This is a genomic window from Streptomyces javensis (assembly GCF_039525925.1).
Taxonomy (GTDB): domain Bacteria; phylum Actinomycetota; class Actinomycetes; order Streptomycetales; family Streptomycetaceae; genus Streptomyces; species Streptomyces asiaticus.
Genome location: NZ_BAAAIF010000002.1, coordinates 1 through 55897 on the forward strand (window position 1 = coordinate 1; position 55897 = coordinate 55897).

The 55897-nt window shown below is 72.4% G+C and carries 54 protein-coding genes and 1 pseudogene (1 of these 55 cut by a window edge); 32 read left to right on the forward strand and 23 right to left on the reverse strand.

Features of this window, described 5'->3' with window-relative positions:
- Together ABD329_RS02605 and ABD329_RS02610 are read left to right on the forward strand one after the other, a co-directional pair.
- Window positions 1-173: SDR family oxidoreductase (locus ABD329_RS02605; RefSeq protein ID WP_344315955.1), on the forward strand; the 173-nt coding region annotated here is incomplete at its 5' end.
- Window positions 174-325: 152 nt separating this feature from the next.
- Window positions 326-487 (forward strand): annotated as a pseudogene (locus ABD329_RS02610) (IS5/IS1182 family transposase); the annotation flags it as partial.
- A 26-nt stretch (window positions 488-513) separates the two neighbouring features.
- On the opposite strand, the gene ABD329_RS02615 reads toward ABD329_RS02610, so the two are convergent.
- Window positions 514-1464, reverse strand: a complete 951-nt coding sequence (locus tag ABD329_RS02615) for a sensor histidine kinase (RefSeq protein WP_198278869.1) — start codon at window positions 1462-1464, stop codon at window positions 514-516.
- Window positions 1465-1616: 152 nt separating this feature from the next.
- Here ABD329_RS02615 and ABD329_RS02620 point away from each other — a divergent pair, with 152 nt between their 5' ends.
- The 3 genes from ABD329_RS02620 (at window position 1617) to ABD329_RS02630 (ending at window position 3929) form a co-directional block, all read left to right on the forward strand.
- Window positions 1617-2498: an alpha/beta fold hydrolase gene (locus tag ABD329_RS02620; RefSeq protein WP_198278868.1), complete on the forward strand. Its 882-nt coding sequence runs from the start codon at window positions 1617-1619 to the stop codon at window positions 2496-2498.
- Window positions 2499-2719: 221 nt separating this feature from the next.
- A complete protein-coding gene (locus ABD329_RS02625) occupies window positions 2720-3043 on the forward strand; it encodes a hypothetical protein (protein ID WP_198278867.1) in 324 nt (107 codons plus the stop codon).
- A 52-nt stretch (window positions 3044-3095) separates the two neighbouring features.
- On the forward strand, window positions 3096-3929 hold the full coding sequence (locus tag ABD329_RS02630; RefSeq protein WP_198278866.1) for an SAM-dependent methyltransferase: 834 nt from the start codon (window positions 3096-3098) through the stop codon (window positions 3927-3929).
- An 83-nt stretch (window positions 3930-4012) separates the two neighbouring features.
- Here ABD329_RS02630 and ABD329_RS02635 read toward each other — a convergent pair whose 3' ends face one another.
- The 3 genes from ABD329_RS02635 to ABD329_RS02645 form a co-directional block, all read right to left on the reverse strand.
- Window positions 4013-6784, reverse strand: a complete 2772-nt coding sequence (locus tag ABD329_RS02635; RefSeq protein ID WP_344315858.1) for an AfsR/SARP family transcriptional regulator — start codon at window positions 6782-6784, stop codon at window positions 4013-4015.
- 168 nt (window positions 6785-6952) lie between these two features.
- Window positions 6953-7888, reverse strand: coding sequence for a TauD/TfdA dioxygenase family protein (locus tag ABD329_RS02640; RefSeq protein WP_198282286.1), 936 nt, complete (start codon window positions 7886-7888; stop codon window positions 6953-6955).
- Between the two features lie 354 nt (window positions 7889-8242).
- Window positions 8243-9151, reverse strand: a complete 909-nt coding sequence (locus ABD329_RS02645; RefSeq protein ID WP_198281662.1) for a LysR family transcriptional regulator — start codon at window positions 9149-9151, stop codon at window positions 8243-8245.
- A gap of 88 nt (window positions 9152-9239) precedes the next feature.
- Between ABD329_RS02645 and ABD329_RS02650 the strand changes: the two genes are divergently transcribed.
- From ABD329_RS02650 to ABD329_RS02675, 6 genes are all read left to right on the forward strand, one after another.
- Window positions 9240-9677 (forward strand): YybH family protein, encoded by a 438-nt coding sequence (locus ABD329_RS02650; RefSeq protein ID WP_198281663.1) that lies wholly within the window; start codon window positions 9240-9242, stop codon window positions 9675-9677.
- Window positions 9677-10867 (forward strand): flavin-dependent oxidoreductase, encoded by a 1191-nt coding sequence (locus tag ABD329_RS02655; protein ID WP_198281665.1) that lies wholly within the window; start codon window positions 9677-9679, stop codon window positions 10865-10867. The genes ABD329_RS02650 and ABD329_RS02655 overlap by 1 nt, the downstream gene beginning before the upstream one ends.
- Before the next feature lie 206 nt (window positions 10868-11073).
- Window positions 11074-12216, forward strand: coding sequence for an inorganic phosphate transporter (locus tag ABD329_RS02660; RefSeq protein ID WP_344315859.1), 1143 nt, complete (start codon window positions 11074-11076; stop codon window positions 12214-12216).
- A gap of 33 nt (window positions 12217-12249) precedes the next feature.
- Window positions 12250-12489 (forward strand): hypothetical protein, encoded by a 240-nt coding sequence (locus ABD329_RS02665; RefSeq protein WP_344315860.1) that lies wholly within the window; start codon window positions 12250-12252, stop codon window positions 12487-12489.
- A 78-nt stretch (window positions 12490-12567) separates the two neighbouring features.
- Complete coding sequence (locus ABD329_RS02670; protein ID WP_344315861.1) at window positions 12568-13410, forward strand: pentapeptide repeat-containing protein; 843 nt, start codon at window positions 12568-12570, stop codon at window positions 13408-13410.
- Window positions 13411-13449: 39 nt separating this feature from the next.
- The gene (locus ABD329_RS02675; protein WP_198279372.1) at window positions 13450-14625 is read left to right on the forward strand and encodes a damage-control phosphatase ARMT1 family protein; all 1176 of its coding nucleotides are present in this window, start codon (window positions 13450-13452) and stop codon (window positions 14623-14625) included.
- A 74-nt stretch (window positions 14626-14699) separates the two neighbouring features.
- On the opposite strand, the gene ABD329_RS02680 is transcribed toward ABD329_RS02675, so the two are convergent.
- The 4 genes from ABD329_RS02680 to ABD329_RS02695 all read right to left on the reverse strand — a co-directional run bounded on the left by ABD329_RS02680 (window position 14700) and on the right by ABD329_RS02695 (window position 16849).
- Complete coding sequence (locus tag ABD329_RS02680) at window positions 14700-14942, reverse strand: hypothetical protein (RefSeq protein WP_198279373.1); 243 nt, start codon at window positions 14940-14942, stop codon at window positions 14700-14702.
- A gap of 208 nt (window positions 14943-15150) precedes the next feature.
- Window positions 15151-15426 carry a hypothetical protein gene (locus ABD329_RS02685; protein WP_246618761.1) on the reverse strand — a complete coding sequence of 92 codons (276 nt, stop codon included), beginning with the start codon at window positions 15424-15426 and terminating at the stop codon, window positions 15151-15153.
- Window positions 15427-15639: 213 nt separating this feature from the next.
- Window positions 15640-15897 (reverse strand): hypothetical protein, encoded by a 258-nt coding sequence (locus tag ABD329_RS02690; RefSeq protein ID WP_198279374.1) that lies wholly within the window; start codon window positions 15895-15897, stop codon window positions 15640-15642.
- A 124-nt stretch (window positions 15898-16021) separates the two neighbouring features.
- A complete protein-coding gene (locus tag ABD329_RS02695; protein ID WP_198279375.1) occupies window positions 16022-16849 on the reverse strand; it encodes a hypothetical protein in 828 nt (275 codons plus the stop codon).
- A gap of 561 nt (window positions 16850-17410) precedes the next feature.
- Here ABD329_RS02695 and ABD329_RS02700 point away from each other — a divergent pair.
- Window positions 17411-18079 (forward strand): pentapeptide repeat-containing protein, encoded by a 669-nt coding sequence (locus ABD329_RS02700; RefSeq protein ID WP_198279376.1) that lies wholly within the window; start codon window positions 17411-17413, stop codon window positions 18077-18079.
- Between the two features lie 37 nt (window positions 18080-18116).
- Here ABD329_RS02700 and ABD329_RS02705 read toward each other — a convergent pair whose 3' ends face one another.
- The 3 genes from ABD329_RS02705 to ABD329_RS02715 form a co-directional block, all read right to left on the reverse strand.
- Complete coding sequence (locus ABD329_RS02705) at window positions 18117-18887, reverse strand: ArsR/SmtB family transcription factor (RefSeq protein ID WP_198279384.1); 771 nt, start codon at window positions 18885-18887, stop codon at window positions 18117-18119.
- 87 nt (window positions 18888-18974) lie between these two features.
- Window positions 18975-19481: a mycothiol transferase gene (locus ABD329_RS02710; RefSeq protein WP_198279377.1), complete on the reverse strand. Its 507-nt coding sequence runs from the start codon at window positions 19479-19481 to the stop codon at window positions 18975-18977.
- Between the two features lie 85 nt (window positions 19482-19566).
- Window positions 19567-20388, reverse strand: coding sequence for a maleylpyruvate isomerase family mycothiol-dependent enzyme (locus ABD329_RS02715; RefSeq protein ID WP_198279378.1), 822 nt, complete (start codon window positions 20386-20388; stop codon window positions 19567-19569).
- Window positions 20389-20597: 209 nt separating this feature from the next.
- Between ABD329_RS02715 and ABD329_RS02720 the strand changes: the two genes are divergently transcribed.
- The 6 genes from ABD329_RS02720 (at window position 20598) to ABD329_RS02745 (ending at window position 26510) form a co-directional block, all read left to right on the forward strand.
- Entirely contained in the window at window positions 20598-21329 is a 732-nt protein-coding gene (locus ABD329_RS02720) for a dienelactone hydrolase family protein (RefSeq protein WP_198279379.1), read from the forward strand.
- A gap of 29 nt (window positions 21330-21358) precedes the next feature.
- Window positions 21359-22342 (forward strand): ABC transporter substrate-binding protein, encoded by a 984-nt coding sequence (locus ABD329_RS02725; protein WP_198279380.1) that lies wholly within the window; start codon window positions 21359-21361, stop codon window positions 22340-22342.
- Window positions 22339-23148: an ABC transporter permease gene (locus ABD329_RS02730; protein ID WP_198279381.1), complete on the forward strand. Its 810-nt coding sequence runs from the start codon at window positions 22339-22341 to the stop codon at window positions 23146-23148. The genes ABD329_RS02725 and ABD329_RS02730 overlap by 4 nt, the downstream gene beginning before the upstream one ends.
- Window positions 23145-23969 (forward strand): ABC transporter permease, encoded by an 825-nt coding sequence (locus ABD329_RS02735; RefSeq protein ID WP_198279382.1) that lies wholly within the window; start codon window positions 23145-23147, stop codon window positions 23967-23969. The genes ABD329_RS02730 and ABD329_RS02735 overlap by 4 nt, the downstream gene beginning before the upstream one ends.
- A gap of 122 nt (window positions 23970-24091) precedes the next feature.
- Entirely contained in the window at window positions 24092-25726 is a 1635-nt protein-coding gene (mdlC, locus tag ABD329_RS02740; protein WP_344315862.1) for a benzoylformate decarboxylase, read from the forward strand.
- A gap of 7 nt (window positions 25727-25733) precedes the next feature.
- Window positions 25734-26510 carry an ABC transporter ATP-binding protein gene (locus tag ABD329_RS02745; protein ID WP_198279462.1) on the forward strand — a complete coding sequence of 259 codons (777 nt, stop codon included), beginning with the start codon at window positions 25734-25736 and terminating at the stop codon, window positions 26508-26510.
- On the opposite strand, the gene ABD329_RS02750 is transcribed toward ABD329_RS02745, so the two are convergent.
- The gene (locus ABD329_RS02750) at window positions 26507-29200 is read right to left on the reverse strand and encodes a carbohydrate-binding protein (protein ID WP_198279461.1); all 2694 of its coding nucleotides are present in this window, start codon (window positions 29198-29200) and stop codon (window positions 26507-26509) included. The two genes, ABD329_RS02745 and ABD329_RS02750, sit on opposite strands and share 4 nt — an antisense overlap.
- A 366-nt stretch (window positions 29201-29566) precedes the next feature.
- Here ABD329_RS02750 and ABD329_RS02755 point away from each other — a divergent pair, with 366 nt between their 5' ends.
- Complete coding sequence (locus ABD329_RS02755; protein WP_309142832.1) at window positions 29567-29938, forward strand: HAD-IA family hydrolase; 372 nt, start codon at window positions 29567-29569, stop codon at window positions 29936-29938.
- A 16-nt stretch (window positions 29939-29954) separates the two neighbouring features.
- Here ABD329_RS02755 and ABD329_RS02760 read toward each other — a convergent pair whose 3' ends face one another.
- Window positions 29955-30764 (reverse strand): DeoR/GlpR family DNA-binding transcription regulator, encoded by an 810-nt coding sequence (locus ABD329_RS02760; RefSeq protein WP_198279460.1) that lies wholly within the window; start codon window positions 30762-30764, stop codon window positions 29955-29957.
- A 169-nt stretch (window positions 30765-30933) separates the two neighbouring features.
- On the opposite strand from ABD329_RS02760, the gene ABD329_RS02765 reads away from it, so the two are divergent.
- The 9 genes from ABD329_RS02765 to ABD329_RS02805 all read left to right on the forward strand — a co-directional run bounded on the left by ABD329_RS02765 (window position 30934) and on the right by ABD329_RS02805 (window position 40241).
- Window positions 30934-32274 (forward strand): ABC transporter substrate-binding protein, encoded by a 1341-nt coding sequence (locus ABD329_RS02765; RefSeq protein ID WP_198279459.1) that lies wholly within the window; start codon window positions 30934-30936, stop codon window positions 32272-32274.
- Window positions 32274-33311 carry a carbohydrate ABC transporter permease gene (locus tag ABD329_RS02770; protein WP_246618773.1) on the forward strand — a complete coding sequence of 346 codons (1038 nt, stop codon included), beginning with the start codon at window positions 32274-32276 and terminating at the stop codon, window positions 33309-33311. The genes ABD329_RS02765 and ABD329_RS02770 overlap by 1 nt, the downstream gene beginning before the upstream one ends.
- A gap of 3 nt (window positions 33312-33314) precedes the next feature.
- Window positions 33315-34196: a carbohydrate ABC transporter permease gene (locus ABD329_RS02775; protein WP_198279458.1), complete on the forward strand. Its 882-nt coding sequence runs from the start codon at window positions 33315-33317 to the stop codon at window positions 34194-34196.
- Window positions 34193-35662, forward strand: coding sequence for an ADP-dependent glucokinase/phosphofructokinase (locus ABD329_RS02780; RefSeq protein WP_344315864.1), 1470 nt, complete (start codon window positions 34193-34195; stop codon window positions 35660-35662). Before ABD329_RS02775 ends, ABD329_RS02780 begins: the two co-directional genes overlap by 4 nt.
- A 61-nt stretch (window positions 35663-35723) precedes the next feature.
- Complete coding sequence (locus ABD329_RS02785; RefSeq protein ID WP_198282434.1) at window positions 35724-36737, forward strand: tagatose 1,6-diphosphate aldolase; 1014 nt, start codon at window positions 35724-35726, stop codon at window positions 36735-36737.
- 152 nt (window positions 36738-36889) lie between these two features.
- Window positions 36890-37918 (forward strand): class I mannose-6-phosphate isomerase, encoded by a 1029-nt coding sequence (locus ABD329_RS02790; protein ID WP_344315865.1) that lies wholly within the window; start codon window positions 36890-36892, stop codon window positions 37916-37918.
- A gap of 163 nt (window positions 37919-38081) precedes the next feature.
- Window positions 38082-38699 (forward strand): TetR/AcrR family transcriptional regulator, encoded by a 618-nt coding sequence (locus tag ABD329_RS02795; protein WP_214665749.1) that lies wholly within the window; start codon window positions 38082-38084, stop codon window positions 38697-38699.
- Entirely contained in the window at window positions 38696-38896 is a 201-nt protein-coding gene (locus ABD329_RS02800) for a ferredoxin (RefSeq protein WP_198281846.1), read from the forward strand. Before ABD329_RS02795 ends, ABD329_RS02800 begins: the two co-directional genes overlap by 4 nt.
- 109 nt (window positions 38897-39005) lie before the next feature.
- Window positions 39006-40241 (forward strand): cytochrome P450, encoded by a 1236-nt coding sequence (locus ABD329_RS02805; RefSeq protein WP_198281845.1) that lies wholly within the window; start codon window positions 39006-39008, stop codon window positions 40239-40241.
- Here the strand turns inward: ABD329_RS02805 and ABD329_RS02810 are convergent.
- From ABD329_RS02810 to ABD329_RS02820, 3 genes are read right to left on the reverse strand one after another with little or no spacing between them, the layout of a single operon-like run.
- Window positions 40231-40512: a non-oxidative hydroxyarylic acid decarboxylases subunit D gene (locus ABD329_RS02810; protein WP_344315866.1), complete on the reverse strand. Its 282-nt coding sequence runs from the start codon at window positions 40510-40512 to the stop codon at window positions 40231-40233. The two genes, ABD329_RS02805 and ABD329_RS02810, sit on opposite strands and share 11 nt — an antisense overlap.
- Window positions 40513-40568: 56 nt before the next feature.
- A complete protein-coding gene (locus ABD329_RS02815) occupies window positions 40569-41993 on the reverse strand; it encodes a non-oxidative hydroxyarylic acid decarboxylases subunit C (RefSeq protein WP_344315867.1) in 1425 nt (474 codons plus the stop codon).
- Between the two features lie 32 nt (window positions 41994-42025).
- Window positions 42026-42619: a non-oxidative hydroxyarylic acid decarboxylases subunit B gene (locus ABD329_RS02820; RefSeq protein WP_198280591.1), complete on the reverse strand. Its 594-nt coding sequence runs from the start codon at window positions 42617-42619 to the stop codon at window positions 42026-42028.
- Window positions 42620-42770: 151 nt separating this feature from the next.
- Between ABD329_RS02820 and ABD329_RS02825 the strand changes: the two genes are divergently transcribed.
- Window positions 42771-43661, forward strand: coding sequence for a helix-turn-helix transcriptional regulator (locus ABD329_RS02825; RefSeq protein ID WP_198280592.1), 891 nt, complete (start codon window positions 42771-42773; stop codon window positions 43659-43661).
- Between the two features lie 110 nt (window positions 43662-43771).
- Here ABD329_RS02825 and ABD329_RS02830 read toward each other — a convergent pair whose 3' ends face one another.
- Window positions 43772-45832 carry a phosphocholine-specific phospholipase C gene (locus ABD329_RS02830; protein ID WP_198280593.1) on the reverse strand — a complete coding sequence of 687 codons (2061 nt, stop codon included), beginning with the start codon at window positions 45830-45832 and terminating at the stop codon, window positions 43772-43774.
- A gap of 396 nt (window positions 45833-46228) precedes the next feature.
- Between ABD329_RS02830 and ABD329_RS02835 the strand changes: the two genes are divergently transcribed.
- Together ABD329_RS02835 and ABD329_RS02840 are read left to right on the forward strand one after the other, a co-directional pair.
- Entirely contained in the window at window positions 46229-47035 is an 807-nt protein-coding gene (locus tag ABD329_RS02835; RefSeq protein ID WP_198280594.1) for a SigB/SigF/SigG family RNA polymerase sigma factor, read from the forward strand.
- An 87-nt stretch (window positions 47036-47122) separates the two neighbouring features.
- Window positions 47123-48235 (forward strand): CapA family protein, encoded by a 1113-nt coding sequence (locus ABD329_RS02840; RefSeq protein ID WP_344315868.1) that lies wholly within the window; start codon window positions 47123-47125, stop codon window positions 48233-48235.
- A gap of 36 nt (window positions 48236-48271) precedes the next feature.
- On the opposite strand, the gene ABD329_RS02845 is transcribed toward ABD329_RS02840, so the two are convergent.
- Genes ABD329_RS02845 through ABD329_RS02865 form a run of 5 tightly spaced genes read right to left on the reverse strand, consistent with a single transcriptional unit; the run spans window position 48272 to window position 53462 of the window.
- Complete coding sequence (locus tag ABD329_RS02845) at window positions 48272-49279, reverse strand: lysylphosphatidylglycerol synthase transmembrane domain-containing protein (RefSeq protein ID WP_246618704.1); 1008 nt, start codon at window positions 49277-49279, stop codon at window positions 48272-48274.
- Between the two features lie 21 nt (window positions 49280-49300).
- Window positions 49301-50518, reverse strand: a complete 1218-nt coding sequence (locus ABD329_RS02850) for a glycosyltransferase 87 family protein (RefSeq protein WP_198278976.1) — start codon at window positions 50516-50518, stop codon at window positions 49301-49303.
- On the reverse strand, window positions 50515-52005 hold the full coding sequence (gene mptB / locus ABD329_RS02855) for a polyprenol phosphomannose-dependent alpha 1,6 mannosyltransferase MptB (RefSeq protein WP_246618705.1): 1491 nt from the start codon (window positions 52003-52005) through the stop codon (window positions 50515-50517). Before mptB ends, ABD329_RS02850 begins: the two co-directional genes overlap by 4 nt.
- A gap of 21 nt (window positions 52006-52026) precedes the next feature.
- Complete coding sequence (locus ABD329_RS02860; protein ID WP_198278978.1) at window positions 52027-53268, reverse strand: NAD(P)/FAD-dependent oxidoreductase; 1242 nt, start codon at window positions 53266-53268, stop codon at window positions 52027-52029.
- The gene (locus tag ABD329_RS02865) at window positions 53265-53462 is read right to left on the reverse strand and encodes a ferredoxin (protein ID WP_037957742.1); all 198 of its coding nucleotides are present in this window, start codon (window positions 53460-53462) and stop codon (window positions 53265-53267) included. Before ABD329_RS02865 ends, ABD329_RS02860 begins: the two co-directional genes overlap by 4 nt.
- A 349-nt stretch (window positions 53463-53811) precedes the next feature.
- Between ABD329_RS02865 and ABD329_RS02870 the strand changes: the two genes are divergently transcribed.
- The gene (locus tag ABD329_RS02870; RefSeq protein WP_198278979.1) at window positions 53812-55740 is read left to right on the forward strand and encodes an FUSC family protein; all 1929 of its coding nucleotides are present in this window, start codon (window positions 53812-53814) and stop codon (window positions 55738-55740) included.
- Window positions 55741-55777: 37 nt separating this feature from the next.
- On the opposite strand, the gene ABD329_RS02875 is transcribed toward ABD329_RS02870, so the two are convergent.
- Window positions 55778-55897: the end of a cutinase family protein gene (locus tag ABD329_RS02875; protein ID WP_198278980.1), read on the reverse strand. The gene runs 474 nt beyond the window's last position; only the last 120 of its 594 coding nucleotides appear in the window; the start codon falls outside the window, past its right edge — the gene reads right to left on this strand; it ends in the stop codon at window positions 55778-55780.

Below are 55897 nucleotides of genomic sequence, written 5' to 3' on the forward strand. Positions count from 1 at the left end.
GCCTGGTCGGCGCCGTAGGCCCGGACCTCCACCAGTTCGCCTCGGAGGTGCCGCTCGGCAGGATCGGCCGCCCGGATGAGATCGCCGCCGTGGCGACATTTCTGGCCTCGGACGCTTCCAGCTTCGTCAACGGCGCCGAATGGTTCGTCGACGGAGGCCAGGCGCAGGTCTGACCGCGCCGCTCATACGGTGGGCATACCGGGCACCCTGGTTCACCGGACGGCCTTGCCCATGGGGCCTGACTGCTTGTCTGTGTCCCGTGCTGACCAGGTGGGGGGTTGGCGGCAGCACCTTGTGCCCGTCAGCCCGCCCGTGGGCGGGGTGCCAAGGAGGAGGCCCCTGGGTCACCACCGGCGTCAAGCCCCGGCCGCACCACGGCCTCACCCCCACCCAGCAGACCGTGAACCGGGCGCTGGCCCGGACCCGCGCCCCGGCCGAGCGTGGCGTCGCCCGCCTCACGTCCTGGCGGGTCTTCCACGGGGGTCGTGGGTGTGTGGGCGGGTCGACGTGGCGTCAGATCCGGGTGCGCAGCCGGATGAGGGTGCCGTCCGCGTCGGCCTGCATCTGCACCACGTCGCACAGCATGCGGACGCCCCACAGCCCGAACCCCGGCTCGGAGTCGGCGGGCGGGGCGAAGCCCCACAGTGCGTCCGGGTACCAGTGGCCGGGCCCGGAGATCTCGCAGACCAGATCGCCGTCGTGGACCCAGGTGGCCAGCCGCGCCGGGGCACCGCCGTGCCGGATCGCGGTGGTGGACACCTCGCTCACGGCCGCGACCATGTTGCGTAGCGCGTCATGGCCCATGCCGTGCCGGCTCGCCCGCTCGGCCACGAAGGTGCGCACGGCGTCCAGGTCGGTCGAGACGATCGACACGGACTCGGCCGTGCGCGGGGCGGACGGCAGGGGGCGCCGGTCGCAAGTGGCGCTGAACGGGCCGGGGTCGGTGTAGGCGTCGCTCTTCTCCGGCCCGTGGCCGTCGATGATCTCGGGGTGGGTCTGGCGCGCGTAGGCCAGGATCTCGGGGTGCAGCAGACGCCGGTCGTAGCAGCAGATGGCGCGGGCGCCGGAGTGGGCGAAGGCCGCGTTGACGATCGACTCGTAGCGCGCCCACTCCACCACCTCGAGCGGGGTGCGGCCCTGCCACACCGGTTCGGCGATCACCCGGACCCGGCGTGGCTTCTCGGCCTTCACGAAGGAGTCATAGGCGGCGATGGTCTTGACCGGGTGCTGGTACCAGCTGAGCGCCTCCTCGAACTGCACCGCCTTGGCGTCCGGCCCGAGCGCGTCCCGCAGCGCGTCGATGTTGGAGGTGGCCGCGACGACGGCCACGGCGTCGTCCGCCGCCAGACCCTCGCGGAGGAACGGGACGCAGATATCGACCACTTCCTCCTCGTCGCGGTAGAGGAATCCGCGATGCATCATCGCATCGCGGTGGTCCGCGACGGGGCTGCTCGGGCTGGTCATCGGGCCTCCCTGGGGCTCGGCCGGCGAAAACACGCGGTGCGTCATCGAATTTCCGGACGGTATAGCGCAGTCTGCCACTTCCCGGGCCCGGTGCGCAGCCCGTTCCGGCCATACATGGACGGCGTCCTGACGGTGCATTAGCATCCTCGGGCGTGACAGAGCTGAAGTACATCAACGCAAATGGACTTGATTTCGGGTATTTCGAGGCGGGCCCGGCCGACGCCCCATTGGCGCTCTGCTTGCACGGCTTCCCGGACTCCGCGCACTCCTGGCGTCATCTGCTTCCCGCGCTCGCGGACGCGGGCTACCACGCCGTGGCGCCCTTCATGAGGGGCTACGCGCCCAGCGGCATACCCGCCGACGGCGCCTACCAGGCGGGTGCGATCGCCGCGGACGCCAACGCGCTCCACGAGGCGTTCGGCGGCGACGGCGACGCCGTGCTCATCGGCCACGACTGGGGTGCCATCGCCGCGTACGGCGCCACCGGCAGCGCCCCCGGGCGCTGGCGGCGCGCGGTCACGATGTCGGTGCCCCCGCTGGGCGGGGTGCTGGCCGACTTCTTCAACTATGACTACGGCCAGTTCAAGCGCTCCTTCTACATCTTCCTGTTCCAGACCCCGCTGGCCGAGGCCGGGGCGGCGGCGCACGACATGGCCCTGATCGACGGCCTGTGGCGCGACTGGTCGCCCGGGTACGAGGACGCCGCCGAGGACATCGCGCACGTCAAGGAGAGCCTGCGGGATCCGGCCCACCTCGCCGCCGCGGTCGGCTACTACCGGGCGCTGTTCGACCCGTCGCGCCAGGTGGAGGCGTACGCGGCCGAGCAGGCGGCCGTCACCGCGACCGGGGAGGTCCCGATCCTCTATCTGCACGGCACCGACGACGGCTGCATCGGCGCCGATGTGGTCCAGGGGGCCCCGGATCACCTGCCCGCGGGCTCGCGGATGGAACTGGTCGACGGCGCCGGGCACTTCCTCCACTTGGAGCGGCCCGAGCGGATCAACCGGGAGGTCCTGGCCTGGCTGGCCGGGTGACCGGTCGGCCCTGGGTGCGCGCCACACCGTCATATGGCGTGTGACCAGGGCCTTTTCCAATACGGAAGGCGAGGCGGCCGCGGCGGTGCCCCGACTGGGACGGACCCGGTCGAGCCGCCGCGGCCGTCGCTTTACCGCCGGTATACCGCCGCTGATCCGCCCTCTTCCATGCTGGACGCATCGCTACAGCCGCCCGGTAGGGACGCGTCTGGAGAGGGCCTGTGAACGTCGACCAGCTGCATCAGCCTCATGTCGAGGACGAACCCCTCTACGCCTGGAGCACCTTTCAGCTCTGCGGCGGGGTGGAGGGGTCCGGCCCGAGTGGCACCTGCCGGGCCGAGCGCACCGCCCGTGCCTGTCTCGAAGCGGCACTCCAGGCCACCGCGGCCCACTCCGGGGCGTACTCCTGGGGCCAGCTCAGCCGGGTGTCCGCGGATGTCGACCTGCCCTTCCACCTGTGGGCACGGGATCCGGTCGCCTGGGCCGAACCGGGGCCGAGGAAGACGGTCACGTGGCGTCCGGGCGCGGCTCCGCACCCGCGGTGATCCGGAACCCTCGGGGGTGAGGCGAGGCAGTGCTAGTGGTAAGGGAATCACGATGAAGAGCAGCGGACCCGGCGTCGGGCTCAGGACGAGGGAGTGGCGACCGGCCGACCACGGACGTCTCGCGGTCAGCGAGGCGAACCCGGCCAGGGTCTACAACTATCTCGTCGGCGGCAAGGACAATTACCTCGCCGATTACGAGCAGGCTCAGCGATTTCTCGGTGTCGCACCGGAAGTCCGTGACACCGCGCTCTCCAATCGGAGATTTCTGCACCGTGCCGTCCGTCATCTCGCCGCCAATGGAATCAGCCAATTCCTGGATATCGGCGCGGGATTGCCGGCGACCCCGAATGTGCATGAAATCGCCCAGGCCGTGAATCCGCGGGCCCGGGTGGTCTACGCCGACAACGACCCCATCGTGGCGAGCCACGGCCAGGCCCGGCTCTCCGTCTCCGGCACCACGATGGTCAAGGCCGACATCCGCTCGCCCGAGGACCTCCTGGGCCATGAGGAGCTGCGGCGGCTGCTCGACCCCGCCCAGCCGGTCGCGATCCTGCTGACGCTCGTCCTCGACTACATCGAGGACCTGGCGAACCCCGTGGGGATCGTCCGGCGGCTCATGGACTGGGCCGCGCCGGGCAGCTGTCTGGTCCTCTCCCACGCCACCGGTGACTTCACCCTCGACACCGACCGGAACTGGGAGGTCATCAGCTTCGAGGACCCGGTGTCCCTGGTCGCCCGCGACCATGCCGGGATCATGGAGTTCTTCACCGGGCTCGACCTGCTCGCCCCGGGCCTGGTGCAACTGCCCTCCTGGCGTCCGGGCATCGGCGCCGAGTCCGACCCGAGCCGGGTGTGGGCCTACGGCGGGGTGGCCCGCAAGCCGTAGCCCCGGCCGCACCGTCAGCCGTAGCCCCCGGCCGCCCCTTCGCTCGGCATCCGCCCCGGACCCGCCTCAGTGCGGGACGGGGCTCAGTGCGGGCCGGGGCCGATTTGCAGGGTCATACAGGCGGGGAAGAGCCCGCTCCAGGTGTGCCCGCGCCAGCTCTCGTACGTACCCGGGCGCTTCCACACCGGCAGGGCCTGGTCCATGTGGGCCCGGCCCTCGGGGAACCTGCCCTGCTCCATATAGGTGATCCCGATCTCGTAGAGGGCGAAGCCCTCATGGTGGATGTTGCCCGTGCGGCGGGCGTACTCCAAGCTCTCCTTGAAACAGGTCAGGGCGTCCTCGGGACGGCCCAGGCCCCGGTGTGCCCGGCCGAGGTTGCCCAGGCCGATCACCTCGGCCGGCAGATCCCCGGCCTCCCGGGCGAGGGTGAGCTGCCGCTCCTGGACCGTGATGGCCTCCTCGTACAGGCCCAGTTCGCACAGCGCGTCCGCGAGGTTGCACGCGGTGCGCAACTCGCCCTCCCGGTGGTCCAGTTCGCGCCAGATCTCCAGCGCCGACTCCAGGGTGGTGCGTACCTCGTCATAGCTGTGCTGAAGCCAGTACGCGGCGGAGAGGCCGTCCAGCCCCCACGCCTCGCTCTCCGGGTCGCCGAGGCGGCGGGCGGTCTCGATGGCCAGTTCGTTGACCGTCTGGAGATCCTGGGCGTGGGCCCGGGGGAAGAGGAACCACTGGAGCGCCCGCGCCAGCCGCAGCCCCAGGCGCGCGATCGCCTCGGGCTGGGCGGGCTCGGCCGCCTGGGCGACGGCCGCCAGCAGATTGGGCAGCTCGTCCCTCAGCCAGCCCTCGGCCTCGGCCTGGCCGCTCAGCGGCACCGCGGGACCCTCGACCGGGTGCTGGGGCCAGGGGCGGAGCGGGTCGAGCAGGGTGACCGCCCGCTGGGCGGTGGCCGCGTAGCGGGACAGCGCCCGCTCCAGCGCCGCCGAGCGCTCCGCCTCGGGCTCCTCCTGCTCCGCCTGCTCCGACGCGAACAGCCGCATCAGATCGTGCATGTGGTAGCGGACGGAGTCCCGGCTCTCCAGGAGCTGGGCGTCGACCAGCCGCTCCAGCGCGTTCTCGGTGCGGTCGGCGGGCAGGTCCAGCAGCGCGGCGGCCACCGGCAGGCTCACATCGTGCCCGTGCACCACGCTCAGCAGCCGGAAGGCGCGGACCGCGTCCAGGTCGTCGGAGCGGCGGCTGAGCCGGAAGCCCTCGTAGCTCACCTGGAAGCTGACGCGGACGGCAAGATCGCCGAAGCGCAGCTCGTCCAGGCGGCCGCGGGCGTCGGTCAGCTTGGTCACGAGGGTGCGCAGCGGCCACGCGGGGCGGGCGGCCAGCCGGGCACCGGCGATCCGCAGCGCCAGCGGCAGCCAGCCGCACAGCCGGGTGATCTCCTCCGCCTCGGCGGGCTCGGCCCGCACCCGCTCCGCGCCCACGACCCGCTCCAGCAGCGCCACCGCCTGGTCCTGGGGGAGCACATCCAGATGCAGATGGGTGGCGCCCTCCAGGGTGGTCAGCATCTCGCGGCTGGTGACCAGAGCGGCACAGCCCGGACCGGCGGGGATCAGCGGCCGCACCTGGTCCACACTGGCGGCGTTGTCGAGGATCACCAGCAGTCGGCGGCCCGCCGCCAGCGAACGGAACTGCGCGGACGCCTCGTCGGTGTCGCTCGGCACATTGGAGCCGTCCACGCCGAGGGCGCGCAGAAACCGGCCGAGCACCTCACCGGGGTCCAGGGTCGACTGCCCGGCGGTCGCCCCGTACAGATCCACATAGAGCTGGCCGTCGGGGAAGCGGTCGGCGAGCTGGTGCGCGGCGTGGATGGCCAGGGTCGACTTGCCGACCCCGCCGGTGCCGTCGATGGCCGCGAGCACCACCGACCGTCCGCCCTCGCCCGCCTCCGGGTGCCCGGCCGCGTCCATCAGCGCCTGGATCACCGCGACCTCGCCGTGGCGGCCGGTGAACGCGGGGCTGGCGGGCGGCAGTTGGCGCGGGCCCCGGTGGGCCTTGCGGGCGGCGGGGTCGGGCCGGTCCGCCTCCGGGGCGGGCGCGGCCATCAGGGAGGCGTCGGCGTTCAGTATCCGCTCGTGGAGGTCGCGCAGCGGCGGGGTCGGCTCGACCCCCAGCTCCTCGCTCAGCAGCCGGTGCAGATCGCGGTAGGCGGCCAGGGCGTCGGCCTGCCGCCCGGACCGGTACAGCGCCAGCATCAGGCGGCCGCGCAGCTCCTCGCGGAACGGATGCTCGGCGGTCAGCGCCTCCAACTCTCCCAGGACGGCCGTATGGCGCCCGCACCGCAGGTCCGCGTCGATCCGGGCGTCCACGGCCTGTAGCCGGCACTCCTCGAGCCGGGTGGCCTCCGCCGTCACCGCCGGGGTCGGGGGCACATCGGCGAACGGGGTGCCGCGCCACATCGCCAGCGCCTCGCGCAGCCGCTCCGCCGCGGTCTCGGGTGCCTCCCGGTCGAGGGCCCGCCGCCCCTCCTCGACCAGCTGCTCGAAGCGGTGGGCGTCGAACTCGGCGGCCTCCACCGCCAGTCGGTAGCCCTGTGCCTTGTAGCCCTGCTTCTCGGTGATCAGCGTCTGTCCGGCCTCGTCGCCCATGGTCTGGCGGAGCCGGGAGACATAGGTTTGCAGCAGCTTGGTGGCGCTCTGGGGCGCCCGGTCCTCGCCCCAGAGCTCGTCCAGGAGCCGTTCGGTGGATACGGTCTGGTTGGCGTGGCACAGCAGCACCGCGAGCAGCGTCCGCCACTTGGCCGGCCCCAGGGAGGCCCACTCCTCGCCGGTGCGCAGCTCAAGCGCCCCCAGGACCCGGTATCGCACCCGTCCCCTTCCATCGGCTCGTCAACTGACCACTCCGCAATGGTTATACCTCCGATGTGACCACTGCCGTGCATCGTTCCATCCGCCGGGAACAAGGCCGCGCCGGGTACCGGCTCGCACGGATGGCCGAAAATCGCCGCACCAGGGGTAATGGCGGAGCGACCGAGGTCAGAACGGCCGGTCGCCCTCGATGGCGACGCGTTCGGCGACCCTGCGGTGCGGGGCGTAGTCGTTGACCGCGTAGTGCTGTGTGGCGCGGTTGTCCCAGAACGCGATGTCGCCCGGCTGCCAGTGGAAGCGCACCTGGTACTCCGGGACATGCGCCTGCCGGCACAGGAAGCTCAGCAGCCGGTCGCTCTCCTCCCGCTCCATTCCGGTGATCCGGGTGGTGAAGGAGGTGTTGACGAACAGCATCCGCCGGCCGGTCTCCGGATGGGTGCGCACCACCGGGTGCTCCACCGGCGGGAACATCTCCTGGAACGGGGCCAGCCGCTCCGGTCCGTAGAAGCGGACGAAGCCGGGGATGACGTCGTGGACCGCGGTGGCGCCGTCGACGCGCTCCTTCACCTCCGCCGGGAGGTTGTCGTACGCCGCCGCCATGTCGGCCCACATGGTGTCCCCGCCCACCGGCGGCACCTCGCGCAGCTGGAGCACGGCCCCGAGCGCGGGCCGGGTGCGGAAGGTGACGTCGGTGTGCCAGACGTTCTCGAAGGTCGGCGTGGCGCCGGACGCCTTGTCGAAGCGGACCACATCCTCGCTGGAACCGGCGGCGAGCAGTGGATTGGTCTCCAACTCGCCCCAGTTGCGGGCGAATCCGCGCTGCTGCTCCGAGGTGAGGTGCTGAGCCCGGAAGAAGAGCACCTTCCACTCCAGCAGGGCGCGGTTCAGCTCCTCGCGCAGCGCGGGCCCCAGCGGCCGGGAGAGGTCAAGGCCGCGGATCTCGGCGCCGATGACGCGACCGAGGGGCGCGATCTCGAACCGCTCGTACGGACGCTCCTCCCACCCCTCGGGCAGCCGCCGCAGAACGCGCGCGCCCTCGTACATGCCGTCCGGCGGGATGGTGGCTTCGCGAAGGGTCGTGGGTGGAGTGTCGACGACGGTCATGGCGTCTCCTCATGCGTGACGGCGGGCAGGGGCAGGCGGGGGTGGGGAGGTGCCCTCGTGCCGCGGGGATGACCACGGGAGTGTCGTCCTGAGCGTCGCGACGTCCGGATCGTCAGGGGCCGACCGGCGACGATCGCGAGAGGAATGACCGGCGTGGCTTCGGGGGCGCGGGGGCGGTGGCCGCGGGACGCGGAGAGTCCCGATTAGAGGCCCGAGCGCTCACACCCGGTCCGGTCCGGGGCGCGTAGATGTCCCGTCGCGTCGAACCGATGCCTGATCATGGGCGTAATTGTGGGATCCGCCCTGGTGAGCTGTCAACGGGGAGTGCCGTGTGTGCGCACGGAAGACGAGTGCTCACCCGGCGGCGCGCCCAGGGTCCGGGTCGGCCGCCAGGGCGGTACGGGCGCGCTCGACCAGGGCCCGGCCGGCCGGGCCGCTGGGGCCGTCCGCCCGCCAGGCGAAGGCCAGCCGCCCCCGCAGGGCCGGCCGGTCGATGCGGACCGATCGCAGCCGGTCCGACCGTGCCTCGGCGAACGCACCGGGCAGGATCGCCGCGCCCAGCCCCCGCTCGGCGAGCTGCGCCAGCACCTCAGGATCGCTGGCCTCGAAGGCGATGTGCGGGGTGAAACCGGCGGCCGCGCACGCCTCGTCGATCCGGGTGCGCAGCCCCGTGCCGCGCGGCAGGCTGATCAGCGAGCGGCCCCGCAGGGTGTCCAGCGAGATGGCCGAGTGCACGGCGAGCTCATGGTCGGGGCTGACCGCGGCCACGATCGGCTGATCGGTGATCACTTCCAGCTCGACCCCGGCCGGGGTCGTGGCGCCCACGCTGACGATCGCCGCGTCGAGCCGTCCGGTGCGCAGACCCTCCAGCAGCTCGTCCGACGTGGCCTCGGTGAGGGTGATCTCCACCGCCGGATGGGCGTCGTGGAACTCCGCCAGCAGCCCCGGCAGATCCACGGTGTGCGAGGTGACCATCCCGACCGCCACATGCCCGCGCAGCAGCCCGGTCAGCTCGTCCACCGCGAGCCGGGCGCCCTCCACCGCGGCGAGCGCGGCCCGCGCGTACGGGAGCACCGCCGCACCCGCCTCGGTCAGCCGCACCGAGCGGCCCGAGCGGTCCAGCAGCTGCTCGCCCAGCTCGCGCTCCAGCCGGCGGATCTGTGCGCTGACCCCCGGCTGGGCCACGTGCACCTTCTCCGCGGCCCGGGTGAAGTTCCGCTCCTCGGCCACCGCCACGAAGTACTCAAGCTGTCGCAGCTCCATAAGCGTTGATTCTAGCAACCAGACCAACCATCTCTTGGACTTCTGGTCGGGTCCGTCGGAGAGTGGAGGCGGAGACAAGGAGGCGACCATGACCGAGACCCGTACCCGCGCCACCACCCCCGAGGACCTGGCCCGGCTGTTCGTGGAGCGTGCCAACGCCGGGGACGCCGAGGGGCTGGCCGAGCTCTACGAGCCCGACGCGGTGCTCGCCTACCCGCCGGGTGCCACGACCGTCGGCCGCGAGGCGATCCGCGCCGTCTGCGAGCGGATGCTGGCGCACGCCCCGCGTCCCTTCCGGGTGGAGGAGGCGCTGCCCACCGTCCGCTACGGCGACCTGGCCCTCACCTCGACCCGCCCCGCCGACAACACCGGCGGCCGGGTGCAGGTGGCCCGCCGCCAGCCGGACGGCACCTGGCTGCGCATCATCGACCGCCCCGAGATCCGCTCCGAGGTCCCTTCCGGGGCCCGTCCCGAGCACCACCCCGGGATCCGTCCCGAGGTCACCTCCGAAACCGGGGCCGAATGATGGGTGTGCTCATCGCCGGGGGCGGGATCGGCGGGCTGGCCACCGCCCTGAGCCTCCACGCGGCCGGGGTCGGGACGGCGGTCGTCGAGAGCGCCCGTGAGATCCGGCCGCTCGGCGTCGGGATCAATCTGCTGCCGCACGCCGTGCGCGAGCTCATCGAACTCGGCCTCGGCGACGAGCTCGCCGCCATCGGCGTGGCCACCGCGGAGAACGTGTACTGCGACCGGTTCGGCAGGCGGATCTTCACCGAGCCCCGGGGCCTGGCCCAGGGCTACCGCTGGCCGCAGTACTCGGTCCACCGCGGGGAGCTCCAGCGGCTGCTCCTCGCGGCGGTCCGCGAGCGCCTGGGCGCGGACGCGGTCCGCACCGGGGCGCGGGTGGTGGGATTCGACGACTCGGGGCAGCGGGACGGTGTGCGCGTACGCGTCCTCGACCGGGCGACGGGGACGGTCGAGGAGACGGCCGCGCGGGCGCTGATCGGCGCCGATGGGCTGCACTCCGCGGTCCGCGCCGCGCTGCACCCGCAGGACGGCCCGCCGCTGTGGTCGGGCATCCGGATGTGGCGGGGCACGACACCGGCCGAGCCGTTTCTGACCGGGCGCTCGATGGTGATCGTGCACGACGGGGACGCCGAGCTGGTCGCGTATCCGATCGGCGGCGGCCGGGTCAACTGGGTCTGCCAGGTGCGGATGTCCGAGCCCGGACCGCTCACCGGGGACGCGGCCTGGAACCGGGCGGGGCGGCTCGCCGATGTGCTGCCGTACTTCGAGGACTGGCGGCTGGGTTGGCTGGATGTGCCCGCTCTGCTGACCGGCGGCGCCGAGATCCTCGAATACCCGATGGTCGACCGGGAGCCGCTGCCGTGGTGGGGGAGTGGCCGGGTGACCCTGCTCGGCGACGCCGCCCATCCGATGTATCCGGTGGGGGCCAACGGCGCGTCCCAGGCCGTCGTGGACGCCCGTGTCCTGGCCCGCGAGCTCGCGCGGACGGACGACGTGCCCACCGCGCTGTCCCGCTACGAGACCGAGCGCCGCGAGGCGACGGCGGCCGTCGTACGGGCGAACCGGGCCATGAACCGGGCCGGTGCCCGGACCCCCGAGGAGCTCGCCCGCGTCACCGACACCTACCGGGACACCACGGGAGGCGATGTGCGCACGCTCAACGCCCGCGCCTCCCTGGGCCGCCCGTGAGCCCTCCGAGCGGCGGGAGCGGTACGGCGCCGGAGCCGGGCGGCGGACGCATTCCACGGCGCCGACCCGGCCCGGCCGTTGGGCCGTACGCCAGCGTTGGCGCCCGTATGGCACCGCGCTTAGCGTGGACAGCAGGCAGCGGTCTTCACACGAGACGGTCCGACGCGATCGATGTGCCGGACCACTCCGGGTGCGGGAGGTCGGGAATGGACTCCGTCTCCTTCCTTTTGGTGGCCGTCATCCTCACGGCACTGGCCTTCGACTTCACCAACGGCTTCCACGACACGGCCAATTCGATGGCCACGTCCATCGCCACGGGGGCGCTGTCGCCCCGGCTCGCCGTCCTCGTCGCCGCGGTGCTCAATCTGGCCGGGGCCTTTCTCTCCACGGAAGTGGCCAAGACGATCTCCAACGGCATCGTCGACGACGCCAAGGTCTCCCCGGTGATGATTTTCGCGGGGCTGATCGGGGCGATCCTGTGGAACATGATCACCTGGCTGGCCGGGCTGCCGTCGAGCTCATCGCACGCCCTGTTCGGCGGGCTGATCGGCGCGGTGTGGGTGGGCGCCGGGGAATCCGCGGTGCGCTTCACCGCGGTCGTCGAGAAGATCGTGATTCCGGCGGTCGCCTCACCGGTGGTGGCCTGTGTGGTGGCCATGCTGGCCACCTATCTCGCGTATGTGATCACCCGCCGCGCGGCCGTCCCCGTGGCGCGGAAGGGTTTCCGCGCGGGCCAGGTGGGATCCGCGTCCCTGGTGGCCCTCGCCCACGGCACCAACGACGCGCAGAAGACGATGGGGGTCATCACCCTCACCCTCATCGCCGGTGGTGTGCTCGGCCACGGCTCCGGGCCGCCGTGGTGGGTGGTGCTCAGCGCCGGTCTGGCGATCTCACTCGGCACCTATGTCGGCGGGTGGCGGATCATCCGGACCATGGGCAAGGGGCTGACCGACATCCAGCCCCCTCAGGGCTTCGCCGCCGAGACCAGCGCCACCGCGGTGATCCTGGCCTCCTCGCACCTGGGCTTCCCGCTGTCCACCACCCAGGTGTGCACGGGCAGCATCCTGGGCGCCGGGCTCGGCCGCAGGCTGGCTCATGTGCGCTGGGGGATCGCCGGCCGGATCGCGGTGTCCTGGCTGCTGACCCTGCCCGCGGCGGCGGCCGTGGGAGGCGTGGCGGCCTGGGTGGCGGGCCGGGGCAACGCGGGGGTGGCCCTGGTGGCGTGCGTCGCCGTCGCGTTGGCGGTGGGCTTCTACGTGCTCTCGCGCCGGCGCCCGGTGAACCCGGACAACGTCAACGAGCCGCGCGTCCCCGAGGCTGCCGAGCGCACCCTGGACACGACCGCCTGACCGGGCCGCGACCCCGTCGAGGAGCTGATCCGTATGGGCACCACATGGGGCACGATCGGCGGGGTCTTCGGGGTGAGCCTCGGGGTCACCGTTCTGGTGGTGGTGATGTTCTCGCTCGGCGTCGCCGCCTGGGCCCGTGCCGGTGGCGGCACCCCGCGCCACGGCGCGCGCCGCGGCCGTCTCGACACGATCGCGGCGGCCGCGGCCGTGGTGTGTTTCGCCGCGTGTCTGGCGATCGCCGCCTATGGAATCGAACTGATCATTCCCGACTGAGCCCGCTTGAGACAATGGAACGCCATCGAGCACCGCCCCGCACCGCGGTGCTCTCGTCCACGCGGGAGACCACACACGGTGTCAGATACGACCGAAACCCCCTCCGCCGGCCCGGCCGCCGCGGACCGCCCCGCCCTGCGGGCCGACTGCGCCGACTGCTTCGGGCTGTGCTGTGTCGCCCTGCCCTTCGCGGCCTCCACGGACTTCGCGATCAGCAAGGACGCGGGGAAGCCCTGCCGCAACCTCCGGGCCGACTTCCGCTGCGGGATCCACTCCCGGCTGCGCGAGGAGGGCTTCCCGGGCTGCACGGTCTACGACTGCTTCGGCGCCGGGCAGAAGGTCTCCCAGCTCACCTTCGAGGGCCGGGACTGGCGGCGGCACCCCGGGACGGCCTCCGAGATGTTCGCCGTCTTCCCCGTCATGCGCCAGCTGCACGAGCTGCTCTGGTACCTCACCGAGGCGCTGGCCCTGCCTGCCGCCCGGCCCGTCCACGGCGCACTGCGCGAGGCGCTGCGGGAGACCGAGCGCCTCACCCTCGGCAGCGCCTCCGAGCTGAGGGAGCTCGATGTGGCGGCCCACCGCGACCGGGTCAATCAGCTGCTGCTGCGCACGAGCGAGCTGGTACGGGCCCGGATCCCGGGCAGGAAGAAGAACCGCAGGGGAGCGGATCTCATCGGCGCCGACCTGAGCGGAGCCGATCTGCGGGGTGCCAACCTGCGCGGCGCCTGTCTCATCGCGGCGAACCTCACCCGGGCCGATCTGACGGCGGCCGATCTGATCGGAGCCGACTTCCGCGACGCCGATCTGGGCGCGGCCGACCTGCGGGGAGCCGTCTTCCTCACCCAGGCCCAGCTGAACGCGGCCAAGGGCGACGCCGCCACCCGGCTGCCCCCGTCCCTCACCCGCCCCGCGCACTGGTGACCCCGCCGCACCACCCCGCGGTGTGCGACCCTGGCTGCCATGTCCGACACCGTCGACGCGCCCGTGATCCGCAGCGATGAGCCCGGATCGTTCGCCCGGAGTGTGCTGGCCGAGCGCCATCCCGCACTGATCGAGAAGGTGCGCGGCGCCTTCCCGTACGGCCCCGGGCAGCACCGCGCCCTCGACGCGCTGCGCGACAACGCCGCCGAGGGCACCATCGCCCCGCTCCCGCCCACCGCGTACGACCACGACCGGTGGGCGGTATGGGGCCGGGAGCACTTCGGCCGGTCCTGGTTCGACGTCCCGTTCCTGTGGGCGGAGAGCTACTTCTACCGTCGGCTCCTGGAGGCCGTGGGCTACTTCGCGGACGGCCCCTGGCGGGGCGTCGACCCGTTCCGCCCCTTCAAACAGGCCGAGCTGGACACCCCCGGGACCGAGGCCGAACTGGCCACGCTCGACGACATCCTGCGCGGGCCCGCCGGGGAGCAGGCGGACGCGCTGGTGCACGGCTCACTCTGGGGCAACCGCGCGGACCTGGGCTTCCGCATCTCCTCATCGGCCGCGGACGCGCCCGGCGCCGACACCCCGCCGCTGGTCGCGGACGACTCGGCGGCGCTGTGGTCGCTGCTGCCCGTCGGCTCCCCGGCCACGCTGTGCGTGGTGGCGGACAACGCCGGGCGGGAGCTGCTCCCCGACCTCGTCCTCATCGACCATGTGCTCCACCACGGGCGCGCCGAGCGGGTGGTGCTCCAGGTCAAGCCGTATCCGTACTACGTCTCCGACGCCACCACCGAGGATGTCGTCGACTGTCTGCGCCGTCTGGTGCGGGCGGAGGGCGCCGCGGCCGCGACCGGCGGACGGCTGTGGGCCGCCATGGGCGACGGGCGGCTCACGGTGCGGGCGCACGACTTCTTCCGCGCCCCGCTGCCGTACGAGGAGATGCCCGGCGATCTGCGGAGCGAGTTCGCCGGAGCCACGCTCACCGTCATGAAGGGCGATCTGAACTACCGCCGCCTCGTCGGCGACCGGCTGTGGCCCCCGACCACCTCCTTCGCCGACCGCACCGGGTACTTCCCCGGCCCGGTGGCCGCGCTGCGCACCCTGAAGTCGGACGTCATCGTCGGGCTCGACGAGCGGACCGTGACCGCGCTGGACGCGCACGAGGACCACTGGCGCACCAGCGGCGCCCATGCGCTGATCCAGGTACGGCGGTGAGGCACGCGCTCCCCTCAACCCGGAGGGCCGGGGGGAGCGCGGTGGGCCGGTGACCGTGGTCGTCGGTCCCTGTGTCAGCCGCCGATGTAGTTGATGCAGTTGCTGCCGATGTTCATCTCACCGCTCGGGCCGACGCCGCCGGTGGAGGCAGTGGTGCCGGTGGCGGTGTCGCAGTCGTTGCTCTGGAAGATGAAGCTGGACAGGTTGACGGTGGTGGGAACGTCGGAGCCGCCGTTGGCGGCCGCGGTGCCGGTGCCGAGGAGCGCAAGGGCGCCTGCGGTCGCGGCCAGCAGGGCGGCCTTCTTCGCGATCTGCATGGATTCCTCCGTGTCGGGTGACGGAACGAATAAATCTGACGGTCTGATTTAACGAAGGAAGCTCGGGAGAAGTCGGGTAAGCGCACCGGGGAGTGACCCGTTCGGCGTACCAGGCCATCGGGCCGGAACGGGCGCGCTCCCCCCGAACCGGTGGGCCGGGGGGAGCGCGGTGGGCCGGTGACCGTGGTCGTCGGCCGCTGTTCCTGCGTCAGCCGCCGATGATGTTGGCGCAGGTGCTGCCGATCTTCATATCGCCCGTCGGACCGGCGACGGCGGTGGAGAGGGTGGTGCCGGTGGCGGTGTCGCAGTCGTTGCTCTGGAAGATGAAGCTGCTGACGTCGAAGCTGGTGGGGGTGGTGGAGCTTCTGTCGGAGCCGCCGTAGCCGTTGGCGGCCGCGGTGCCGGTGCCGAGGAGCGCAAGGGCGCCTGCGGTCGCGGCCAGCAGGGCGGCCTTCTTGGCGATCTGCATGGATTCCTCCGTCATGAGACGCAGTACGAAATAACTGACAATCAGATTTAAAGAACGGAAGGCCGCAAAAGTCAGGTAAGCGCACCGGAGAGTGACCCGTCCAGCGCACGATTCGCCTCTCGGTCATCTCGGATGGCGGCATCGAAAGAGACGCGCTCTCCTCACCGCTGCGAGGGTGAGGAGAGCGCGCTGGTTCGGCGACGCTTGTCGCCGGGGTTCCCCAATTGGTTACCCGATGGTGTTGAGGCAGGTGCTGCCGATCTTGATGTCACCACTCGGGCCGACGCCGCCGGTGGAGGCGGTGGTGCCGGTGGCGGTGTCGCAGTCGTTGCTCTGGAAGATGAAGTTGGAGAGGTTGACACTGGTGGGAACGTCGGCGTTCCGGTCGGAGCCGCCGTAGCCGTTGGCGGCTGCGGTGCCGGTGCCGAGGAGCGCCAGGGTCCCGGCGGTGGCGGCCAGCAGGGCGGCCTTCTTCGCGATGTGCATGGTTTCCTCCGTGTCGGGTCGCAGAGTGAGACATCTGATGATCAGATTTAACGGAGGAATGCCGGAGAAATCGGGCAAGCGCACCGGAGATTGGCTCGTCCGGCGTACGCCATCCCCTCCGATGTCAGTTGAGGCGGATACCCACGGAGTAGGCCGTGATCGTGCTCGGGTCGGACACATGGTGGTCCTTGGCGGCCGCGCTGTAGCTCGGCGTCTGTGTGGTGGCCGGTTCGAGCTTCCAGAGCAGATTGCCGCTGCCCCGGTAGTGCACCTCCGCGCCACCACCGGTCAGCGCGAAACCGGGCTCCACGGACGCCACGGCGGCCGGGTGCGGGGACTGGCCGGAGTCGGCCCGGGTGAAGCTGTTGGACACGAAGCCCACCGGAAGGAAGCGCCGGAGGCCGATGGCGAACACCCGTAGGTTGGCGGGGTCCGACACCAGGTGGTCCTTCGACCGGGCCTTCCAGGAGGTCTCGGTCGCGGGGAAGGAGGCGGTGGCGAGATTGCCGCCGCCGTGCCAGTCCACCCGGAACCCGCCGCCGACGAGGACGTACTCGTCCGACGATGGAAGGCCCGCCTCGGCCTCCGGATGCGGGGCCACCCCGCTGTCCGCACGCGATACGTACACCGACCGCAGCAGCTGGTCCCGGCTCATCCCGGCGATCTTCAGACCGATGACATACGAGACCAGCTCATGCGCCTGCGCGTCGATGTGGTCCTTCGAGCTGACGGTCCAGCCCGACAGGTCGTCCGTGGGGTATGACGCCGTCAGCAACGCCCCATTGGGGTATTCCGCCGCGGTGGCCCCGCCGCCGATGGCGATCATGTCACCGTCGCCGACCAGGACCGTCTCGTCGATCCAGTGCTGCTGAGGGGGATTGCCCCGGTGCGAGAAGACCGAGACGGTCACCAGGCCCGAAGCGTCCTTGAAGGTGTTGAGCCGCGTCCCCACCGGGCTCAGCACCCTTCTCGGCTGCCGCGCCCCTCTTGGCCGCCGCGCCGCCGGCGTGGCGGCGGCGGTCGTGACCCCGCCACTCACCGCTCCCACGGCGGCCGCGCCCGCCACGGCCGTAGCCGCCCTCAACATGTCCCTTCGGCTGCGCATCACCCGCGTCGACCTGCCTTCCGTCGTCCATTTGCCTGACCCGGCGTCAGGGCGAGCAGAAAGCTAGCCCGTCACCGAACACAGGGATATTCCCCGAAATGACGGATTGACAGTGCATTGCGCCGTGGGCTAGCGGATCGTGGCCGGCTCCCGGCTCGGCCGCTACCTGGAAGGAACCCCTCCGGTGCGGGTGGCGCCCCGGGCCCGGAGGCCGCGCCCGGGGCGGTCGAGGAGGGTGGCAGGGCGGCAGGTTGTCCTGTTCGGTGCGGTTGAACGACACGCCACTCGGCCAATCTTCCATTCACGGCGGTCGGCGGTGGTCCCGGCCACGGTCTCGGCGGGGTTGTCGGTCCCGGATGGCAGTATCGGCCTCGTACGCCGCCCGCCCCCGGAAAGTGAGCCCTCGTAATGGTGCCGTCCCCCCGTGAACTCGCCGATCTGCCCTTCGCGGACCATCTGCGGCCGTTCGAGGGGGGCTTGGCGGAAGGGGGCGACTACGACACCGTCCACCTGGACGGCGCCGCCTTCGACGGGGTCGTGTGTGACCACGCCCGGTTCCTCGAGTCCGCGTTCTCCTCGGTGACCTTCACCGGGGGCCGTGGCCGTGGGGCCCGGTTCAATGAGGTGTGGCTGGACGGGGTGCGATGGGTGGGCGCCGACCTGGCGGACACCGACTGGCTGGACGGCGAGCTGGGCGGCTGTGTGCTGGCCGGGCTCGAGATGTTCTCCGCGCGGCTGCACCGGGTGACCTTCCACCGGTGCAAGCTGGAATCGGTGAACCTCCGCACCGCCACGCTGCGGAACGTCACCTTCGTGGACTGTTTGCTGCGCGATGTGGACCTCGGTGGCGCGGGGCTGACGGAGGTGGCGTTCCCGGGGTCGGCGCTGGAGGGTGTGCGGTTCGGCAAGGCGCGGATGGCGAAGGTCGACCTGCGGGGGGCCACCCGGCTGGAGATCGCCGACGGCTATGACGCGCTGGGCGGCGCCACCATCGGCAGCGGTCAGTTGATGGAGCTCGCGCCGATGCTCGCCGACGCCCTGGGGATCGCGGTACGGGACGGTGGGGCCGCGCGGTGAGGCGCGGTGAGCCCCCACGTCCCGCGGTGGCCGGGGTTCACTGAGGGATCAGCCAGGGCCGCTGCGGCAGCGGGCTCCCCGTCTCGATCAGCGACTTCAGATTGGACAGCACCGCGGCCCAGCCACCGGCCGCCGCGGTCCGCTCGGCCTCGTCGGCCAGGTTCTCATGGGTCACGGTCAGCCGGACGATGTCGCCGTGCGGCTGGATGTCGAAGGTGACCCGGGAGGGCTCGGCGGTGGCATCGGCGTCGGGCGCGGCCCAGGTGGTCACCAGCCGGGTGGGCGGTGAGCTCTCCACCACCGTGCCGACGACATCGGCGGCGCCGGAGCCGTCCGTCCGCCGATGCTCCCACGGGGAGCCGACCCGCCAGTCCGACACATTGCTGTGGCCCCAGTACTCGGCCGTGAGATCGGCGTCGGTCAGCGCGTGCCAGACCTTCTCCGGTGTGCTCTCGATATAGATGACGTACACGAACGCCGGCTTGTCGGCCATCGCTTCCTCGGCTCTCTCGGCTTGTTGTTTCACCCGGCTCAGCGCACGCAGCCGCGGGCGCTCGAACTTGTCGATCCACCGCTCCTGGATCTCATTGAGGGGGACGGGGTTGAGGTAGTGGAGTTTTTCGCGGCCCCGCCGCACCGTGCTGACCAGATTGGCCGCCTCGAGAACGGCCAGATGCTGGGTCGCCGACTGGCGGGTCATCTCCAGCCGCCGGCACAGCTCGCCCAGCGTCTGGCCGTTGTGCTCATGCAGCCGGTCCAGCAGATACCGCCGGGTCTGGTCGGCCAGTGCCTTGAAGACCTTGTCCATCTCTGAGCTCACACCGAACGTTATGCAGGTGATTACCTGCATGTCAATGCGGGCGGTGCGAGGGCCCCCGCTCCCGGTGTTTTCGCGCTATCGCCTGCGGACCGCGCCGCGGATGAACGCCGCCTGTCCGACGTGCTGGAGATCGTCCGCGACCACGCTGACCAGCCGGACGCCGAGGGTCACCGCCGGGGTCCACCGCTCGTCCACGATCCGGTCGAGATCGGAGTCGCGCAGGCCGCGCACGAACGCCAGGGTGTTCTCGTGGACGGCGTCGTAGTACCCGATGAGCAGCTCGGCGTCCGCCCGCACCGCCGCCACGTCCTTGCTCCGGTGGCCGTAGCCGGTGGCCTCGGGCGGGAACGGCAGACCGAACCGCTCGGCCCAGCCCTCGGACGTCCACAACTGCTCGGTGCCCGCGGCGTCGGCGATGTGGTCGTCCTGGACCCGGGTCAGATGCCACACCAGCCAGGCGATCGAATTGGCCCCGCTGTCGAGCCGTACGGCCAACTCGTCCTCCGAGAGCCCGTCCACGGCCGACCGCACCTCCTCGCGTACCCGCTCGAAGGCGTCGGCCAGCAGATCGGCGCTGTTCATTCGCGGCTCCCTCGCTCGTGGTCGGCTCCGGCCATGGTCGCACCCCGCGGCCCCGGCCGCGGGGTGCCGACTCGCCGGACGCGGTTCACACCGGCGGGACGAGGGTGAAGTAGCGGTCGAGCACCGCCTGGTCGCCGGTCACCTTGTCGAGCCGGTCCGCGGGCAGCCGCTGCCAGAGGAACAGCATCAGGTCCGACGCGGTCCCGGCCAGCTCGACATCGTGGGACGCCCCTTCGGTGTCCTCGTCCGCGGCGTCGGCGGTGAGCCGTACGTCGGCGCCGTCGAAGCGGACCGTCCACAGGTCCGGCCCGTCGGTCCGGCGGAACCGGAAGCGCTCGCCCGCCCCGGGCGGGGCCTCCCGCCACGCCCGCCGGGCCGGGGCCATCACCTCGAAGGTCTGGGCCACGGCGTCCACCGCGAGGTCGGGCTCGATCGGCCGGGCCCGCCCGCCGACCGCCCGCTCGGCGTCCCAGCGGTGCAGGGCCGCCTCGATGGTCTGCATCCGCAGCCAGAAACCCGCGGTTCGCTCCGCCGACCACGTCCACACCGCGAGCCCCGGGTCCTCGCTCCGGAACAGCGCCTCGAGCCGCGCGGCCCCCTCGGCGAACCAGTCGACGAGGCTCACCGGCACCGGGCCGTGATGCGGCCCGCCGGTGGGCGCCGGCCAGCCCTCGCGGTCCTCGGGAAGCTCGAAGAGGGTGGCGTCCGTGAGGTCCGGCTGCCGGTCGAGCCGCTCCCGGATGACGCGGGCGACCAGGCGATGCACCCCGCCCAGGTGCAGCACCAGATCCGACATCGTCCAGTCGGGGCAGGAGGGGATCAGCGGCGCGTCCGCCCCGTCGGCGGCGCCACGGGCCGCCTGCTCGAACGCCACGATCTCACGGTGGAAATGGGCCGAATAGTCCATGGGCCGCACTCTGCCAGGTGGCGAGCGCCGCTGCCATACACCGCCCGGCCACTCGGTACGGCTTCGCTGACGGCAGACCGAATCGGCCCCCGGCGAAGCCGCACGGCCCCGGCGCGCCGCCGCTGTTAGCTTCCCCCCAACCCCCGAGGCGAATCCCCGAGGCGAATCCCCGAGGCGAATCCCCAAGACGAAGGAGACGGAGCGCGGCGATGGTGACGACCAGACGCATCGAATACCCCGTGGACGGCACCACCATGGTGGGCCATCTGGCCCTGCCCGGAGGCACCGACCGGCGCCCCGCGGTGCTGATCGCCCATGAGGGCCCCGGCATCACCGACCACCAGCGCGAGCGCGCCGACCGGCTCGCCGAACTCGGCTATGTGGCCTTCGCCCTCGACTACCACGGCGGCGGACGGTTCATCGAGGACCGCGAGGAGATGTTCGCCCGGATCGACGAACTGCTCGCCGACCCTGACCGCATGCGCGCCCTCACCGGAGCCGGGCTCGCGGTGCTGACCGCCGAACCCCGGACCGACGCCTCGCGGCTCGCCGCCATCGGCTACTGCCTGGGCGGCACCATGGCCCTCGAACTCGCCCGGAGCGGCGCGGACCTCAAGGCCGTCGTCGGCTTCCACCCCGGCCTGACGAGCACCCGGCCCGAGGACGCCGCCAACATCACCGGAAAGGTCCTGGTCTGTGTGGGGTCCGAGGACCCGTTCAGCCCGGTCGAGCAGCGCCTGGCCTTCGAGGAGGAGATGCGGGCCGCCGGAGTGGACTGGCGCATGCACCTCCACGGCGGCGCCCTGCACAGCTTCACCCACCCCGGCCTCGAACCCGACCCCGTGGCCCGCCCGGGGATCGGCTATCACCGGCCCTCCGCCGAACGCGCCTGGCGCGCCATGCTCGACCTGTTCGACGAGGTCTTCCCGACCATGGTGTGAACAGCGCACGACCCCTATCGTGAAATGCCATGAGAGACCAACTGCGCTTACCCCCGGCAAAGTTGGCCGCGGGCGCCACGGTCACCGCCGTGCTGCTCGCCGGATGCGGCGGCTCCGACGAGGAGTCCGGCGCCGGGGGCGGGCCGGAGAAGAAGACCATCACGGTGGCCGGACTGCCGCTCGCCGACGTGGCCGCCCTGCACATCGCCATGGACCGCGAACTCTTCGAGAAGGAAGGGCTGAACGTCCGCGTCCAGCCGGTCCAGCAGAGCGTCCAGGCGCTGCCCGCGCTCGCCCACGGCCAGGTGGACGTCATCGGCGGCGCCAACTTCGTGACGTTCCTCCAGGCCCGCGAGAAGGGCACCCTGGCCACCCGGGTGCTGGCCGAGGGCGCGCGCAACGCCCCGCACATGATGGACGTGCTGGTGCCCGCCGACTCCACGATCAAGGAACCGCGGGACCTCGCGGGCAAGAAGGTCGCGGTCAACATCCTCAACAACATCCAGTCGCTCACCCTCAACGCCACCCTCGGCAAGGCCGGGATCGGCCGACCCGAGTACCGGCAGGTGCCGTTCCCGCAGATGGGCTCGGTGCTGGAGCGGGGCCAGGTGGACGCCGTGCACGCCGCCGAGCCCTTCGCCACCGCGCTCAAGCGCGAGCTGAAGGCCCGTACGGTGGTCGACGGCAACGCGGCACCCGTCGCCGGACTGCCGCTCAGCGGCTATGTCACCACCGACACCTTCGTCGACAAGTACCCCAAGACCGCCGCCGCCTTCCAGCGCGCCATCTCCGCCGCCCAGGCCGTGGCCGCCAAGGACCGCGGCGCCGTGGAGAAGGCGCTGCCCGGCTATACGAAGATCAAGCCGGCGGAGGCCGCCGCCATCGGGCTGCCGGACTACCCGGCCACCTCCAGCGCCGCCCAGCTGAAGCGGCTCATCTCCCTGATGCGCACGCAGAAGCTGCTCACCAAGGACCTCGACCCCGCCGCCGTCCTGTACCAGCCCACCAGGTGAGCCCCGCGACGGCCGGACGGAAGCGCACCGGGCGGGCCAGGGACGCGCTGCTCGGCGCCGTCGGCGTGCTGGTGGCCTTCGCCGCGTGCGAGGCCCTGGGCCGGTCCGGGATGGTGCGCAGCACCTTTCTGCCACCCGCCTCCGAGGTGCTGGTACGGGCCGTCGAACTCGGCGGCGACACCACCTTCCTGAACGGCGTCGGCGCCACCCTCGGCGCCTGGGCCACCGGGCTCGCCCTCGCCTGCGCCCTCGCGATCCCCCTCGGGCTGCTGCTGGGCAGTGTGCCGGCGGCCGCGCAGGCCACGCGGGTGCTGATCGAATTCCTGCGCCCGGTGCCGTCGGTGGCCCTGATCCCCCTGGTGTCGCTGCTGCTCGGCGCCGGCAGCGGGACCACGGTCGCCCTCGTCACCTACGCGTGTGTCTGGCCGGTGCTGTTCAACACCGTCTACGGGCTCGGCGAGACCGATCCGCTGGCCAAGGACACGCTGCGCGCCTTCGGCTTCGGGCGGCTCGCCGTCCTGCTGAGAGCCGGTCTGCCCTCGGCCGCCCCGTTCATCGCCGCCGGGGTGCGCATCGCGGCGGCCACCGCCCTGATCCTCGCCGTGGCCAGCGAGATCCTCGCCGGATTCGGCGAGGGGCTCGGCACCTTCATCGCCCAGGCGGGCATGGCCACCGACGGCACCCGCGATGTGCTGGCCGGAGTGGTGTGGGCGGGAGCGCTCGGCCTCGTCATCAATCTGGCGCTCACCGCGGTCGAACGGCGGCTGTTCCCCTGGGCACCCGAGCACCGCGGGAGCCGCGTATGACCGCGCCTGCCGCCCCGCCCGGCGCCGCACGGCGGCTGCCCCGGACCCTCGCGCTGCGGCTCGGCGTCCCGGTGCTGGCGGTGGTGCTGTGGCAACTCGCCGCGCGGGCCCGCGGCAGCGTGTTCTTCCCGACCCCCGCCCGGATCGTCGAGCACGGCTATCACCTGTGGTTCTCCGGCCCCGCCGAACGGGCGTTCCTCACCGACGCGGCCGTCCGCGATCTGCTGCCCAGCCTCGGCCGGGTGCTCGCCGGATTCGCCCTCGCCGCCGCCGGTGGCATCGTGCTGGGGCTCGCCCTGGGCCGCTCGCGCACCGTGTACGCGCTGTGCGATCCGGTGCTCCAGTTCGCCCGCGCCGTGCCCCCGCCCGCGCTGGTGCCCGTCTTCGTCGTGGTCTTCGACCTCGGCACGCCGATGCAGCTGGCCTCCATCGTCTTCGGCGCCATCTGGCCCGTACTGATCAACACGGCCGAGGGGGTACGCGGCATCGACCCGCTGCGGCTGGACGTCGCCGCCACCGTACGGATGCGCCCCGCCGAGCGGATCGTGCTGCTGTATCTGCCCGCCGCGCTTCCGCGCGTCTTCGCCGGGCTGCGGCTGAGCCTGTCGCTCTCGCTCATCCTGATGGTGTTCTCGGAGCTGCTGCCCGGCACCGCCGACGGCATAGGCTTCTCGCTCACCGATGCGCAGACCCGCTCCGATCTGCTCACGGTGTGGGCGGTGATGGTGCTGCTCGGCGCGCTCGGGCATCTGCTCAACAGCGCGCTGCTCGCCGTCGAGCGCCTGGCTCTCGGCAGACACCGCGCGGCGCACCGCACCTGACCACTCGGCGGCGCACCGCACCTGACCACCCGTAAGGCCGCACCTGACCACCCGCAAGCAGGACACGCCCCATCCAGCACACGCAGGACACGCCCCCCACACCCAGCAGAGGAGGTGGCCCCATGGCCGAGCCCACCGCCCACCCCCCGACCACCACGGTCCGCGAGGCGGTACTGGCACTGTGCCGCGCCACCGGGATGACGACCGTCTTCGGCAACCCCGGCTCCACCGAACTGAGGATGTTCCGCGACTGGCCCGAGGACTTCCGTTATGTGCTCGGCCTGCACGAGTCCACCGCCGTCGCCATGGCCGCGGGCCACGCCCTGGGCACCGGGCGGGCGACGCTGGTCAGCCTGCACTCCGCCGGGGGAGTGGGCCACTCCCTGGGCGCGGTGTTCAACGCCTACCGGGACCGGGTGCCGGTGGTGATCATCGCGGGGCAGCAGTCCCGTGCGCTGCTGCCGCTGCGGCCCTTCCTCGGCGCCGACGAACCGGCCCGGTTCCCGCGCCCGTATGTGAAGTTCAGCAGGCAGCCGGAGCGCGCCGCCGATGTGCCGGCCGCGCTCGCCGAGGCCCACCGCGTCGCCATGAGCCACCCCCGGGGCCCGGTCTTCCTCTCCGTACCGGAGGACGACTGGGACCGCCCCGCCGAGCCGGTCGCCCCGCGCACCGTCCACGGCGGCTACACCGCCGACCCCGCCGCGCTCACCGGCCTCGCCCGAGCGCTCGATGCCTCGGCGCGCCCCGCGCTGGTCGTCGGGCCGGGCGTGGACGACGAGCGCGCCGTGCGGGAAGTGGCCGGACTGGCCGAGCGGCTGCGGGCCGCGGTGTGGATCAGCCCGCTCTCCGGACGCTCCGGCTTCGATGAACGCCACCCGCTCTTCCAGGGCTTTCTGCCGCCCGTCGCCGACCAGTTGGCGGAGCGGCTGGCCGCCCACGATGTGGTGGTAGCGCTCGGCGCTCCGCTGTTCACCTACCACGTGCACAGCGAGGCCCCGCCGCTCGCCCGCGGCACCGAGCTGTACCACCTCGACTGCGACCCCGCGCAGGCCGCGTGGCTCCCGGTGGGCACCAGCATCGTCACCACCCTCCGCCCCGCCCTGCGCGCCCTCACCGATCTCGTCCGCCCCGCCGACCGGGCCGCGCCACCGCCACGGCCCGCGCCCGAGCCGCTGCCGGCCACTTCGGCGGGGGAGATCTCACCCGAGCTGGTGATGGACCTGCTGCGCGAGCGGCTGCCCCGGGACACCGTGCTGGTCGAGGAGACCCCCAGCCACCGCGACGCCCTCCACGCCCGCCTCCCCATCAGCGGCGAGGGCCGCTTCCTCACCACCGGCAGCGGCGCGCTGGGCTGGGGGCTGCCGCTCGCGGTCGGCCGCGCCCTCGCGGACGGCGAACGGGTGGTGTGCGTCGTCGGTGACGGCTCGGCGCTCTACTCGGTGCAGGCCCTGTGGACCGCGGCCCGGCACCGCGCCCCGGTGAGCTACGTCCTGCTCGACAACGGCGGCTACAGCGCGGTCAAGGCGCTGGGCCACCGCATCGGCATCGCACCCGTGCCGGGCACCGACATCGGCGGCATCGACTTCGCCGCGCTCGCCGGGTCCTTCGGCTGCCCGGCCGAACGGGTGGAGCACCCCGACCACCTCTCCAAGGCCCTCGACCGGGCCCTCGCCCTCGGCCGTGCCGACGGCCCGCTGCTGCTCCAGGTACGGGTCCCCGCCGACGACTCCCCGGCGTACGAGCCCTGGGCCCGGTGAGGCGCACATGCTGCGGATCGACCGGCTCAGCCATCGCTACGGCGACGGCCCCGATGTGCTCCACGACATCGAACTCACCGTCCCCGATGGACAGTTACTCACCCTCGTCGGCCCATCCGGCTGTGGCAAGTCCACCCTGCTGCGCTGTGTCGCGGGGCTCCTGCGCCCCTCCGCCGGGCGGATCACCCTGGACGGGGAGGTGGTGGACGGCGTCCCGGACCGGCTCGGAGTGGTCTTCCAGGACTACAGCCGCTCACTCTTCCCCTGGCTCACGGTGCGGGAGAACGTCGCCCTTCCGCTGCGGCGGCGCGGACTGCCCCGCGCGGAACGGCATGCGGCGGCGGTGGCCATGCTGGAGCAGGTGGGCCTGGCCGACGCCGCCCGCCGCCACCCCTGGCAGCTGTCGGGCGGCATGCAGCAGCGTGTCGCGCTCGCCCGCGCGCTGGCCGCCCGGCCCGCGCTGCTGCTGATGGACGAGCCGTTCGGCGCGCTGGACGCCCAGACCCGGGAGGACCTGGAGGACCTGCTGCTGCGGCTGCACCGGGCAGAGGGGATGACGATTCTGCTGGTCACCCATGACATCGACGAGAGCGTCTATGTGGCGGACCGGGTGGTGGTGCTGGCTCCGGGACCGGGCCGGGTGCGGGCGGACCTGCCGGTGGCGCTGCCCGCCGAACGCGACCAGATCGCCACCCGGGGACTGCCGGAGTTCATCGCGCTGCGGACGGAGGTGGGGCGCGCGGTACGCCAGGGCGCCGCCACGTCCCCACCTCCTCAGGGCTAACGCAGCGTCAGCCAGTCCACGGCGGCCACCCGGTGGCCGCCCGTGGCGACGAGATAGACATCATGGGAGCCGGTCACCGTGCGGGGGAGCCGCACCGAACGCTCCCGCCACTCGTCCGTGCCACCGGTTCCGCGCACCGGAAGCGTGGCCGCCACCGGCCCTTCGGGTGAGTCCAGGCGCAGCCGGAGGGCGCAGTCCCCGCAGCCGCCGGACGCCAGCCGCACCGTCAGCGTGTCCGCTCCCGTGCCGAACCGCACGCCCCGGAAGCCGATCGCGTCCCCCGTTCCGAGGACGGAGGTGGCCGCCTCGCCACGCTCGACGCCCCGGACCACCTCGGCGCGCTCCGCCTGAAGGGTGGCGGCAGCGTCGGGGCCGTCGGCGTAGAGCCGGATCTCGTTCACCGCCCAGGGGTTCTCGCCCGGTTGCGTCAGCTCGATCCGCAGATAGCGGGCGGTGCGCTGCTCGAAGACCGCGTCCTGGGTGAAGGAGCGGCCGCCGACCCGGGCCACCGGCGTCCCCCAGTGCTCACCGTCGCGGCTGACGGAGACGGTGAAGCCATAGGGGTGTCCGGTGGCGTCAAGCCCCGCGTCGATCGCCAGTCGGCCGAAGGTCTTCGCGGTGCCCAGATCCACGGTGAGGGACTGACCGGCGGCCTGGGGAGCGTCCGCCTTCCACTGGGTGGTCTGCACCCCGTCCACGGCGGCCGAGGCATCGGCGCCACCGGAGGCGGTCGCCTTCCAGCCGTCGTTGCGGACCCGGGTCTCACAGCCCGCCAGCCGGCAGCCGGACGACCAGATGGGCTCGCCGTACTCGTACGCGCCCTGGTCCGGCCCGTCGCCCCGGACCTCGCCGGTCACCCCGTCGACCTGCTCGCCCGCGTCGATGGCGGGGGAGTCCGCGCGCGGCCACAGCTCGCCGTTGCGCGCGTCGGTGTAGCGCGGATCGGTGGGCGGCAGCAGATTGCTCCGTACGACGGGGGCGGGGTCACCGGGGCCGGAGACCTCCATCGGGTTGAGCGCCGCGTCGTTGCTGACGTACGTCCCGGTGGCGTCGGTGGCGCCGCTCAGCCGGACGGCGGCGGTGGAAATCCCCGTGCCGTACGAGGAGTTGTGGTCGCGGTTGCCGAGGCTGACACTGCTGTGGCCGTTGAAGAAGGTGCCGCGGGTGCCGGTGTTGTATGCCACGTTGTGGTGCAGCAGGAAGTTGCCGGAGGAGTTGTCGATGTAGTAACCCACCTGGCCGTCCGCGTCATGCACGGTGTTGTGGTCGACGCTGGTGCCCTTGGCGTCCAGGTTGCAGCACACGTAGAACGGGCTGCCGTCACGTGAGGTGCGCATCGCCTCGGAGAGGTCGTTGTAGGCGATCCGGTTGTCGTGGAAGGGCACGCCGTTCAGCTGCCAGGCGGTGTCGATGCTCGCCCGGCCGGTGCGGCGGACGGTGTTGTGGGTGACGGTCTGGCCGCTGCCGTTGATCTCGATACCGGGGGTGTAGCTGCCCATCCAGCCCACGTCGTGGATGTAGTTGCCGGTGACGGTGTTGCCGCTGCCGCGCAGCAGCACACCCGTGCCCGCGGAGTAGCCGATGTCGCTGTCGCGCAGGGTGTTGCCGTGGCCGAGGATCTGGACACCGGAGTTCAGCACCCGTGAGGCGACGATATGGCCCTCGCCGGGCGGGATGGCCAGCTCGTCGTCGCGTGGCATGGGGAGCGTGGAGAACTCCGAGATGTAGCGGGCCCGGACCCCCTCGACGAGCACACCGGTGCTGTCCGTGCCGGTGCGCAGCGAGGTGCCCCACAGTTCGAGGCCGCGCACGGTGACATGGGAGCTGCGCGAGAGGTCCACGCCCCAGCCCTCGTACTTCGCGGTCACGGTGTGGCCCGTGACACCGCCCTTGGGCGGGACCAGATAGAGACGGTGCGCGTCCTTGTCGTAGTACCACTCACCGGGCTGGTCCAGGGTGGCCTTGGCGCCGACCAGGTAGTAGTTGCGGTAGTTCTGGTCGCCCATGCACAGCGGGGTGCAGCGGTAGTTGCCGCCCTTGAAGTCGAGGGCGCCGTCCGAGGTGGCGGTCACCGTGCCGGTCTGCTGGCTCCATGGGTTGGAACCGGCCCACAGATGGACGGTGGCGCCGGTGAAGTCGCCGTCCGGCAGATCCGGGTCGTCGATGTGCTGATCGGTGGAGGAGCGCTCGGCCACCGCCCAGGACGGATTGAGCGGATCGGGGCCCGAGTTGGGCCAGCGGCCCTCCATGGCACGCTCGCCGTCCAGGAACAGCGCGTTCTCGCTGCGGTCGAGCGGGAGGTCCACATCGGCGGCCACCAGACCGCCGCCCGCGTCCTTCCACCCGGTCACCGCCCGCGTCCCGTCGACGGTGACCGGCCCGTCCCCGTACGCGGCCAGGGTGACCGGGGCGTCGGCGCGGCCCGAGGGCGGGGCGACCCGCTCGCGGTAGTTCCCCCGGTGGATCAGACAGGTGTCCCCGGGCCCGACCTGCTCGGTGCAGCGGGCGATGGTGCGGAACGGATGGCGCGAGCTGCCGCTGTCGTGGTCGGAGCCCCAGGTGGCGACGTGATACGTACGCCCCTGCTGCCCCTGCCCGCCCTGCGCCGTCGCGGTGCCCGGCAATGCCGCGGTGAAGACGGCCGTCGCCGCGGCGAGGGCCAGGGATATGCGCCTGAGCGTGGATCTCATCTACCGCCTCCAGTGTTCAGGGTCGACCGAAACCTAGGAGAAACATCGGATGAGGTCAACGGATGGAGGCGAATTCAGGGGCAGAATTGCAAAGATTCCCTGAGACAGATCCGATGTCTCTTTCTGTCCGTGATGCCATCGTGGCCTCGGCGAACGGGTGGTCCGAACCCAGTGAACCCTGTGAGGTGGAGTACATGCGCCAGGTAGTGACCTTCGACGCCTATGGCACCCTCGTCGACTTCGAACTCGTCCCGGCGACCCTCAAGACGCTCCAGGACCGGCTCGATCTGGACGGGTTGGACGTCGACAAGTTCCTCGACAACTTCCGGGTGATGCGCTTCCAGGCCGTTCTGGAGGCATACCGCGGTGCCGGACGCGCTGCGGGCCCTGAAGTCCCGCTACGAGATCGCCATCATCTCCAACACCAACGACGATCTGATCGCCCGGAACATCGAGCGCATCGGCGTGGACTTCGACCATGTGATCACGGCCCAGCAGGCGGGTGCGTACAAGCCGTCCCGGGAGGCTTTCACCTACGCGCACAAAACCATCGGCGTCGACCCGTCCCAGGTCATCCACGCCGCCCAGGGCTGGGAGTACGACCTGATCCCCACCCGCGACCTGGGTCTTGCCCGCCGGGTGTGGATCAACCGGTTCGGCCGCCGGGGCAGCACCGCCTATCAGCCCTACGACGAGCTGCCCGACCTGTCAGGCCTGCCCGCCCTGCTCGGCGTGTGAGCAATCCACCGCGTGGTCAGCCGTCCTCGGGGAGGTACGGGCCGGCGAGCGTGACGCCGGCCCGGTCCAGGGCGTGGGCCAGCTCATCGCCCGGCGGCTGCTCGCTGACCAGTACGTCGATGCGGCTGAGCGGGCAGATCAGGGCCAGTGCCCGGCGCTCGAACTTGGCCGAGTCCGCCAGCACCACGACCCGGGACGCGGAGTCCATCATCTCCTGGATCATCTGGGCCTCCGGGATGTTGGACACCGAGAGGCCCGAGGCGCTCACCCCGCCCACCGCGATGAGGGCGGTGTCCGCGCTCACCCCGGCGGTGTCGGGGAAGCGGATCGGGCCGATGGTGACCAGCGCGGTGGCCCGGCAGCCGCCGCCGAGGACGAACAGATCGCGCAGGGCCTGAACCGGGACCATCCCCGGCACCCGCAGATTGTTGGTGACGATCGTCAGCCCCCGGTGGCCGCCGAGCGCGGCCACCGCCGAGAGCACCGTGGTGCCGCCGTTGACCAGCAGCGTCTCGTTGTCCCGCACCAGGCGCGCGGCGGCGGCTCCGATGCTCTCCTTGGCCTCCCGGCGCTCGTTCATCCGGTCGGCCACCGGGCTGTCGGCCGTGGCCAGTTCACCCCCGGGTACGGCCCCGCCGTGGGTGCGCGCCACCAGGCCGCGCGCCGCCAGATGGTCCAGATCCCGTCGCACGGTGTCGACCGAGACGGCGAACTCCTTCGCCAGCTCCGCGATGGTGGCCTGGCCGCGCTGCTGGATGAAGGCGGTGAGGTCGGCGCGGCGGCGCGCGGGCAGGTTCGCCGCCCGGGTGCCCTCTGCTGACGTCATCGTGTGGTCCCCCTTCTCGACGCTGCGTAACACCGCAGATTCTTGCACCTTACCGCAAGAAGCCGCAGCACGACCCTTGACCGGGGGAGGGTGCCGCCGTGACTTGCAGCAAAGAGCCGCATAAACCAGCGCAGCTTTGTACGCCTTTCTGCGCGTCAATGGAGTCGCCGTGGAGCCGCACCACCCACCCATACGCCCCGAGCCGCCCTGGACCCGCCGCCGGGTCGTCACCGCCGCCGCCACCGCCCTCGGCGGTCTCGCCGCCACCCCCGCGCTCACCGCCTGCGGGGGTGATGAGCCCGGCCGGAGCGTCGCCAAAGGCGGTGGCAGCAGAAGAGAACTCACCTTCGCCTGTGCGGCGTTCACCGGTGGCGCGGCCGGTATGCAGTCGTTCGCCGACCGCTACAACGCCACCCAGACCCGCTATCGGGTCACCGTGCGCAATCTGCCGCCACCCAGCTCCAGCACCGAATGCCACCAGCAGCTCACCCAGCTGCTGGCGCGCGAGGACGGCACGGTCGACGTCTTCGCCCAGGACGTGGTGTGGATCGCCGAACTGGCCGAGGCGGGCTGGGTGCACCCGCTGGACAGCGATGTCTCCGCGGCGCTGCGGCGCTCCTTCTTCCCCGGCCTGGTCGAGGCGTGCACCTATCGGGACCGTCTCGTCGCCCTGCCCTGGTACGTGGACGCGGGCGGCCTCTACTACCGCACCGACCTGATGCGCGCGCTCGGCCGCAGGCCGCCGACCGACTGGTACGAACTGGCCGACCTCGCGGCCGAGATGGAGCACCGCCGGGTGCCCATGGGCTATCTGTGGCAGGCCAAGCAGGCCGAGATCCTCCTGTGCGACCTGGTGGAGTTCATCGCCTCCAACCGCGGCCACATCATCGACCCCTCGGGCGCGGTGCGCGTGGACAGCCCCGCATGCGTCGAGGCCGTCCAGTTCATGCGCGACCTGGTGTACCGCTACAAGGTCAGCCCGTCCGAGGTGTTCTCGTGGGACGAGGAGCCCAGCCGCCGCCCCTTCACCGCGGGCCGGGTCGGGATGATGCGGCACTGGAGCTATGTCTACGGCGTCTCCCAGAACCCGGACCAGTCCAAGGTCGTCGGCAAGGTCGACGTCGCCCCGCTGCCCAGCTTCCCCGGCGGCACGTCCTCCTCCTGCCTCGGCGGCTATCAGCTCGGCGTCGCGGCGGGATCCCGCAACAAGGAAGGTGCCATGGACTTCCTGCACTGGCTCGCCGGCACCGAGGCACAGCTCGCCTTCGCGCTCGACTTCGGCAACGCCCCCTCCCGCGCCTCGGTCTACGGCGAGAAGAAGCTGGCCGAGGGCCAGCCCGCGATGGTCAAGCTGAAGGAGGCGTTCGGCAACGGCGTGCCCCGCCCCGTCACCCCGCACTACTCCCGGGTCGGCCTCGCCCTCCAGTCCGCGGTCTCCCGCGCGCTGGTCCACGGCGATGTGCGCGCCACCCTCCGCTCCGCCCGGCGCGATCTGGAGGCGATCGTCTGATGGGCCACCTCGCCTTCTTCCACAGAACGCCCGGACACCCCCCGCTGCGCGGCAAGCACCGCGCACCCTCGCTGGAGCAGCCGCGGCTCACGCCCGGTGAGGGCGCCCCGCGCCGCCGCGGCGCCCTGCGCCGCCGCGCACCCGGGCGCGAGTCCTCGTCCGCGGGCCCGCGCCTGGTGGGCATCGTCCTGCTGGCCCCCGCGCTCGCCGCCGTCCTCGCCGTCTCCCTCTACCCGGTGCTGCGCACCCTGTGGCTGTCCCTGCACGACGCGGGGTTCGCCACCGGATCGCGCTTCACCGGCACCGCCAATCCGTCCCGGCTGCTCGGCGACGACCTGTTCTGGAACGCCTGGTGGCGCACGGTGGCCTTCGCCTTCGGCACCACGCTCGTGGAGACCGCGCTCGGCATCGGCTTCGCCCTCGTGCTGCACCAGTCCTTCCGCGGCCGAGGCTGGGCCCGTGCCGCCGTGCTCATCCCGTGGGCCATCCCCACCGTCGTCACCTCGCGCATGTTCGGCTGGATCTTCGACGGGCAGTCCGGCGTCGCCAACTACCTGCTGACCCGCCTCCATCTGACCGACGGCTACATCAACTTCCTCGGCGACCCGCACACCGCGCTGCCCACCATCGGGCTCGCCGACGTCTGGAAGACCACCCCGTTCATGGCGCTGCTGGTGCTCGCCGCGCTCCAGACCGTGCCGAGGGAGCTGGGCGAGTCCGCGAAGATCGACGGCGCCTCGCCCTGGTGCACCTTCCGCTGTGTCACCCTGCCGGTGATCGCGCCCGCCCTGCTGATCGCCGCGCTCATCCGCGTCCTCGACGCCTTCCGGGTCTTCGACCTGCCGTACGTCCTCACCGGCGGCGGACCCGCGGACTCCACCGAGACCCTGTCCACCTTCGGCTACAAGACCCTCTTCTCCGGGCTCGAACTGGGCTACGGCTCGATGATCGCCACCGCCGCGTTCATCACCGAGGTGCTCATCGCCGCGGGCTTCGCCTACTACCTGAGCCGGCGCTACCGCGCCCTGGAGGGCTGAGCCATGACCGCCATCCCCGCGCCCGTCCCCGCCGCGCCCGCCGCCATCCGGGCCCGCCGCCGGGCCCTGACCCGCCGGGTGCTGTTCCGGGCCGCCGTCGGCGCCGTGGTGCTCTGGTCCGTCGCACCGTTCATGTGGCAGCTCAGCACCTCGTTCCAGCGGGACCGCGATCTGTCCTCGGTGACCCCGCACTGGCTGCCCATCCCGGGCACGCTGGAGCACTACCGGGCCGTCTTCACCGACTACGAGTTCAGCAAGTACCTGGTCAACAGCGTCATCGTCACGGTCACCGCGACCGCCATCGGGCTGGTGCTGGCGGCGCTCGCCACCTATGCGCTGGCCCGGCTGCCGGTGCCCGGCAAGGGCGTGGTGCTCGCCGTGGTCCTCGGCCTGTCGATGTTCCCGCAGATCTCGATCGTCGTCCCGCTCTATCTGGTGCTGAACGCCCTCGGGCTGCTCGACACCTATACGGGGCTGTCCAGTTCGTACGTCGGGCTCGCCCTACCGCTGATGATCTTCGTGCTGTACGCCCACTTCCGGTCCCTGCCCACCCAGCTGGACGAGGCCGCGGCCATCGACGGGGCGGGGCTGCTGCGCACCCTGCGCAGTGTGATCCTGCCGCTCGCGCTGCCCGGGATCGCGGCCGCCGGAATGCTCGGCTTCATCACCAACTGGAACGAGTTCATGCTCGCGCTGGCCTTCACCTCCTCGCCCGAGCACCAGACCGTGCCGGTCGGCATCGCGGGCTTCCAGTCCCAGTACTTCGTCCCCTGGGGCGACATGGCCGCCGCGTCCGTCGTGGTCACGCTGCCGCTGGTGCTGATCGTGATGCTCTTCCAGCGCCGCATCGTCGCGGGCATCACCTCCGGGGCGGTGAAAGAGTGACCCGGCGGGCCGGCGCGCGGCCGCTGCGGGCGGTCAGCGGGGACGAGATCTGGGCGGACCGGTACCGCGCCCTCGCCGCGCGGGTCCGCGCCCGGGCCCGTACGGCCGCTCCGGTCCTCGCCGGATTCAGCGCCTGCGTCGACCACGTCCACCGGATGGACGCCGCCCGGATCGCCGCACTCGTCGACCGGACGGGCGCGAGCGGACCGGCGGGCCGGGTGGCCGCCGAGGTCCACCGGCGGATCCGCCAGGGCCACGGCGGTGAGATCGTCGAGCTGTGGCCGGGTGGCACCGACTGGGTGCGCGCACTGCTCGGCGCCCCCGACCAGGTGCAACTCGGCGGCAGCGGGCCCCAGGCGTCCTGGGCGCTGGCCGTACTCGGCGCGCCCAGCGTCGTTCCACTGGCCGACCGCGGCGCCGAGCAACTGGCGGTGCTCCACCCCGAGGTGCGCCTGTGCACCGCCACTGGCACGGTCGCGGCCGGTCGGTTGGCCGCCGCGCACGGGGGCGGGGCCGCGGACGGTGCGTACGGTCGGGGCGGACCGGGCGATCCGGGCGGCCCCGGTGGTTATGGCGGTCCCGGTGGTCCGGGCGGTCCCGGCATCCACGGCGGCCTCGGCCGCCCCCGCGTGGCCAAACAGCCGCACAGCGTCCTGGAGTTCGCCGCGGGCACCCCCGTGCCGGGACTGCCGGACGGGCTGCCCCGCTCCTCCCGGATCATCCTGCGGTTCGTGGACGACGGGATCGAGCGCGACGAGTGGTTCGCCGCCCGCTCCGGTGAACTGGCCCGCACCGCCGCAGCGGGCCTGCTGTCCGGTATGAACGGGCTGCCCGAGGGCGGCACCGGGTCCGCCGACCGGGCCTGGCTCACCCAGGTCGTCCGCACCTGGCGGGACGCCGGACTGCCGCTGCTCCACCTCGAACTCGCCGAGTTCGCCACCGTCAGCGCCCTGCGCTCGGGGTGCGACGAGTACGCCCCGCTGGCCGACTCCGTCGGTATGAGCCTGTCCGAACTCGCCGCGCTCGCCGGGCCCTCGGCCCGCGCCTCGCCCGTCACCGCCGCGGCCCGGTTCGCCACCGCGTACCACCTGGAGCGGGTCTGTGTGCACGCCGACGGCTGGGTGCTCGCCGTGCACCGCGGCGATCCCACCGAGCAGCGGACCGCGCTGATGACCGGCAGTCTGCTGGCCGCCGCGCGGGCCGCCCACGGCGAGCCCACCGCCGAGCTCGAACCGCCGGCCGCGGCCGGCTACACCGCGGACCGACCGGCCGACGGCCCACTGGGCGACGGGCTGCGGGCGGACTGCGTACCCGCGCCCCACCTCTGCCGGCCCGCGGCCACCATCGGCCTCGGCGACACCTTCGTGGGCGGGCTGCTGCTCGCACGCTCGCTCCCGCCGGACGGCCCGCCGCACCGGCCACCGCCCCCCACCACGACCGACCCTCCCGACCTCCGACCCCACTGACCCCCGAAAGCCGCCGGCACCCGCCCGGCGATCCCCTGACGCCCTTGATGAAAGGACCCTCATGAGCACCTCCGACCTGACCACCGATCCGGGCAAGTTGCGCGGCCTGACCCGGGTGACCAGTGAGGACGGCTTCTTCCTGATCTGCGCCCTGGACCATCTCTCGGACTTCGCCGAGCTGCTGGCCCCGGACCCGGGGACGGTGAGCTTCGCGGATGTGGTCCGCGCCAAGGACGCCGTGATCCGGGCCGTCGCGCCCAGCGTGACCGCCGTACTCCTCGACGCCCACTACGGCGTCGGCCATCTGACGGCGAGCGGCGCCCTGCCCCGCGACGTCGGCCTGATGGCCAGCATCGAGGACGAGGACTACGGCATTCCCGAGGGGCCGCGCCGCACCCGGCACCGCGAGGGTTGGTCCACCCGGCAGATCAAGCTGGCCGGTACCGATGTCGCCAAGCTGCTGTGGTGGTACCGCCCGGACGGCGACCCGGCCACCGCCGAACACCAGCGTCAGGTGGTGCGCGACCTGGTCGCCGAATGCGCCGAGCTGAGCCTGCCCCTGGTCGTCGAGCCCATCTGGTATCCGCTGCCCGGGGAGGACCCCGGCTCGGCGGAGTGGAGGGAGCGTCGGGTCGAGGGCATCATCCGCTCCGCCGTGGACGCCGACCGGCTGGGCGTCGACATGCTCAAGGTGGAGTTCCCCGGCTACGTGGACACCGAGCAGGGACGTGAGCGCGCCGCGGCCGCCTGCAAGGAGCTGGACTCCTCGGTGCGGGTCCCCTGGGTGATCCTCTCCGCGGGGGTGGGCTACGAGGACTTCCGCACCCAGGTGCGGATCTCGGCGCAGGCCGGGGCGTGCGGCTATCTGGCGGGCCGGTCGATCTGGCGGGACGCGGTGTCCACCCACGACCCCGAGGCGCGTGCCAGGGGCATCGAGCAGGCCAGGGGCCGTTTGGACGAACTGAACGCGGTGATCCGTGAGCACGGCAGGCCGTTCCTGCCCGGACGCTCCCTCGACCAGGCGCTGGACCGTCTGCCCGAGGGATGGTTCCACGACTGGCACCCGGCCGTCTGACGCCCGTCGTGGCCCCGCGGCGGGGCGGTGGGCGGCCCTGACCCGCCCACCGCCCCTCGCCGGCCGTTCACCCCATCCCGCCCGTTCACCCGCCCCCGCCCGCACCCATCCCGCCCGTTCACCCGCCCCCGCCCGATCTGGGAGGCCCCCGGATGCCCGCCGAGCCCATCCCCCTGCCACCCAATTTGCCGCGCTCGTTCTACCGCGACTCCGGAGCCATCGCCCGCTTCCGGCGCACCGCCCCGGACGGTGACGGCTACCGCCCCGAGGACTGGGTCGCCTCCACCACCCCGCGGTTCGCCCAGGCCCCCGCCGGGCTGACCACGCTGCCGGACGGCACCCGGCTGGCCGATGCCGTGGCCGCCGACCCCGGCGCCTGGCTGGGCCCCGAGCACACCGCGGCCTACGGGGCGGACACCGCGCTGCTGGTCAAGCTGCTGGACGCCGGGCAGCGGCTGCCGCTGCACAGCCACCCCGACCGCGGCTTCGCCCGGGCCCATCTGGGCAGTGCCCACGGCAAGACCGAGGCGTGGTTCGTGGTGGACGCGGCCCCGGGCGCCGAGATCCGCATGGGTTTCACCCGCGATGTCACCGCCGATGAGCTGGCGGACTGGGTGGGGCGCGGCGATACGGAGGCGCTGCACGGCGCCGTGCACCGGGTGCCGGTGGCCGCGGGGGACGCGCTGCTGTGCCCCGCCGGGACGCCCCATGCCATCGGAGCGGGCGTGCTGCTGGTGGAGCTCCAGGAGCCCACCGACTTCTCCGTCCTGCTGGAGTGGGAGGGCTATGCGATCGACGGCGCCGCCGAGGGCCATCTGGGACTGGGCTTCGACCGCGCGCTGGCCGCCGTGGACCGCGAGGGTGTGGACGGCGCCGCGCTCGCCCGGCTGCGCGGACCCGGAGCGGGCGCGGCCTCCGGCGGCAGTGTGCTGCCACCGGAGGCCGGGAGCTCCTTCCGGGCCGAGCTGTACCGGGGCGAGCCGACGGCCGCGCTGGACCCGGGCTTCTCGGTGCTGGTGGTCCTCGACGGCACCGGGACGCTCGGCCATGAGCGGGGACGTCCGCTGGCGGTGAGCGCGGGGCAGACCGTACTGATTCCGTACGCCGCGGGCCACACCGAGCTGTCCGGGCCGGTGAGCGCCCTGCGCTGCCGTCCGCCCGCGCCCGGCACGGCCGGCTGATCGCCGTTGTCCCGAGGGCCCGGCCGCCGGGCCCTTCAATCAGTTGCTTTATTTAATTCACGCGTTTTAGAGTGGCCGCGACAGCTCACAGGAACCACGGAGACTGGAGGCCACGGTGACCGACGCACGCACCGTCCGCTCCGCCGGGACCCGCGAGGCCATCATGGCCGCGGCGGAGCGGCTCTACGCCGAGCACGGCCTGGTCGCGGTGTCGAACCGCCAGATCAGCGAGGCGGCCGGGCAGGGCAATGTCGCCGCGGTCGGCTATCACTTCGGCACCAGGGCGGATCTGGTGCGCGCCATCATGGGCAAGCACTCCGGGGCGATCGAAGAGATCCGGCAGCGGATGGTGGAGGAGACCCGCGGCAGCGAGGAGGTCCGGGCCTGGGTCGCCTGCCTGGTGCGCCCCGCCACCGAGCACCTGGCCACCCTGGGCGTCCCCTCCTGGTACGCCCGGTTCGCCGTCCAGGTGATGACCGACCCCGTGCTGCGGGCGATCGTCACCGACGAGGCCCTCACCCGGGAGCCGCTGCGGGAGACCCTCCACGGCCTGGGCGGCTGCCTGGACGCCCTGCCCGCCGAGGTGCGGGCCGAACGGGGCGACATGGCCCGCCAGTTGATCACCCACACCTGTGCCGAACGGGAGCGCGCCCTCGCCGAGGGGACCAGTACGCGCCAGCCGTCCTGGGACGACACGGCCGGCGCGCTCACCGACGCCATCACCGGTCTGCTCCTCGCCCCCGTCACCCGCCGTTCCCCAGCCAAGGAGGCCCGGACATGAAGATCACCGTCGACGAGGAGAAGTGCTGCGGCGCGGGCCAGTGTGTGCTCATCGCGCCAGAGGTGTTCGACCAGCGCGAGGAGGACGGCATCGTCGTGCTGCTCGACGCCGAGCCGGCCGACGGCCACCACCCGGCCGTCCGGGAGGCCGCGAGCGTCTGCCCGGCCGCCGCGATCCAGCTGAGCGAGTCCACATGACCACGCCGTCGAGCGTGGTGGCGGCCGGTGTCCGGAGGCGCCGGCGGGCTCGGCCGCGAACCCCGGAAGTCCTGGACGCGCTTTCCCGACCGACCCTCGGAGGAAGACCATGACCACCTCGCCCGTGGCCGACGACGCGTCGGCCGAGATCCCCGCCTTCCCCCAGCCGCGCGCCGCGGTCTGCCCCTTCGATCCGTCCCCTGAGCTGCGCGGGCTGGCGAGCTGGGGTCCGCTGACCCGGGTCAGGTCCTGGAACGACAGCACCCCCTGGGTGGTGACCGGCCACGCCGAGCAGCGGACCCTGCTCTCCGACCCCCGGCTCAGCGCCGACTTCTCCCACCCCGGCTTCCCGAGCCCCGTCCCGCACACGGGCGGCGAACGGCAATCCACCGACCTGAGCTTCGTCGGCATGGACGATCCGGAACACGCCCGGCTGCGCCGCATGGTCAGCGGCGCCTTCACCATCAAGCGGGTGGAGGCGATGCGCCCGGTCGTGCAGGAGATGGTGGACGACTTCATCGGCCGCCTGCTGGCCGGGCCCAAACCGGCCGACCTCGTCCAGGCGCTCGCGCTGCCGCTTCCGTCGCTGGTCATCTCCGAGCTGCTGGGCGTCCCGTACGAGGACCACGAGTTCTTCCAGACCAACAGCAAGGTCCTCGTGTCCGCCGTGGCCACGCCCGAGGAGCGGACCGCCGCGCACTCCAACCTGTACGGGTACCTGGACCAGTTGGTGGGGGAGAAGCTCGCCCGGCCCGGTGACGATCTGCTCTCCGGGCTCGGCCGGCAGATCACCGCGGGCGAGCTGACCCGCCGTGAGGCCGCGGCGATGGGTGTGCTGCTGCTCCTCGGCGGCCATGAGACCACGGCCAACATGATCACCATGGGGACGCTGCTGCTGCTCCAGCACCCCGAACAGCTCGCCCGCGTCCGCGAGGCCGACGACCCCAAGGTGATCGTCTCGGCGGTGGAGGAACTCCTGCGCTACCTCAGCGTCGTCCACCTCGGACGCCGCCGGACGGCGCTGGAGGACATCGAGATCGCCGGCCGGACCATCCGGGCCGGTGAGGGGGTGATCCTCCTCGGTGAACTGGCCAACCGGGACCCGTCCGTCTTCCCGGACCCGGACCGGCTGGACATCGGCCGGGACGCCCGCCACCACCAGGCGTTCGGAGTTGGCACCCATCACTGCCTCGGCCAGCCGCTGGCCCGGATGGAGCTCCAGGTGGTCTACCCCACGCTGTTCCGCCGCGTCCCCACCCTGCGGATGGCGGTGGACCTGGCGGACATCCCGTTCAAGTACGACGCGGTGATCTACGGAGTGTACGAACTCCCCGTCACCTGGTAGCCGTTCCGGCCTCGGGCCGGCGCAGCGGCGGAACGGCCGGGACCTCCGGCGCGGCAGCGATGTCCTCGGGCGTCAGCATGAACTCCTCGGGGTAGGCGTCGCGCCGGGTGCGCCGTGCGGGCTCGCTGGTGCGCCACATGTACAGGCACCGTGCGCACTGGAGCACCTCCCAGACGCCGGGGACGGGGGAGCCGGTGATGTGCTCGATCGTCTCGTGGGCACAGCGCGGGCACGGGGAGGCCGGGCGCGGGGGAGTGGTGTCGTCGGACATCCGAAGTCCTTCCGTGAGGGGGTGGGATGGGGTGTGACGGGGTGTCGGGGGTGTGGTCAGCGGGCGGCGGCGAGCCGCCGCAGCCGGGCCAGCCACTCGTCCGTCTCGGGCAGATCGCGCACCTGGGTGCCGTAGTTGCCGCGGTTGTCGGGGGCGACGGGGGTGGTGGCGTCGATGATGAGCTTGTCGGTGATACCGGGCGTGATGGCCTGCGGGGCCAGCTCCAGCACCGACAGATTGGGGATCCGCACCAGATCGCCCGCCGGGTTCATCTTCGTGGAGAGCGCCCACATCACCTGGGGGAGGTCGAACGGGTCGACGTCCTCGTCCACCACGATCACGGTGGCGGCGTAGCCGAGGCCGTGCGGAGTGGTCAGCACCCGCATGCCGACGGCCTTGGCGAAGCCGCCGTAGCGCTTCCTGGTGGACACGATGACCACCAGCCCGTGGGTGTACATCGCGTTGACCGCCCGGACCTCGGGGAAGTCGCGGCGCAGCTGCTTGTACAGCGGCACACAGGTGTTGGCGGCGATCAGATAGTCCACCTCGGTCCACGGCATGCCGAGGTAGAGGTGCTCGAAGATCGGGGCGGTGCGGTAGGAGATCCGGTCGATGCGGATCACGGGCATGTTCCGGCCGCCGGAGTAGTGGCCGGTGAACTCGCCGAACGGCCCCTCGATCTCCCGCTTGCGGCCTTCGATGACGCCCTCGATGACCACCTCGCTGCCCCACGGCACGGGCAGCCCGGTGAGCGGGGCCCTGGAGACCGGGGCGGGGGCGCCACGCAGCGCGCCGGCCAGCTCGTACTCGTTCTGCTCGTACTCCATCGGGGTGGACGCCACGATGGAGATCACCGGCTCGTTGCCGAGCGCGATGGCCACGGGCAGGTCCTCGCCCCGCTCCTCGGCGGTGTGCAGATGCTGGGCGATGTCGTGCATCGGCACCGGCTGGATGGCGAGCGTGCGCCTGCCCTTGACCTCGATGCGGTAGATGCCGACGTTCTGCTTGCCGCTGTGCTCGGGGTCGGCGGGGTCCTTGGAGATCACGGCCGCCTTGTCGATGTAGAAGCCGCCGTCGCCATCGTTGAGCCGGATCAGCGGCAGCACCCGGAAGATGTCGGCGTCCTCGCCCTCCAGGGTGTTCTCGGCCCACACCGGGTTCTCGCGCCACTCGGGGGCCACCGGGAAGGTGTCCCAGCGGCGGATGAACTCCTCCACCTGCTCCTTGGTGCCGGTCTCCTTGGGCAGGCCGAGCGCGAGCGCGTGATTGGCCCAGGAGCCGTGCACATTGAGCGCGATCCGCGCGTCGGTGAAGCCCTTGACGCGGTCGAAGTAGAGCGCGGGGGCGTGGCCGCCCAGCCGCGGGGCGGCGTTCGCGGCGGCGGCGATGTCCGGCTCCGGCATCACCTCGTCGTCGATGTGTAGCAGCTGACCCTCCTTCCGGAGGGTGTCGAGGAAGGTGCGGAAGTCGTCGTAGGCCATGGGAACTCCAAGTGGGCGGGTGGCGGGGGGAATCAGGCCGCGGTGTGCTTCGGGCCGCGCGCGGCGCGCATGCCCGCCCACCGCTTGGCGGCGGGCGCGGGCAGGTCGAACTGGTCCAGGAGGCGGGCCGTGAGGTGGTCGACGATGTCGTCCACCGACCGGGGGTGGTTGTAGAAGGCGGGCATGGGCGGGACCATCCGCACGCCCATCCGGGAGAGCGCCAGCATGTTCTCCAGGTGGATCTCGCTGAGCGGGGTCTCCCTCGGTACGAGGACGAGCCGGCGCCGCTCCTTGAGGACCACGTCCGCGGCGCGGCCCACCAGACCGTCGGCGTATCCGGCCCGGATCCCGGCGAGGGTCTTCATCGAGCACGGCGCGATGATCATGCCGTCGGTGCGGAAGGAACCGGAGGAGATGGTGGCGCCCTGGTCCTCGGGGGAGTGGGTCACATCGGCGAGCCCGGCCACCTCACGGGCGGACCGGCCGGTCTCCAGCTCGATCGTGGTGCGCGCCCAGCGGCTCAGTACCAGATGGGTCTCCACCCCGGGCAGCTCGGCCAGTGTCTCCAGCAGCCGGACGCCGAACACGGCACCCGTTGCTCCTGTCATGCCCACGATCAATCGCACGGCGGCGCGCTCCCTCGGCTGCTTCGGGTGGAATGCTCTCGGTGGAAGGGGAAGCGGTGACCACGGGGACTCTTTCGGTCACCCGTTCACCACAACGCACTCCACGCTAGATGCGGACCAGGGCACACCAGCCGTACACTGAAGACGCGCTATGGACAGAAACGGACACCGTGATGTCACCGAGGTTCCGTTCCGGCCCTCCGTGGGAGCCCCGCCGGGAGCGGCCGTCCTGGACTTCCCCGGGCTCGCCGCCCGTGCCCGGAGCCATGGCCTCGATGTCCACGCCCCGATGCGGCTCGCCTTCCACCAGCTGATCACCGTGCGCTCCGGGACGCTGCGCTGCTCGGTGGACTTCACCGAGCACGAGCTGACCGAGGGCGGCTGGATGTGGGTGCGCCCCGGGCAGATCCACCAGTTCCGGTCCGCCCTCGGCGCGGCGGACGGGGCCGCGGTGCTCTTCCCGCCCGGCTACCTCGGCGCGGCCACCGCCGCGGTCGCCCGGCTGGACCGGCCCGCGGCGCGGTCCCCGCTGGTGGTGCCCGAAGGCGCCGACGCCGAGGCCGTCCGTGGCGTCCTGGATCTGCTGGAGAGCGAGTACCGGACGGTGGCCGGGCCGCTGGAGGCGCATGTCGAGGTGGTGCGCCACCTCGTCGCCGTCCTCGTGCTGCGGCTGGCCCATCTGCCCGGCGCGCGGAGCGGGGACACGGCGGGCAGCGAGGCGTTCCGCCGCTTCCAGCAGGCCGTGGAGCGCGACTACACCCGCACCCACCGGGTCGAGGACTACGCGGACCGGCTGGGCTACAGCGTCCGCACCCTGACCCGGGCCACCCGCGCGACCGTCGGATGCGGCGCCAAGCGGTTCATCGACGACCGGGTGCTGCTCGAGGCCAAGCGGCTGCTGGTGCACACCGATCTGTCCGCCACGGCCATCGGCGAGCGGCTCGGCTTCCCGGACGCCACCGTCTTCACCAAGTTCTTCCGGCGGCGCTCGGGCGAGACCCCGGCCGGGTTCCGCACCCGCGCCTCGGGCGCGCGGCGCTGACGGCCCGAGCGTCATGTGAGCCCGGGCGCCATATGCGCGGGGGAGAAGCACCGCGCGCCCGCCCGGCGAGGAGCCGGACGGGCGCGCGACGAGGGACCGGTGGTGGAGGCTCAGCCCGCCGAGAGCGCGGGGTCGCTCGTCCCCGCGCGGCCGGTCTCCACATGCCCGGCCAGCCGGCGCAGATAGCCGCTGTCGTGGTCGGAGACCACCGACACGTCGTACCACTGGTGGCTGCGCCCGGTGCGCGCGGTGTGCACCACCCGCGCGCCCGGCCGGAGCCGGTAGTGCACCGGCTTCTCCTTGTGGTAGCCGTCCGTGACGGTGAGCCGCACCGTCGCGTCGCCCTTGTTGACCAGGGTCAGCTCGAGCTCGCCGGTCGACCGGTCGTGACGGGCGCTCACCTCGGGGCCCTCGCCGGTGGCGTGGCCGGTGAAGTGGCGCAGGAAACCGGCCGGACCGTGCACCTGGAGGTCATAGGCGCCGTTGTCCGCCGAGGAGCGCTGCCAGCTGCCGGACAGCCGCTTGCCCGCCTCGACGGTGTAGCCCCACGGCCCGCCCTCATGGCTCGCGGAGGTCACGTGGAAGTGCGCGGCGGTGCCCCTGCCGTGGTGGACGAAGTCGACCCGCAGGCCGCCGTCGGCGCCGGTCGTGGCGTCGGCCGACAGGTCGTACGGCAGCGGCCTGGCCGGGCGCAGCCCGGACTCCTGCCGGGGCAGCGAGGGGTTCGCCGGGAGCGCCGGCACGTAGTCCGGGTGCCGCTCGTTGTCCTTGGGCCGGTAGCCGCTGGTGTCCGGCAGGGCCGGGACCTTCACATCCGTCCGGGAGAAGTCGAAGGCCTCGGTCAGGTCGCCGCACACCGCCCGCCGCCACGGCGAGATGTTCGGCTCCTCGACGCCGAAGCGCCGCTCCATGAGCCGGATGACCGAGGTGTGGTCCAGCGTCTGCGAGCACACCCAGCCGCCCTTGCTCCACGGCGACACCACCAGCATCGGCACCCGCTGCCCCAGCCCGTACGGGCCCGCGGGCTGCGAGGAGGAGCCGGCGTACAGCTCCCCGGTGGTGTCCACGGTCGAGGCGCCCCGCCCGGCGGCCGGCGCGTACGGCGGCACCACGTGGTCGAAGAAGCCGTCGTTCTCGTCGTAGGTGATGAGCAGCGCGGTCCTGCTCCACACCTCGGGGTTGGAGGTGAGCGCGTCCAGCACCTGGGCGATGTACCAGGCGCCGTAGTTCGCGGGCCAGTTGGGGTGCTCGGTGAAGGCTTCGGGGGCCGCGATCCAGGAGATCTGCGGCAGCTTCCCGGCCTTCACATCGTCCCGCAGGACGTCGAAGAAGCCGTCGCCGGATCTGGCGTCGGTACCGGTGCGGGCCTTGTCGTACAGCGGGTCGCCGGGCTTGGCGTCGCGGTACTGGTTGAAGTACAGCAGCGAGTTGTCGCCGTAGTTGCCGCGGTAGGCGTCGTCGATCCAGCCCCAGCCGCCCTTGGCGTCGAGCCCGTCGCCGATGTCCTGGTAGATCTTCCAGGAGATCCCGGCCTTCTCCAGGCGCTCGGGGTAGGTGGTCCAGCCGTAGCCGGCCTCCGCGTTGTCCAGCACCGGGCCGCCGCCCTTGCCGTCATTGCCGGTGTAACCGGACCACAGGTAGTAGCGGTTGGGGTCCGTGGAGCCGATGAACGAGCAGTGGTAGGCGTCGCAGATGGTGAAGGCGTCGGCCAGCGCGTAGTGGAACGGAATGTCCTCGCGGGTCAGATACGCCATGGTGGTGGCCGACTTCGAGGGCACCCACTTGTCGTACGCGCCGTCGTTGAACGCCACATGGCCGTCGCCCCAGCCGTGCGGCAGGTCCTGGAGGAACTGGAGCCCGAGGTCGTTCACCTCGGGGCGGAACGGCAGGACCTCCTTGGAGCCGTCGGACTGGTGCCACACCGGCTTGCCGCCCGGCAGCCGCACCGGCCGCGGGTCGCCGTATCCCCGTACCCCGCGCAGGGTGCCGAAGTAGTGGTCGAAGGAGCGGTTCTCCTGCATCAGCACGACGATGTGCTCGATGTCCCGCAGGCTTCCGGTCCGGCGGTTCGCCGGAATCTCCGCGGCGCGGGCGATGCTGGCGGAGAGGAGGGACATGGCCGTGCCGGTGCCGGCAAGTTGCATGAATCTTCGACGGTCTATGGAGGTCATGACGCTCCGGTCTCCTGTGGCGTTCGAAGGGAAGCGGGGGGAACCGGTGCAGTCTCTTCCGCCAAGCCGGTACGGACAACGGCACATGGGCGAAACGGCGGGAAAGGCTGCGTAAATCTTGATCGTGGGCCGAAACCCTGTCGCGACCCCTCCCACATGCCCGTCCGGGCCACGCACCGGACCGATATGACGCATGACACACCGGATGGACCGGCATCCATCGGGATGAACTCCGTTTCGCCGTGCCGAGGAAGGGCACGCGCACAGTGTGCTTCGGACCGGAGGCACGCCATGGGGGCAGCCCGGCTGCGGAAGGCGTGTTCACGGTCGCCCGAGTTGTTCGGATTGCCGGGCCCTGTGGTGACACCGATACGACAGCCCAAGGGAGACCGGCTCATGACGTCCGCGAAAGCACGCCCCCGAGCACACCCCAAGCACGCACACGACGACGCCCCCGACACCTCCGCCGACTTCCGCCGGATCGCCGATCTGCCGGACGGTCAGGAGAAGGACACCCTGCGACAGGATGTCGTCCAGGCCTGGATGCCGATGGCCGAGCGCATCGCCGCACAGTTCCGCAACCGCGGTGAAAGCTCCGAGGACCTGCGGCAGGTGGCCATGGTCGGCCTGGTCAAGGCGGTCAAGCGCTATGAGCCGGACCGGGGTTCGGCCTTCGAGAGCTACGCCGTCCCGACCGTGGTCGGCGAGGTCAAGCGGCACTTCCGCGACCATATGTGGGGCCTGCACGTCCCGCGCCGGGTCCAGGAGCTGCGCAACCGGGTCCGCACCGCGATCCAGGAGCTGACCCGTTCACCGGACGACCGTTCGCCCAGCGTCAAGGACATCGCCCGGCACACCGGCATGACCGAGGAGGACGTCCTCGTCGGCATGGAGGCGCTCGAAAGCTTCCGCACGCTGTCGCTGGACGCCGCGCTGCGCGGCGCGGACGACGGCTACGCGCTGGTGGACACCCTCGGCTCCACCGAGTCCTCCTACGAGCGGGTGGTCCAGCGCGAATCCCTCAAGCCGTGCCTGCGCAGGCTTCCCGAGCGCGAGCGGGAGATCCTCTACCTGCGGTTCTTCTGCGACGAGACCCAGAGCCGGATCGCCGATCGGCTCGGCATCTCCCAGATGCATGTCTCCCGGCTCATCAACCGCACCTGCGCCCGTCTGGGGCAGGAGGTCGGGGCCCGTGCCGCGTGACGCCCACGCCCCCGGCGGCCCGGGCAACACCCACACGCCTTGCCCCGGTCACGGTCACTCATGGCGACGTACGCCTATCGTTGAGGTATGCACGACACGGCGGTGACGCTGTTCCTCTGCGGCGATGTGATGCTCGCCCGCGGGGTCGACCAGATCCTGCCCCATCCCGGCGATCCGGAGCTCCGCGAGCCCTACATCCGCGACTCCCGGGCCTATGTGGAGCTGGCCGAGGAGGCCAACGGCCCGATCCCGCGCCCGGTGGACTTCTCCTGGCCCTGGGGCGACGCCCTGGCGGTGCTGGACGAGGAGGCGCCCGGGGTGCGGGTGCTCAACCTGGAGACGAGCGTCACCCGCAGTGATGAGTTCGCCCCGGGGAAGGACGTCCACTACCGGATGAGCCCGGACAACCTCCCCTGTCTGACCGCGGTCCGGCCCGATGTCTGCGTCCTGGCCAACAACCATGTGCTCGACGGCGGCCGGCGCGGGCTCGACGAGACGCTCGACTCCCTGGCCGCCGCCGGGCTCCGGGTGGCCGGAGCGGGCCGTGACGCGGCCGCCGCGCGGCGCCCCGCGGCCGTCCCGGCCGGGGACCACCGCCGGGTGCTGGTCTTCTCGTTCGGCGCGGCCTCCAGCGGCATTCCGGGCCGGTGGGCCGCGGCCGAGAACCGGTCCGGCGTCGACTTCCTGCCCGAGCTGTCGGACGCCCGCGCGTACGAGATCACCGTCCGGGTGCGGCAGCTCAAGCGCCCCGGCGACCTCGCCGTCGCCTCGGTCCACTGGGGCGGCAACTGGGGGTACGGCGTCTCGCCGGACCAGATCCACTTCGCCCACGCCCTGATCGACGGCGGCGTGGACCTCGTCCACGGCCACTCCTCCCACCACCCCCGCCCCCTCGAGGTGTACCGCGGCAAGCTGGTCCTCTACGGCTGCGGCGACATGGTCGACGACTACGAGGGCATCGGCGGCTACGAGCGGTACCGCGACGATCTGCGGCTGCTCTACTTCCCCGAGCTGGATCCGGACACCGGCCGCCTGGTGAACCTGCGCATGGTGCCCCTGCGGTCACGGCGGATGCGGCTGGAACGCACCGGCCACGAGGACGCCGCCTGGCTGGGCGGCACCCTGGACCGGGTCGGGGCCTTCCTCGGCTCGCACGTCGACGTCCGGCCCGATGACGTCCTCACCCTGCGCGGGCCCTGACCCCGCCGGACCCTGCGCGGCCCTGACCCCGCCGGGTCAGACGATCTTCCAGCGGACCAGTCCGCCCAGCACCAGCGCCCCGGGGATCAGCGGCAGCCACACCGTGATGAAGCGGTACGCCAGCACCGTGGAGGTGGCCGACTCGACCGGCGCCCCCGCCGCCACCAGCGCGATGACCAGCGCCGCGTCGACCGAGCCGATACCACCGGGGGCGGGGACGACGGCGGCCACCGCCGTGGCGGCCAGATACGCGAGCATCACATGCGCCGGCCGCACCTCGAGCTCGAGCGCCAGCGCGACCGCCACCAGCCCCGTCGCCTGGAGCAACGGAAACGCCAGCGAACCACCCCACAGCGCCAGCGCCCTCGACGGCCGCATGTGCAGCGAACGGGCGTCGGCCAGCGCGGTGCGCAGGAACGTCACCACGAGCCGGCGCACCGGACGGATCAGCGCCACCCCGGCCACCAGCACCCCGGCCGCCGCGACCACACCGGCCACCACCGTCCCGCTCACCGACTCCGGGAGCAGCGGGCCCAGCCGCAGCGCCTCGGGAAACGCCACGAGCAGCACCAGCAGCAACCCCACCCGGGCCGTGGCCTCCGCCAGGAAGTACAGGGCGAGCGCCGCCGAGGAGCGGGCGGCCGGCAGCCCGCAGCCCGTCATGAACCGGATGTTGACCGCGCTGGCGCCGATCCCCGACGGCAGCAGATGGTTGGCCGCCCCCGCGGCGAACTGGGTGGCGAACAGCCGCCTGGCCGGCAGCCGCTCCAGCACCGTGCCCTGCCGGGCGAACGACACCGCCACCCAGCCGAGCCCGGTGGTCGCCACCGCCGTCAGCAGCCAGTACGGATTGGCGGTGAACATCTGACGGGCGCCGGAGCCGATCAGCGACCGGTGCTGGACCACCCAGACGGCCACGACGAGCAGCGGCAGCAGACACAGGATCTGGCGCAGCGGCAGCCGCCGGTACAGGGGCCTGCGCCCCGTCCGCTCCGCGGTCCGGTCCAGGGGCTGCTCCGCGGGGCGCGGCATCGCTTCAGGCATCGCTCCGGACACTCCTGTCGGTCATGGGACACGTGCCGTATGTGGCTCTTGGCTCAGCATCGTCGCGGAACGCGCACCGCGCAGCGGGAGCGCGATCAGCAGGCCGAGGCAGATCCACACATAGGTGTTGCTGCCGAGGAAGCCGTCCACCCCGGTGGAGTCGAACCGCCACAGCCACACCACGCTGCTGCACAGCAGCACGTACACCACCGCTCCGACCTGGAGCAGCAGCCTGCGCCGGGCCGGTGGCGCGTCCGGCCGCAGCCCGCTGTCGACCAGCACCGCCAGGGCCGGAATCAGCCACACCAGATGGTGCACCCAGGTGATCGGGCTGATCAGACAGGCGGTCACCCCGGTCAGCGCGAACCCGGCCCGCTCGTCCCCCAGGGCCACCGCGCAGCGCACCCGGTGCACCCAGACGGCCAGCACCGCGAGCACGCCGAGCGCCCACACCACCCCGCTCGGCGGCACCGGATCGACCAGCCGGGCCAGCACCCCTTCCCACGACTGGTTGGAGACGTAGGAGAGCACCCCGATCCGGTCGGTGTCCCACAGCGCCTCGGTCCAGTAGATCCGGGAGGCCCCCGGCGCCACCGCCAGGGCCAGCAGGGTGGCGGCCGCGGCGGTGGCCGTGGCGGTCGCTGCGGCGCGCCACCGCCGGGTGATCAGCAGATAGCCGATGAAGATCGCCGGGGTGAGCTTGATGGCGGCGGCGAGCCCGATACCGCAGCCCGCGAACCGGCCACGCCCCGTGGAGAGCAGCCAGGCGTCGAAGAACACCAGCACCAGCAGCAGCAGATTGACCTGCCCGAAGCTGAAGGTGTCCCGCACCGGCTCCAGCAGGACGAACAGACAGGCCGCCACCACGAAGGCGAACCACTTGTTCCAGCCGTGCCGCTGGACGATCGGCCCGATCAGCCAGGTGAGCAGGGTGGCCGAGGCGGCCACGTTGAGCACCATGCTCAGGGTGATCGCGGCCGGCCAGGTGAACAGGGCCATCGGCAGCATGCACAGCGCGGCGAAGGGCGGATAGGTGAAGCCGTAGTCCGCCCCGTCCGCGCCGGGGATGGTGAAGTCGTAGATGCGGCCGTCCCGCAGCCAGTGGCCCACGGCGTCGTAGTAGACGTTGAGGTCGAACCAGTGCCGGTGCAGCGGGACGAAGGCCAGGAACAGTCCCACCGCCACGGTCAGGGCGAGCGCCAGGACCAGCCGTCCGCGCGATGTGGTGGGCCCCGTCATGCCGAACGCTCCGATCGGTGGCCGCCGGGGACGGCGGGCAGCGCGTTGCCGGTGGCGAACCCCGGCGTGTGCCGTACGCACCACAGCGCGCACACCGCCAGCGCGCCCCCGCACACGGCGTACGTCAGCTGCCGCGAATCCGGCGCGAACCCATTGGGCAGCACGGCCAGCGCGAGCACCCCGCTCCCGGCCACCACCGCCTTGCGCACCGTTCCGCCAGGGCCCGCCGCCGCGATCACGAACAGCCCCCACAGCACGTACCAGGGCCGGATCGCCGGGCCCAGCACGGCCACCGCGATCAGGCTCAGCCCCAGCGCGTACACCGGCCGGGGGCGGGGCGGGCGCAGCCAGGCGGCCCCGATGGCCACGGCGGTGGCCAGCAGTCCCAGACCGTGCCACGCGGGCGCGGCCAGCGGTGCCAGACCGCTGCCTACGGCCTCCAGCAGGGCGCCGGTGGCGCGGCCGAGGGTGCTGGTCAGCGCCCAGTTGTCCGGTGAGGCCGGGGTGGTGAGCGCGGAGATCCAGCCGTAGCCGGTGCCGGTGACGGCCGTCGCCGCTCCCGTGGTGGCCAGGGACAGCGCGGCGGTGGCCGCCACGGCGCCGACGCGGCGCCTGCGGCCCTCCACCTGGCGCGCCCACAGCGTGGCGACCGCCAGCAGCCCCAGCGCCGCCGGTGCCTTGACCAGGGCGGCGAGCGTGACCAGCACCGCGCCACAGGCCGGCCATCGGCCCGTCGCGGCCACCAGCCCGGCCCCGAGCAGCCCGAGCATCACGGCATCATTGTGCGCCCCACCCACCAGATGCAGCAGCAGGAGCGGGTTGAGGCCGCCCAGCCACAGGGCGGCGCTCGGGTCGGTGCCGCAGCGGCGGGCCAGCACGGGCAGTGCGAGCACCATCAGCGCCACCCCGAGCAGCGCGATCAGCCGCAGCCCGATCACCCCGAGGGACGGCTCGGCGCGCGAGGCATGGGCGATGGCCGATTCGAAGGCCAGCGAGACCGGGCCGTACGGCGTCGGGGTGTGCTGCCACACCGGCGCCACCTCGTCCGCCAGCGGCCCGCCGAGGCGGATGGGACCGTGGGTGTAGACGTCGATGCGGGCGTGCACCATCGCGCCCTGGGCGAGATAGCTGTACACATCCCGGCTGAACAGCGGCGGCCCGGGCAGCAGGGGAGCGGCCCAGGTGGCGAGCGTGATCAGCAGGGAGCGGGGTCCTGGCGGTTTCGGCCCGCGCACCTCGCGCCCCAGCAGCCACCACGCCGCGATCAGCAGCACCAGCCCGAAATAGGTGCTGATCAGCCCGAGCGCCTCTCTCCCGGAGTCAGGGGTGAGGGCGTCCCCCACCGGTAGCGCTCCGGCCGTGGCTCCGCCCGCTGCCAGGGCCACCGACCCGGCGAGCCCGAGGAGCCGACAGTGACCAGGAGCGACGGCGACACGTTGCGGGAGAAGACGGCGGACCAGCACCCAGCCAGCCTCGCGAGGGCGCATGGCCGGAAATTGACGTCGTGGTCACCGGAGACTGGCCGAGAGGTGTCGGCCGGGCCACACCGCCTGGGGAGCGGGCAGGATCGATGCCCACGGTGCCCGGTCAACCACGAGTTGACGCAGTTTGCGCAGCTCGCACGGGCTGTTCCAGCCGAGCACCCCGACCACCCGGCCCCGGTGTCCATAGGCGACGACGAAGTGGCCGCCCTCGAGCTCGCCGTGGAGCACGGCGAGTTCGGCGTCGGCGGGAAAGATGCCGTACGCCTGGATATGGGCGTCGTACTGATCGGTCCAGAAGTACGGCACGGGGGCGAACGGCTGGTTCCCGCCGAGCACATTGTGGGCGACGGCCCGCGCCTGTTCCGTGGCGTTCAGCCGGTGTTCCAGCCGCATCCGGCAGCCGAAGTGGTTGTTGTGCCACGAGGCGACATCACCGGCCGCGTAGACGCCCGGGGCCGCGCGGCAGGTGGGATCGCATTCGACACCGTTGCGCAGCTCGAGGCCGGATCCGGTCAGCCAGCCGATCGCCGGGGCGGAGCCGATGGCGACCACCACCACATCGGCGTCCAGCAGTGTGCCGTCGGTGAGTTCGAGACCGGTCACCCGGCCGCCGGACTCGAAGAACCGCCGCACCCCGGTGCCACAGCGCATGGACACCCCGTTCTTCTTGTGCAACCGCCCGACCAGGGCGGCTATCCGATCGCCGAACTGCCGTCGCATCGGCACCGGCCGGGGGTCGATCATGGTGACGTCCAGCCGCATCCTGCGGGCCGCCGCCGCGGCCTCCGAGCCCAGGAAGCCCGCGCCCACCACCGCCACCCTCACACCCGGCTTGCGGCGCAGATCGGCGCGCAGGGCGAGGGCGTCGTCGAGGGTGCGCAGCAGATGCACCCCGGCCAGATGGTGGGCGCCGGGCAGGCTGTTGGGGGTGACTCCGGTGGCGATGACCAGGGCGTCGTAGGAGACGTCGGCGCCGCCGTCCAGCACCACCCGGCGGGCGGCGGTGTCCAGACCGGTGGCGGAGCTGCCGAACAGCAGCCGCGCGTCGAGGGCGGACAGCTCCTCGTCGGTGCGCAGCTTGATCCGGTCCGGCTCCCAGGTGCCCGCCAGGATCTGCTTGGACAGCGGCGGCCGGTTGTAGGGGGTGTGGGGCTCGTCGCCGATGAGGGTGAGCCTTCCGTCGTACCCCTCGGTGCGCAGTGTGACCGCCGCGGTGAGCCCCGCGACCGAGGCACCCACGATCACGACGTTCCGCGGTGCGCTCACGAGTCGGCCAGGGCGATCGCCAGGGCGGGGCAGACGGCGGCCGCGTGCCGGACGTCGTCGTGCAGCTCCGCCGGCGGGCGGTCGTCGAGGAGTACGGCGAGACCGTCCTCGTCCCGCTGGTCGAACACGTCCTGGGCGGCGAGGACGCACTGCCCCGAGGCGACGCATTTGTCCTGATGCAAGGTCACCTGCATGGCGTTCTCCGACACTGGGGATCAACGGAAGGCGGTTACCAGACGAATGTTCGGTAACGGGCGCAAGGGAGGCTAGTTCGCCCGCGTACCCAGCACAACACGCTCCGCAAGAAGCTGGCCACGGAGCGAGACATATGAGCCTGGCATGTGCACCCCGAACAGGCCGACCGGCTGGTCCGGGAAGACTGTACAAAACACCAGGTCATACCCGGGTCCGCGGACCGGGGGCCGTTTGTGCGCGGGATGGGGCATCGGCGGCTCACATGGCGGAAATACGCAGGTTACGAAAGTTCCGCATTGCTCACGTACGGTTCGAAGAGCCCCACGATTTCCACCTCACGGAGGATCCTTGCGCGCGCTCCGCACACCGCCCGACTGGCTGACGCACCCCCTGAGCGGAGTGCGGGCCCTGCGGGGGCCCGTGCCCTGGGCCGCGGTGCTCCGCGGGGCCCTCGGCGTGGGACCGGTGGTGGCCGTCGGCGTGGCGTCGGGACACACCCCGTTCGGGATGCTCGCCGGACTGGGGGCGATGTTCGCCCATATCAACGACCGCCCCGCCACCCGCGCCACCCGCGTCGTGCGCATCGGCCTGCCCGCCCTCGCCGGGGCCCTCGGGCTGCTGACCGGGGCCTGGCTGGGCACGCTGGGCCTCGGCGTCTGGATCGCGTTCGCCCTCGCCGCCGTCGGACTGGTCTCCGGCGCGATGAGCGCCATCGGCCCGGTCTGCTCCTCCGCCGGGGTGCAGCTGATGGTGCTCGCCGTCGTCGGCGCGGGCATGCCCCTCCCGGTGGCCCCGCCGGCCCGGGCGGGCCTGCTGCTCATCGGCGCCGCATGGGTGATCGCCATGGCAGCGCTGCTGCCCCGCGTCATCCCCTCGCGCCAGGCCGCGCCCTCCGGTGAACGGGAGGCGGTGGCCGCCGTGTACGACGCCCTGGCCGACCTGATGACCGCGGTCGGCACCGACGGCGGCCAGGCCGCCCGGCGCAAGCTGACCGCCGCCTACGACGCGGCGTACGAAGCCCTCTACGCCCACCGTCTCCCCCTGCACCGGGTCGACGAGGAGGAGCGGCGGTCGCGCGACCGGCTGGCGGTGGCCGGAGCGCTCAGCGAGGGCATCCTGACCCTCCTGTGGGAGGACGAACCCGTACCCGAGCGCATCGCGCGCACCCCCGCCCAACTGGCCCGCTCGGTACGGACCGGGCTGCCACCGGGCCGGCTGCCCGCCCCGGTGCCCGACACCGCGGGCAATGTGGCCATGCACCGGGCCGTGCTGCTCGCCGCCCGGGTGTTCGACGGCGAACCGGCGCCGCCCGTCGGCGCGGTGGTCCCCGACCACCGGCAGCGGCTGCGCCGCGCGCTCGGCCCGGCGGGCCGGGAGTACGCCGCCCGGGTGGCCCTGTGCGTGGGCGTCAGCACCGCCCTCGCCCAGCAACTCCCGGGCGACCACTGGTACTGGCTCCCCGCCACGGCCGCCTTCCTGGTCAAGCCCGACATGGGCCCGCTGGTCTCGCGGGCCCTCTCCCGCGCCCTCGGCACCGCCGTGGGCGTGGCCGTCTTCGGCGGCCTCGCCACGCTGCTCGCCCCCGGCGCGGGCGACCCCGGCAGCTGGCCGGTGGCCGTCGCGGCCGTCTGCTCCGCGCTGATCCCCGTCTCCGTGCGCCACTTCGCCCTCCAGACCGCCGTGCTCACCCCGCTGCTGCTCTCCCTGGTCTACCTCGGCGGCGACACCGACCCCGGGTTCACCCGGCTCACCGACACGCTGCTGGCCTGCGGTGTGGTCCTGGCCGCCGGGGCGCTGCCCGGGCTCGGCGGTCCGCGCGCCCAGGTGTCGGTGCGGCTGTCGCTCGCGGTCCGCGCCACCCGGGACCACCTCGACCGGGTGCTCACCGCCGAGGCGCCGTACGCCACCCGGCTGCGGCTGCGCCGCGAGGCCTACCGCGCGCTCGCCGACGCCCGCCGGGCGGTGGAGGTGGCCGGTGCCGAACACCCGCCGTTCGGCCGGGACCTGGCGGCCTGGGCGCCGGTGGTGCTGGCCCTGGAGAAGATCGTGGACGCGGTCACGGCCTGCGGCGTACGGCTCGACCAGGGCGCCCCGCAGCCCGATCCCGCACTCGCGGCCCGGCTGCGGGCCGCGCTGTCCGACCTGGCCGACGCCGTCGCCACCCGCCGTCCCCCGACGGACCTCGTCCTGCCCGCGGGGGCGGCGGTGGGCGACTGCGCGACCATCGCCGATGTCACCGCAGGGCTGCGCACGGTGCGCGACCTGGCGGCCCGGTGAGCCCGTGCACAGCCCGGCGGCCGACGGCTGACCCCGCTCACCTCCCCGGCGGCGGATTGCCGGGCGCGCAGAGCGGCACACCGTCCTGCCACGCACCGCCCTTGAGGTAGATGTTGCTGATCCATCCCCGGCGGTCGGAGAGATGGCTCCAGGCGTC

Bases quoted from the DNA above. Each gene is read 5' to 3' on its own strand.
- ABD329_RS02865 (WP_037957742.1), bottom strand. From the start codon at position 53,462: ATGCAGGTGACCTTGCATCAGGACAAATGCGTCGCCTCGGGGCAGTGC.
- ABD329_RS02630 (WP_198278866.1), top strand. From the start codon at position 3,096: ATGAAGAGCAGCGGACCCGGCGTCGGGCTCAGGACGAGGGAGTGGCGA.
- ABD329_RS02750 (WP_198279461.1), bottom strand. From the start codon at position 29,200: ATGAGATCCACGCTCAGGCGCATATCCCTGGCCCTCGCCGCGGCGACG.
- ABD329_RS02775 (WP_198279458.1), top strand. From the start codon at position 33,315: ATGACCGCCATCCCCGCGCCCGTCCCCGCCGCGCCCGCCGCCATCCGG.
- ABD329_RS02790 (WP_344315865.1), top strand. From the start codon at position 36,890: ATGCCCGCCGAGCCCATCCCCCTGCCACCCAATTTGCCGCGCTCGTTC.
- ABD329_RS02840 (WP_344315868.1), top strand. From the start codon at position 47,123: ATGCACGACACGGCGGTGACGCTGTTCCTCTGCGGCGATGTGATGCTC.
- ABD329_RS02690 (WP_198279374.1), bottom strand. From the start codon at position 15,897: ATGCACATCGCGAAGAAGGCCGCCCTGCTGGCCGCCACCGCCGGGACC.
- ABD329_RS02645 (WP_198281662.1), bottom strand. From the start codon at position 9,151: ATGGAGCTGCGACAGCTTGAGTACTTCGTGGCGGTGGCCGAGGAGCGG.
- ABD329_RS02655 (WP_198281665.1), top strand. From the start codon at position 9,677: ATGGGTGTGCTCATCGCCGGGGGCGGGATCGGCGGGCTGGCCACCGCC.
- ABD329_RS02685 (WP_246618761.1), bottom strand. From the start codon at position 15,426: ATGACGGAGGAATCCATGCAGATCGCCAAGAAGGCCGCCCTGCTGGCC.
- ABD329_RS02700 (WP_198279376.1), top strand. From the start codon at position 17,411: ATGGTGCCGTCCCCCCGTGAACTCGCCGATCTGCCCTTCGCGGACCAT.
- ABD329_RS02680 (WP_198279373.1), bottom strand. From the start codon at position 14,942: ATGCAGATCGCGAAGAAGGCCGCCCTGCTGGCCGCGACCGCAGGCGCC.
- ABD329_RS02800 (WP_198281846.1), top strand. From the start codon at position 38,696: ATGAAGATCACCGTCGACGAGGAGAAGTGCTGCGGCGCGGGCCAGTGT.
- ABD329_RS02805 (WP_198281845.1), top strand. From the start codon at position 39,006: ATGACCACCTCGCCCGTGGCCGACGACGCGTCGGCCGAGATCCCCGCC.
- ABD329_RS02665 (WP_344315860.1), top strand. From the start codon at position 12,250: ATGGGCACCACATGGGGCACGATCGGCGGGGTCTTCGGGGTGAGCCTC.
- ABD329_RS02835 (WP_198280594.1), top strand. From the start codon at position 46,229: ATGACGTCCGCGAAAGCACGCCCCCGAGCACACCCCAAGCACGCACAC.
- ABD329_RS02715 (WP_198279378.1), bottom strand. From the start codon at position 20,388: ATGGACTATTCGGCCCATTTCCACCGTGAGATCGTGGCGTTCGAGCAG.
- ABD329_RS02825 (WP_198280592.1), top strand. From the start codon at position 42,771: ATGGACAGAAACGGACACCGTGATGTCACCGAGGTTCCGTTCCGGCCC.
- ABD329_RS02795 (WP_214665749.1), top strand. From the start codon at position 38,082: ATGGCCGCGGCGGAGCGGCTCTACGCCGAGCACGGCCTGGTCGCGGTG.
- ABD329_RS02735 (WP_198279382.1), top strand. From the start codon at position 23,145: ATGACCGCGCCTGCCGCCCCGCCCGGCGCCGCACGGCGGCTGCCCCGG.
- ABD329_RS02815 (WP_344315867.1), bottom strand. From the start codon at position 41,993: ATGGCCTACGACGACTTCCGCACCTTCCTCGACACCCTCCGGAAGGAG.
- ABD329_RS02650 (WP_198281663.1), top strand. From the start codon at position 9,240: ATGACCGAGACCCGTACCCGCGCCACCACCCCCGAGGACCTGGCCCGG.
- mptB (WP_246618705.1), bottom strand. From the start codon at position 52,005: ATGCGCCCTCGCGAGGCTGGCTGGGTGCTGGTCCGCCGTCTTCTCCCG.
- ABD329_RS02640 (WP_198282286.1), bottom strand. From the start codon at position 7,888: ATGACCGTCGTCGACACTCCACCCACGACCCTTCGCGAAGCCACCATC.
- ABD329_RS02785 (WP_198282434.1), top strand. From the start codon at position 35,724: ATGAGCACCTCCGACCTGACCACCGATCCGGGCAAGTTGCGCGGCCTG.
- ABD329_RS02770 (WP_246618773.1), top strand. From the start codon at position 32,274: ATGGGCCACCTCGCCTTCTTCCACAGAACGCCCGGACACCCCCCGCTG.
- ABD329_RS02660 (WP_344315859.1), top strand. From the start codon at position 11,074: ATGGACTCCGTCTCCTTCCTTTTGGTGGCCGTCATCCTCACGGCACTG.
- ABD329_RS02720 (WP_198279379.1), top strand. From the start codon at position 20,598: ATGGTGACGACCAGACGCATCGAATACCCCGTGGACGGCACCACCATG.
- ABD329_RS02705 (WP_198279384.1), bottom strand. From the start codon at position 18,887: ATGGACAAGGTCTTCAAGGCACTGGCCGACCAGACCCGGCGGTATCTG.
- ABD329_RS02710 (WP_198279377.1), bottom strand. From the start codon at position 19,481: ATGAACAGCGCCGATCTGCTGGCCGACGCCTTCGAGCGGGTACGCGAG.
- ABD329_RS02845 (WP_246618704.1), bottom strand. From the start codon at position 49,279: ATGCCTGAAGCGATGCCGCGCCCCGCGGAGCAGCCCCTGGACCGGACC.
- ABD329_RS02745 (WP_198279462.1), top strand. From the start codon at position 25,734: ATGCTGCGGATCGACCGGCTCAGCCATCGCTACGGCGACGGCCCCGAT.
- ABD329_RS02615 (WP_198278869.1), bottom strand. From the start codon at position 1,464: ATGACCAGCCCGAGCAGCCCCGTCGCGGACCACCGCGATGCGATGATG.
- ABD329_RS02725 (WP_198279380.1), top strand. From the start codon at position 21,359: ATGAGAGACCAACTGCGCTTACCCCCGGCAAAGTTGGCCGCGGGCGCC.
- ABD329_RS02830 (WP_198280593.1), bottom strand. From the start codon at position 45,832: ATGACCTCCATAGACCGTCGAAGATTCATGCAACTTGCCGGCACCGGC.
- ABD329_RS02675 (WP_198279372.1), top strand. From the start codon at position 13,450: ATGTCCGACACCGTCGACGCGCCCGTGATCCGCAGCGATGAGCCCGGA.
- ABD329_RS02810 (WP_344315866.1), bottom strand. From the start codon at position 40,512: ATGTCCGACGACACCACTCCCCCGCGCCCGGCCTCCCCGTGCCCGCGC.
- mdlC (WP_344315862.1), top strand. From the start codon at position 24,092: ATGGCCGAGCCCACCGCCCACCCCCCGACCACCACGGTCCGCGAGGCG.
- ABD329_RS02850 (WP_198278976.1), bottom strand. From the start codon at position 50,518: ATGACGGGGCCCACCACATCGCGCGGACGGCTGGTCCTGGCGCTCGCC.
- ABD329_RS02760 (WP_198279460.1), bottom strand. From the start codon at position 30,764: ATGACGTCAGCAGAGGGCACCCGGGCGGCGAACCTGCCCGCGCGCCGC.